Origin of the sequence: Nesterenkonia flava (genome assembly GCF_031432335.1) — a bacterium.
GTDB classification, from domain to species: Bacteria; Actinomycetota; Actinomycetes; order Actinomycetales; family Micrococcaceae; genus Nesterenkonia; species Nesterenkonia flava.
The window spans coordinates 1-44,013 of record NZ_JAVKGT010000025.1 but is presented as its reverse complement, the minus strand read 5'-3'; the positions used below and the strand labels follow the sequence as shown (position 1 = coordinate 44,013).

The 44,013-nt window shown below is 64.4% G+C and carries 49 protein-coding genes; 46 read left to right on the top strand and 3 right to left on the bottom strand.

All coding sequences use genetic code 11. From position 1 onward, the window contains the following. Nucleotides 1-244, top strand: a 244-nt coding sequence (locus tag RH857_RS09995; RefSeq protein ID WP_310537829.1) for an IS3 family transposase, incomplete at its 5' end; no start/stop codon positions are given. Between the two features lie 263 nt (nt 245-507). Here RH857_RS09995 and RH857_RS09990 read toward each other — a convergent pair. After that, on the bottom strand, nt 508-978 hold the full coding sequence (locus RH857_RS09990) for a hypothetical protein (protein ID WP_310537828.1): 471 nt from the start codon (nt 976-978) through the stop codon (nt 508-510). Further along, a complete protein-coding gene (locus RH857_RS09985) occupies nt 975-2,366 on the bottom strand; it encodes a PspC domain-containing protein (protein WP_310537827.1) in 1,392 nt (463 codons plus the stop codon). The genes RH857_RS09990 and RH857_RS09985 overlap by 4 nt, the downstream gene beginning before the upstream one ends. Nucleotides 2,367-2,504: 138 nt before the next feature. On the opposite strand from RH857_RS09985, the gene RH857_RS09980 reads away from it, so the two are divergent. Together RH857_RS09980 and RH857_RS09975 are read left to right on the top strand one after the other, a co-directional pair. Beyond that, on the top strand, nt 2,505-3,917 hold the full coding sequence (locus tag RH857_RS09980) for an ATP-binding protein (protein ID WP_310537826.1): 1,413 nt from the start codon (nt 2,505-2,507) through the stop codon (nt 3,915-3,917). After that, nucleotides 3,914-4,585 (top strand): response regulator, encoded by a 672-nt coding sequence (locus tag RH857_RS09975; protein ID WP_310537825.1) that lies wholly within the window; start codon nt 3,914-3,916, stop codon nt 4,583-4,585. The genes RH857_RS09980 and RH857_RS09975 overlap by 4 nt, the downstream gene beginning before the upstream one ends. Nucleotides 4,586-4,725: 140 nt before the next feature. Here the strand turns inward: RH857_RS09975 and RH857_RS09970 are convergent, their stop codons facing one another. Then, a complete protein-coding gene (locus tag RH857_RS09970; RefSeq protein ID WP_310537824.1) occupies nt 4,726-5,793 on the bottom strand; it encodes a LacI family DNA-binding transcriptional regulator in 1,068 nt (355 codons plus the stop codon). Between the two features lie 520 nt (nt 5,794-6,313). Between RH857_RS09970 and rpoB the strand changes: the two genes are divergently transcribed. The 43 genes from rpoB (at nt 6,314) to RH857_RS09755 (ending at nt 43,821) form a co-directional block, all read left to right on the top strand. After that, nucleotides 6,314-9,832 carry a DNA-directed RNA polymerase subunit beta gene (rpoB, locus tag RH857_RS09965; protein WP_374761151.1) on the top strand — a complete coding sequence of 1,173 codons (3,519 nt, stop codon included), beginning with the start codon at nt 6,314-6,316 and terminating at the stop codon, nt 9,830-9,832. 67 nt (nt 9,833-9,899) lie between these two features. Further along, the gene (gene rpoC, locus RH857_RS09960; protein WP_310537823.1) at nt 9,900-13,877 is read left to right on the top strand and encodes a DNA-directed RNA polymerase subunit beta'; all 3,978 of its coding nucleotides are present in this window, start codon (nt 9,900-9,902) and stop codon (nt 13,875-13,877) included. A gap of 254 nt (nt 13,878-14,131) precedes the next feature. After that, on the top strand, nt 14,132-14,506 hold the full coding sequence (gene rpsL, locus RH857_RS09955; RefSeq protein WP_310537822.1) for a 30S ribosomal protein S12: 375 nt from the start codon (nt 14,132-14,134) through the stop codon (nt 14,504-14,506). Next, a complete protein-coding gene (gene rpsG, locus RH857_RS09950; protein ID WP_310537821.1) occupies nt 14,506-14,976 on the top strand; it encodes a 30S ribosomal protein S7 in 471 nt (156 codons plus the stop codon). The genes rpsL and rpsG overlap by 1 nt, the downstream gene beginning before the upstream one ends. 47 nt (nt 14,977-15,023) lie before the next feature. Beyond that, complete coding sequence (gene fusA, locus RH857_RS09945) at nt 15,024-17,138, top strand: elongation factor G (RefSeq protein WP_310537820.1); 2,115 nt, start codon at nt 15,024-15,026, stop codon at nt 17,136-17,138. A gap of 133 nt (nt 17,139-17,271) precedes the next feature. Beyond that, a complete protein-coding gene (tuf, locus tag RH857_RS09940; protein WP_310537819.1) occupies nt 17,272-18,462 on the top strand; it encodes an elongation factor Tu in 1,191 nt (396 codons plus the stop codon). A gap of 206 nt (nt 18,463-18,668) precedes the next feature. Continuing rightward, entirely contained in the window at nt 18,669-19,679 is a 1,011-nt protein-coding gene (locus RH857_RS09935) for a hypothetical protein (protein WP_310537818.1), read from the top strand. A gap of 3 nt (nt 19,680-19,682) precedes the next feature. Next, nucleotides 19,683-19,871 (top strand): hypothetical protein, encoded by a 189-nt coding sequence (locus tag RH857_RS09930; protein ID WP_310537817.1) that lies wholly within the window; start codon nt 19,683-19,685, stop codon nt 19,869-19,871. Further along, entirely contained in the window at nt 19,868-21,862 is a 1,995-nt protein-coding gene (locus tag RH857_RS09925; protein WP_310537816.1) for a hypothetical protein, read from the top strand. Before RH857_RS09930 ends, RH857_RS09925 begins: the two co-directional genes overlap by 4 nt. Continuing rightward, entirely contained in the window at nt 21,813-21,998 is a 186-nt protein-coding gene (locus RH857_RS09920; protein WP_310537815.1) for a hypothetical protein, read from the top strand. Before RH857_RS09925 ends, RH857_RS09920 begins: the two co-directional genes overlap by 50 nt. Nucleotides 21,999-22,081: 83 nt before the next feature. After that, nucleotides 22,082-23,248: a hypothetical protein gene (locus tag RH857_RS09915; protein ID WP_310537814.1), complete on the top strand. Its 1,167-nt coding sequence runs from the start codon at nt 22,082-22,084 to the stop codon at nt 23,246-23,248. A gap of 385 nt (nt 23,249-23,633) precedes the next feature. Continuing rightward, nucleotides 23,634-23,942: a 30S ribosomal protein S10 gene (rpsJ, locus tag RH857_RS09910; RefSeq protein WP_022871716.1), complete on the top strand. Its 309-nt coding sequence runs from the start codon at nt 23,634-23,636 to the stop codon at nt 23,940-23,942. A 21-nt stretch (nt 23,943-23,963) separates the two neighbouring features. Next, complete coding sequence (rplC, locus tag RH857_RS09905) at nt 23,964-24,626, top strand: 50S ribosomal protein L3 (RefSeq protein WP_310537813.1); 663 nt, start codon at nt 23,964-23,966, stop codon at nt 24,624-24,626. Between the two features lie 5 nt (nt 24,627-24,631). Continuing rightward, nucleotides 24,632-25,252 carry a 50S ribosomal protein L4 gene (gene rplD, locus RH857_RS09900; RefSeq protein WP_310537812.1) on the top strand — a complete coding sequence of 207 codons (621 nt, stop codon included), beginning with the start codon at nt 24,632-24,634 and terminating at the stop codon, nt 25,250-25,252. Further along, nucleotides 25,249-25,557, top strand: a complete 309-nt coding sequence (gene rplW, locus RH857_RS09895; protein ID WP_310537811.1) for a 50S ribosomal protein L23 — start codon at nt 25,249-25,251, stop codon at nt 25,555-25,557. The genes rplD and rplW overlap by 4 nt, the downstream gene beginning before the upstream one ends. Nucleotides 25,558-25,592: 35 nt before the next feature. Next, nucleotides 25,593-26,429: a 50S ribosomal protein L2 gene (gene rplB / locus RH857_RS09890; protein WP_310537810.1), complete on the top strand. Its 837-nt coding sequence runs from the start codon at nt 25,593-25,595 to the stop codon at nt 26,427-26,429. A gap of 12 nt (nt 26,430-26,441) precedes the next feature. After that, nucleotides 26,442-26,723 carry a 30S ribosomal protein S19 gene (gene rpsS, locus RH857_RS09885; protein ID WP_310537809.1) on the top strand — a complete coding sequence of 94 codons (282 nt, stop codon included), beginning with the start codon at nt 26,442-26,444 and terminating at the stop codon, nt 26,721-26,723. A 59-nt stretch (nt 26,724-26,782) separates the two neighbouring features. After that, entirely contained in the window at nt 26,783-27,148 is a 366-nt protein-coding gene (rplV, locus tag RH857_RS09880; RefSeq protein WP_310537808.1) for a 50S ribosomal protein L22, read from the top strand. Beyond that, nucleotides 27,148-27,948, top strand: a complete 801-nt coding sequence (gene rpsC / locus RH857_RS09875) for a 30S ribosomal protein S3 (RefSeq protein WP_310537807.1) — start codon at nt 27,148-27,150, stop codon at nt 27,946-27,948. Before rplV ends, rpsC begins: the two co-directional genes overlap by 1 nt. Then, the gene (gene rplP / locus RH857_RS09870) at nt 27,948-28,364 is read left to right on the top strand and encodes a 50S ribosomal protein L16 (protein ID WP_310537806.1); all 417 of its coding nucleotides are present in this window, start codon (nt 27,948-27,950) and stop codon (nt 28,362-28,364) included. Before rpsC ends, rplP begins: the two co-directional genes overlap by 1 nt. A 2-nt stretch (nt 28,365-28,366) precedes the next feature. Further along, nucleotides 28,367-28,624 carry a 50S ribosomal protein L29 gene (rpmC, locus tag RH857_RS09865; RefSeq protein WP_310537830.1) on the top strand — a complete coding sequence of 86 codons (258 nt, stop codon included), beginning with the start codon at nt 28,367-28,369 and terminating at the stop codon, nt 28,622-28,624. Nucleotides 28,625-28,626: 2 nt separating this feature from the next. Continuing rightward, entirely contained in the window at nt 28,627-28,914 is a 288-nt protein-coding gene (rpsQ, locus tag RH857_RS09860; RefSeq protein ID WP_310537805.1) for a 30S ribosomal protein S17, read from the top strand. A 278-nt stretch (nt 28,915-29,192) separates the two neighbouring features. After that, nucleotides 29,193-29,564 (top strand): 50S ribosomal protein L14, encoded by a 372-nt coding sequence (rplN, locus tag RH857_RS09855; protein ID WP_310537804.1) that lies wholly within the window; start codon nt 29,193-29,195, stop codon nt 29,562-29,564. A 3-nt stretch (nt 29,565-29,567) separates the two neighbouring features. Continuing rightward, nucleotides 29,568-29,906, top strand: a complete 339-nt coding sequence (gene rplX / locus RH857_RS09850; protein WP_310537803.1) for a 50S ribosomal protein L24 — start codon at nt 29,568-29,570, stop codon at nt 29,904-29,906. Beyond that, complete coding sequence (gene rplE, locus RH857_RS09845; protein WP_310537802.1) at nt 29,903-30,475, top strand: 50S ribosomal protein L5; 573 nt, start codon at nt 29,903-29,905, stop codon at nt 30,473-30,475. The genes rplX and rplE overlap by 4 nt, the downstream gene beginning before the upstream one ends. Before the next feature lie 97 nt (nt 30,476-30,572). After that, nucleotides 30,573-30,971, top strand: coding sequence for a 30S ribosomal protein S8 (gene rpsH, locus RH857_RS09840; RefSeq protein WP_070159067.1), 399 nt, complete (start codon nt 30,573-30,575; stop codon nt 30,969-30,971). 20 nt (nt 30,972-30,991) lie between these two features. Then, nucleotides 30,992-31,528: a 50S ribosomal protein L6 gene (gene rplF / locus RH857_RS09835; RefSeq protein WP_310537801.1), complete on the top strand. Its 537-nt coding sequence runs from the start codon at nt 30,992-30,994 to the stop codon at nt 31,526-31,528. Between the two features lie 3 nt (nt 31,529-31,531). Continuing rightward, the gene (gene rplR / locus RH857_RS09830; RefSeq protein WP_310537800.1) at nt 31,532-31,903 is read left to right on the top strand and encodes a 50S ribosomal protein L18; all 372 of its coding nucleotides are present in this window, start codon (nt 31,532-31,534) and stop codon (nt 31,901-31,903) included. Further along, a complete protein-coding gene (gene rpsE, locus RH857_RS09825) occupies nt 31,900-32,643 on the top strand; it encodes a 30S ribosomal protein S5 (protein WP_310537799.1) in 744 nt (247 codons plus the stop codon). The genes rplR and rpsE overlap by 4 nt, the downstream gene beginning before the upstream one ends. Before the next feature lie 2 nt (nt 32,644-32,645). Continuing rightward, complete coding sequence (rpmD, locus tag RH857_RS09820) at nt 32,646-32,876, top strand: 50S ribosomal protein L30 (RefSeq protein ID WP_374761150.1); 231 nt, start codon at nt 32,646-32,648, stop codon at nt 32,874-32,876. Continuing rightward, nucleotides 32,876-33,370: a 50S ribosomal protein L15 gene (gene rplO, locus RH857_RS09815; protein WP_310537797.1), complete on the top strand. Its 495-nt coding sequence runs from the start codon at nt 32,876-32,878 to the stop codon at nt 33,368-33,370. Before rpmD ends, rplO begins: the two co-directional genes overlap by 1 nt. 163 nt (nt 33,371-33,533) lie before the next feature. After that, the gene (gene secY, locus RH857_RS09810; protein WP_310537796.1) at nt 33,534-34,841 is read left to right on the top strand and encodes a preprotein translocase subunit SecY; all 1,308 of its coding nucleotides are present in this window, start codon (nt 33,534-33,536) and stop codon (nt 34,839-34,841) included. Next, nucleotides 34,838-35,404 (top strand): adenylate kinase, encoded by a 567-nt coding sequence (locus RH857_RS09805; protein WP_310537795.1) that lies wholly within the window; start codon nt 34,838-34,840, stop codon nt 35,402-35,404. The genes secY and RH857_RS09805 overlap by 4 nt, the downstream gene beginning before the upstream one ends. Beyond that, entirely contained in the window at nt 35,404-36,243 is an 840-nt protein-coding gene (gene map, locus RH857_RS09800) for a type I methionyl aminopeptidase (protein WP_374761149.1), read from the top strand. The genes RH857_RS09805 and map overlap by 1 nt, the downstream gene beginning before the upstream one ends. Nucleotides 36,244-36,411: 168 nt before the next feature. Next, nucleotides 36,412-37,839, top strand: a complete 1,428-nt coding sequence (locus RH857_RS09795; RefSeq protein ID WP_310537793.1) for an SNIPE associated domain-containing protein — start codon at nt 36,412-36,414, stop codon at nt 37,837-37,839. Nucleotides 37,840-38,071: 232 nt separating this feature from the next. Next, nucleotides 38,072-38,293 carry a translation initiation factor IF-1 gene (gene infA, locus RH857_RS09790; protein WP_044493914.1) on the top strand — a complete coding sequence of 74 codons (222 nt, stop codon included), beginning with the start codon at nt 38,072-38,074 and terminating at the stop codon, nt 38,291-38,293. A 13-nt stretch (nt 38,294-38,306) separates the two neighbouring features. After that, nucleotides 38,307-38,420, top strand: a complete 114-nt coding sequence (gene rpmJ, locus RH857_RS09785; protein ID WP_044493916.1) for a 50S ribosomal protein L36 — start codon at nt 38,307-38,309, stop codon at nt 38,418-38,420. A 196-nt stretch (nt 38,421-38,616) separates the two neighbouring features. Next, nucleotides 38,617-38,985, top strand: coding sequence for a 30S ribosomal protein S13 (gene rpsM, locus RH857_RS09780; protein WP_310537792.1), 369 nt, complete (start codon nt 38,617-38,619; stop codon nt 38,983-38,985). 15 nt (nt 38,986-39,000) lie between these two features. Further along, entirely contained in the window at nt 39,001-39,402 is a 402-nt protein-coding gene (rpsK, locus tag RH857_RS09775; RefSeq protein ID WP_310537791.1) for a 30S ribosomal protein S11, read from the top strand. Nucleotides 39,403-39,532: 130 nt separating this feature from the next. Then, nucleotides 39,533-40,540, top strand: coding sequence for a DNA-directed RNA polymerase subunit alpha (locus RH857_RS09770; RefSeq protein ID WP_310537790.1), 1,008 nt, complete (start codon nt 39,533-39,535; stop codon nt 40,538-40,540). Between the two features lie 65 nt (nt 40,541-40,605). Continuing rightward, nucleotides 40,606-41,163, top strand: a complete 558-nt coding sequence (gene rplQ, locus RH857_RS09765; RefSeq protein WP_310537789.1) for a 50S ribosomal protein L17 — start codon at nt 40,606-40,608, stop codon at nt 41,161-41,163. Between the two features lie 193 nt (nt 41,164-41,356). Further along, the gene (gene truA / locus RH857_RS09760) at nt 41,357-42,217 is read left to right on the top strand and encodes a tRNA pseudouridine(38-40) synthase TruA (protein WP_310537788.1); all 861 of its coding nucleotides are present in this window, start codon (nt 41,357-41,359) and stop codon (nt 42,215-42,217) included. A gap of 149 nt (nt 42,218-42,366) precedes the next feature. Further along, a complete protein-coding gene (locus RH857_RS09755) occupies nt 42,367-43,821 on the top strand; it encodes a sugar porter family MFS transporter (protein ID WP_310537787.1) in 1,455 nt (484 codons plus the stop codon). The last annotated feature ends 192 nt before the right edge of the window (nt 43,822-44,013 follow it).

Genomic DNA, 44,013 nt, shown 5'->3' with positions numbered 1-44,013 from the left:
GCTGGCCAGCAAAGCCGCAGTCCAATCAATGTCCAGAAAGGGCAACTGCCTGGACAACGCAGTGATGGAGAACTTCTTCGGACATCTGAAGACCGAGATGTACTACGGCACCGAGTTCACCTCAACTGATCAGCTCATCACCGAGATCGATGACTACATCCACTGGTACAACACCGAACGGATCTCAATACGGCGCGAGGGTCTGAGCCCAGTCCAATACCGGGCCCAGACCCTCGCGGCCTAGACTCTTATTTACTTAGTCCAACTTCTGGGGCCCACTTCAACTCCTCCGGGGCTCTTCTCTGTCTCAGGGGACCTCAGCCTGCCCGGAGCAGCTCGCGCAGCTCTTTGCGGGAAGACAGTCCCAGCTTCGAAAGAATGTTTGCCACGGCGCGGGTGCGCGTAGTTTCGACGCTGAGCCGGGGACGTGACAGAAGGGCCGGGACCCAGAAGATCAGATCCTCCTGGGCCCCGGCCCTTCTCGCCGCCGTGCGAATAGGCGGGTAGTTACAGCCTCCGGCGGGTGCGCCTCATGCCGGAGCTCAGTCCGGCCAGAACGAGGGCCAAGCCGGCCAGCGTGCAGATGCCCAGCGCCAGGACCATCGGATCCAGCGTGAAGCCGGTGAGGAGGCTCATCAGCGTCCACAGCGCCAGAAGCAGGCAGATTGCGCCGAAGATCGCCGAGGCCAACCGGGGACCGCTGGCGCGCGCTGAGGCAGAGTATGCCGAGGTGACAACGGAACCGGAGGGGGTGACATTCGCCGGTGCTGCCGCCGGGCCCGCCTGCTGCATCTGGGCCCGCTCCCACCAGCGAGGGCGGCGCTCCGGTTCCTTCCAGGTGAAGTCCGCTTCTGACTGAGCCTTCAAGGACTCGGCCAAGAGCGCATCCACGTCCTCCGGATCCGGAGGCAGTGGCGTGGTCGGGTGGGACGGCTGGTGAATGGGGCGAGTCGGGTCGCCGTCGTACTTGCGGTTCACTGTCCCTCCTCCTCTGCGTAGGTGGTCGCGTCATAGATGGTGACGTTGCCGAAGGCGTTGTTCAGACTGATGACCAGGACGTCCTCGGAGTCCTCGGAGCTGATGTGCAGACGCTCCGCGTTGATGCCGCTGAAGTTCTGCTCGCCCTCCTGCGTGTGCACGCTCAGGTTCCCCAGGAAGCTCGCCGGATCCACCTGCAGGGCCACATCGTCAGGCACGATCAGCGTGGTGTTGCCGAAGCCGTTGTTGACCTCCACCGGATCTCCCGCGCTGACGTCGATGTCCCGCAGATCCACTGTGGTGTTGGAGAACGCGGTGTTGACCTCGGTGCTGCTGGTGGTGAAGTTACCGAAGGCATGGTTGGTCGGGCTTCCCCAACCACCGCCGCCTCCTTGGAAGGCCACCAGCACGAGCATGATGACCGTGAGGAAGCCCAGCATGATGCCGCGTCCCTTTCTGCCGCGCAGCGCGGCCGTAATGTGCGTCAACGACATGAGTACGACCAGTACGGCCAACCCCAGGACCACGGCCGTCACCGAGGAGATACCTAGGGCCCCTGAGAACCAGGCCAAGCCGGCGATCACCGGAAGCATCAGCAGTGTCAGCCCCCAGGTGATGAGACGACGACGCCGTCTCTCCTCCCGCTCGTACGGATCCTCAGCAGGAGCGGCTGTAGCGGTCACCGGGGCATAGCCCCCGGCGGCGGGCCCTGCCGATGTGTGGGATGAGGAGGTGTAGCCCGAGGGGTAGCCGCTGTTCGGCGCGGCGGAGGCTCCCGCAGGGGGAGGGCTCTGCGGTTCCGAATCCTTGGGGTACCACGCAGGCTTTCCTGCGCGTGCCGGGTCCTCGGGAGCGCCGGTGCCGCCACCTCCGGGATGGCCCGTGGTGCTCCCCGCGGGGCTACGCGTGCTCCCGGCGGGGTTCTGGTCTTTTCCCGGCGTAGCCTGACCCTTCTTGCGGCGGTGATCGCGCATCAGGGCGACGACGGCCCAGGCCACCGCTGCCAGGATCAGGAGGTTGATCAGCACCGCGAATGGCCCAGCGATGCTCACAGGAGTGAAGATGTTGACTCCGCCCACCACGGCCAGCAGTGCGCCCGCGAAGAGACCTGAGGTGTAGTTGCCCCGCACCGCCTCTTCGGCGTGAATCTCTCCGCGCTGATTGGGGAGGAGCAGCCATGCCAGTCCGTAGAGCAGCACGGTGGGGGAGAAGAAGATGATCAGAGAGACCACGGCCAGGCCGCGGAGGAGCATGACATCCCAGCCCAGCTTCTCTGAGGCACCGGCGAGCACGCCGCCGAGCCAGCCGCCCTCGGGGCGGCGCACTCCGGTGGAGCGAAGCCAGTGGAAGAACTGGGCTCCTGCTTCGGGTTTCTGCGCGTTTTCCATGGCTCAAGCCTCCTCCTCGGAAGGGTGGGCGCGCTACTGGGGACCACCCTGATCCAACCCTGAGTTTCCCCCGCCGGGGCCCCTGAATCTGCGGCGGAACAGGGATCAGGTGCTCTCAGGCGTGGCAGGATGGTGCTCGTGCAGACCCCACCCTCCGGTCCCTCATCCCAGGGATCATCCTCGTCCGGCTCCGGCGGCACGGCAGCCGCTCGGCCGCCGCTGAAGCGAGGCGTGGATACACCGCTGGCCGGAGTGTGCCTGGGGCTGTCCCGCCACTTGGGCCTTTCGCTGCCTCTCGTGCGCGCGCTGATGATCGGCCTGGCCATTGCCGGCGGCGTCGGCGTGCTCCTCTACTGCTGGCTCTGGGTCTTTGTCCCCCGGGATGATGAGCCGGACGCCCAGGCCGGCGTCCGCGGACTTAGCGGTCCCGCCGTGCAAGAAGGCGGCGAGGACGAGCCCGGTCCGGATGACCTCTCCGGCAGGGTGCGCCGGGCAGTGGACCACCTCACGAGCTCTCCGGAGGTGCTGCTGGGCGGACTGCTGCTCGGAGCCGCCGGACTGCTGACGCTTAATCTTCTGGGTGCAGGCATCGATTGGTGGCTTGTGGGCCCTCCCGCGGCTCTGGTCATCGGAGTGCTCCTGGCATGGTCCCAGGTCGACGCCGCCACAGACCCCTCTGCCCGCGGCACCAGACGCCACGCAGCCACTTTGGTTCAGTTCGGTGTGGGCACCGTCCTGGTGCTGGCCGCGCTGCTGGTGCTTGCCGGCGGTATGGTCCCCGCCGGAGAGCTCATTCTGGGACTCGTGGTGGCAGGGATGCTGCTGGCAGGCATTGCTCTGGTGCTGGCCCCGTGGCTCATCAGGCTCTACCGCACCTCTAACACCGAACGCGCACGCGCTGCCGCTGAGGCGGAGCGGGCTGACATTGCCGCCCACCTGCATGACTCCGTGCTCCAGACTCTGGCGATGATTCAGAAGCAGCGTCACGACCCCGCCGCAGTAGAGCGACTGGCGCGCAGTCAGGAGCGTCAGCTGCGCAGCTGGCTCTACCGCCAGCACAATGGCGAGCCCGGCACCTTGAAGGACCAGCTCCTGGCTGCGGCCGCGGAACTGGAGGAACTCCATTCGGTGCCCGTGGAGGTGGTGGCGGTGGGGGAATCCCGCTGCACCGACCACCGGGCCATGGTGGCCGCGGCGCGTGAGGCGATCGTCAACGCCCTCAAGCATGCAGGGCCTGCCTCGGTCTACGTCGAGTCCAACGAGCGTGAGGACGCCGTCTTTGTGCGTGACCGCGGGCCGGGGTTTGATCCCGATGATGTCCGGCAGGACCGGCTGGGAGTCCGAGAATCCATCATCGGGCGCATGCGCAGAGCCGGAGGGGAGGCCCGCATCCGCTCCAGCGAACGGGGGACCGAGGTCCAGCTGTTCATGCCGGTGGGCACGGAATCCGATCACGCCCACAGCGCCGGCTCCCCGCAGAGTGCGGCCTCACCCCCAAGTCCCGGCACACCGGGCTCCACACCCCCATCGAACCAGGAGGACCACTCATGACTGAATCCTCGGTCCCACCGCTACGCCGAGTCGTGATCGTGGACGACCACGGAATTTTCCGCGCCGGGCTCAAAGCAGAGATGCAGGGGCGTATTGACGTCGTCGGGGAGGCCTATGACGTGGAGTCCGCCGTAGCCGCAGTGCGCGAGCACCGTCCCGAGGTGGTGCTGCTGGATGTGCATCTGCCCGGTGGTACCGGAGGCGGAGGCGCCGAGGTCGTTAAGCTCTGCCGGGACCTCCTGGAGCAGGTGAGGTTCCTTGCCATCAGCGTCTCCGATCAGGCCACCGACGTCGTCTCCGTCATCCGCGCCGGAGCGCGAGGATATGTCACCAAAACCATCAGCACGCAGGAGCTTGCAGAAGCCGTGGAGGCGGTGGCTACGGGCGACGCCGTCTTCTCCCCTCGCCTGGCAGGCTTTGTCCTGGATGCGTTCGGCACCGGGGGAGTGGCGGAAGATGTTCGCGACGAGGAGCTTGACCGCCTCTCTGCCCGCGAGGTCGAGGTGATGCGCCTGATCGCGCGCGGTTACACGTACCGGGAGATCGCCAGCGATCTCTTCATCTCCATCAAAACGGTCGAGACCCACGTCTCCAAGGTGCTGCGGAAGCTGCAGCTGAGCTCTCGCCACGACATCACCCGCTGGGCGGAGCAGCGACGCATCGTCTGAGGCCCCTGAGACGTTGCTTCCGCATTTGAGGTCACCTCAGCTCACTTTTAGGCCGCGTAGCGCTGCGGCGGTGACTCATACTGCGGAAGCAAGGGTCCGTCGTCGCGCTGTGACCTCGCAGACTCTGCTGCGGGCCGGTATCAGTCCCGGGGCGGGGCCGTGGAGTCCCGGACCTCCAGGCGCGGTGCGATGGTGACGTGTTTGTCCTCGATCCGTCCGCCAATGCGTTCAAAGAGCATGTCCAGCGCCATCTGGCCCATGCGGACCCGCGGCTGGTCCACACTGGTCAGCTGGGGGCGCAGCATCCGACAGACGCTGGAGTTGTCATACCCGACAATGCTCAGCTGGTGCGGCAGTTCCAGTTTCGCATCCAGGCAGGCCCCGACGAGCTCCGCGGCGATTCGGTCGTTCTGGGTGAACACCGCGGTGGGTGCGCCCTTCTCCTGCTGGATCTGGAAGATGAGGTACTTGATGGCGGCGTCTAAGCGCTCGGGTCCCTCGATCTGGGGCTCCACATCCGGAAGCAGGTTGCGCATGCTCTCCGCGAAGGACCGGCGTCGGTGCAGTGCGGCCGGCCGAGAGGACCCCGTCAGGTGGGCAATACGGGAGTGCCCCAGCTCCATGAGGTGCTGCACCGCCAGACGTGCGCCCATCTCATCCTGATTGGCCACAGTGTCCAAGCCGGGGACTTCATGCGGCAGCCGACCAATCACCACCAGCGGCACGCGCTTGGCGATCCTCTCCAGATACGTCGGTGGCACCGATGAGGAGACGATGACGACTCCCTCCACCCCCAGTGCCAGCAGCGAATCCAGCTCGGCCTGCAACCGGCGGTGGTCACGCCTTCCGTGGGCGATCACCAGCCGCAGATCATGCTCGGCTGCCGCATCCTCCACCCCCGCGGTGACATCCCGGTGGTAGCTGTTGCCCAAATCCTGCAGCAACACACCCACCAGGCCCGTTCGGCCCTGCACTAGTGAGCGGGCCCAGACATTCGATCGATACCCCAGCTCCTGAGCCACCGAGAGGATGTGCTCCCGGGTGGCCTCCGAGACGCCCGTCTGATTGCGGATCGCAAGCGACACCGCAGATTTGGAGACCCCAGCCGCCTTGGCGACGTCGTGGATCGTCGGCTGTTTGTCCCCCCGCCGAGAACGTTCCACACGGCGCGCTCGAGTTGGCGCAGCGGCGGCTGAGGCAGTGGTCATCAAGGTGCTTTCGTCAGGAGCGAGGAAAGAAGAACGAATCTCGACCCTCAGATTAAGCGGGCGAGGTGGCTGTCGGAAGCGGTTATGGACCGTTCCAGTGAAACGTCATGGAACGTTCCAGAGCCGTTTACCTTCCGTGTTCCCGCTGGTCACCGGCTGTTCGTAATTTCTGGTGAAGACTTCGTGAAGAAAGAATGTCGGCCGGGTCCATCTCTACGTTGTGGCGGAAAGTTCGTCCGTGGACAGGTGCCTGATCCGCTCCTTGCCAAGGGAGTGCGTAGCTTTGCTGGATTGGGACACGCTGCGCCTCAGGCGTGCGGGGTGGGTCACGTAGTGCTAATGTGGACGCCGCACCCGTTCTTTCGGGCTTCCTTACCGTGCACTTGCGCTGTCTGCGCTTCCGCGTGTACTCTGTAAATTCGCGTTTCCCCTAAATCTCCATGCCTTCATATAGCGGTGGGCATCAGTCTGTGGAAGCGATCCTGTACGGAAGCTACGAAGGTCTGTGGAAGGATCCCTCTTGGTCGCCTCGAGCACCTCAATTCAAACCGCTGCATCGGCCCGCACCGCTGAATACGCCGGCCGTCTCTCATTCGCAAAGATCCACGAACCCCTCGATGTTCCGGAGCTGCTGGCTCTGCAGATCGACTCCTTCGACCGTCTGATCGGTAACGAGCGCTGGGCCGCTCGTGTGGAGGAGGCTCGCCAGAAGGGCATCAAGGGCGTTTCCGACACCTCCGGACTGGCCGACATCTTCGAGGAGATGTCCCCCATTGAGGACTTCCAGGGCACGATGTCCCTGAGCTTCTCCGATCCGGAGTTCGCCGACCCGAAGATGCCGGTCTCTGAGTGCAAGGAGCGCGACACCACCTACGCGGCTCCGCTGTACGTCAAGGCCGAGTTCATGAACCACAACACCGGTGAGATCAAGCAGCAGACCGTGTTCATGGGCGACTTCCCGCTCATGACCGACCGCGGCACCTTCATCATCAACGGCACCGAGCGCGTGGTCGTCTCCCAGCTGGTCCGCTCCCCGGGCGCCTACTTTGAGCGCACCCAGGACAAGACCAGCGACAAGGACATTTACACCGCTAAGGTCATCCCCTCCCGCGGCGCATGGTTTGAGCTGGAGATCGACAAGCGCGACCAGGTCGGCGTTCGCCTCGATCGCAAGCGCAAGCAGCCCGTGACCGCGCTGCTGAAGGCTCTGGGCTGGACCGAGTCCCGCATTCTTGAGGAGTTCGGCAACTACGACTCCATCCGCGCCACCCTGGAGAAGGACACCTTCGAGTCCCAGGACGACGCTCTGCTGGACATCTACCGCAAGCTGCGTCCGGGCGAGCCGCCGACGGTCGAGGCCGGCGAGTCCCTGCTGAAGTCGCTGTACTTCACCCCCAAGCGCTATGACCTGGCGAAGGTGGGCCGCTACAAGCTCAACCGCAAGCTGGGCGTGGACAAGGACTTCTCCGACGCCGACGCATCGGTCCTCACCGAGGCTGACATTGTGGCCATGATCCACTACCTCTGCGCCCTGCACGCCGGTGTGCCCAGCATCAAGGGTGTGCGCGACGGCGAGGAGATCGACGTCCACGTGACCGTCGATGACATCGACCACTTTGGCAACCGCCGCATCCGCGCCGTGGGTGAGCTCATCGAGAACCAGGTCCGCACCGGTCTGTCCCGCATGGAGCGCGTGGTCCGTGAGCGCATGACCACCCAGGACGTTGAGGCGATCACCCCGCAGACGCTGATCAACATCCGCCCCGTGGTGGCCAGCATCAAGGAGTTCTTCGGAACCTCCCAGCTGTCCCAGTTCATGGACCAGAACAACCCGCTGGCCGGCCTGACCCACAAGCGCCGTCTCTCCGCGCTGGGTCCGGGCGGTCTCTCCCGTGACCGTGCCGGCATGGAGGTCCGTGACGTTCACCCGTCGCACTACGGACGTATGTGCCCCATCGAGACCCCTGAAGGCCCGAACATCGGTCTGATCGGCTCGCTGGCAACCTACGGCCGGATCAACAACTTCGGCTTCATCGAGACCCCCTACCGCAAGGTGGTCGACGGTAAGGTCACCGACGAGATCGAGTACCTGACCGCCGACGACGAGCTCGTGGCCCAGATCGCCCAGGCGAACGCCCCCCTGAATGAGGACGGCTCCTTCGCTGAGGACCTGGTGCTCTGCCGTGGACGTGCAGACGCCTCCGGCGGTGAGCAGGGTGAGCCCATCCTGGTGGCTCCCGAGGGCATCGACTACATGGACGTCTCCCCGCGCCAGATGGTGTCTGTGGCAACCGCCCTGATCCCGTTCCTGGAGCACGACGACGCCAACCGCGCGCTCATGGGCGCGAATATGCAGCGCCAGGCAGTGCCGCTGCTGGAGTCCGAGTCCCCGCTGGTCGGTACCGGCATGGAGAAGTACGCCGCGGTCGACGCCGGTGACTCGGTCACCGCAGAGAAGGCTGGCGTGGTCACCAAGGTGGCTGCGGATCTGGTCACCGTCCTCAATGACGACGGCACCCAGACCCACTACCCGATCATGAAGTTCCAGCGCTCCAACCAGGGCAACGCCTACAACCAGCGCGTGCGGGTCTCCGAGGGAGACCGTGTGGAGCGTCAGTCGATCATCGCTGACGGTCCCTCCACCGAGTACGGCGAGCTGGCACTGGGTAAGAACCTGCTGGTCGCGTTCATGTCCTGGGAGGGCCACAACTTCGAGGACGCCATCATCCTGTCCCAGCGCCTGGTGCAGGACGATGTGCTGACCTCCATCCACATCGAGGAGCACGAGGTCGACGCCCGCGACACCAAGCTGGGCGCCGAGGAGATCACTCGGGACATCCCGAACGTCTCCGAGGAGATGCTCTCCCAGCTCGACGAGCGCGGCATCATCCACATCGGTGCCGAGGTCGAGGCTGGCGACATCCTCGTGGGTCGTGTGACCCCCAAGGGTGAAACCGAGCTGACTCCCGAGGAGCGCCTGCTGCGCGCCATCTTCGGCGAGAAGTCCCGCGAAGTGCGTGACACCTCCCTGAAGGTGCCCCACGGAGAGTCCGGCACCGTCATCGGCGTGCGGATCTTCGACGCCGAAGAGGGCGATGAGCTGCCCCCGGGCGTGAACCAGATGGTGCGCGTCTACGTGGCCCAGAAGCGCAAGATCACCGATGGTGACAAGCTCGCCGGCCGCCACGGCAACAAGGGCGTTATCTCCAAGATTCTGCCCGTCGAGGACATGCCCTTCCTGCCTGACGGCACCCCCGTCGACGTCGTCCTGAACCCCATGGGTGTGCCCGGCCGTATGAACATCGGTCAGGTCATGGAGATCCACCTGGGCTGGGCCGCCAAGCAGGGCTGGAAGATCGAGGGTGAGCCCGAGTGGATCAAGAAGCTGCCGAACCTGCCGCGGGAGACAGGCCCCACCAAGGTCGCCACCCCGGTGTTCGACGGTGCCGAGCCCGCTGAGCTGACCGGCATCCTGGAGTCCACCAACCCGTCCCGCGACGGCGAGCAGCTCGTCGCCGCTGACGGCAAGGCCCGGCTGTTCGACGGCCGCTCCGGTGAGCCGTTCCCGGATCCGGTGTCCGTGGGCTACATGTACATCCTGAAGCTCCACCACCTGGTGGACGACAAGATCCACGCCCGCTCCACCGGACCGTACTCGATGATCACCCAGCAGCCGCTGGGCGGTAAGGCTCAGTTCGGCGGTCAGCGCTTCGGTGAGATGGAGGTGTGGGCACTGGAGGCCTACGGCTCCGCCTACACCCTGCAGGAGCTTCTGACCATCAAGTCCGATGACATCCACGGCCGCGTCAAGGTCTACGAGGCCATCGTCAAGGGCGAGAACATCCCGGAGCCCGGCGTTCCGGAGTCGTTCAAGGTGCTTATCAAGGAGATGCAGTCGCTATGCCTGAACGTGGAGGTCCTCTCCGCCGACGGCAGCGCTGTGGAGATGCGCGACGCTGAGGAGTCCGGCTTCACTGCGGCGGAGGAGCTCGGCATCGATCTCTCCCGCGCTGAGCCCAGCTCCGTCGAAGAGGTCTGACCAGACCCGCTGCGAAGCACACGAACTCCTGACGAATCTTTGCTAGAGAAAAGAGAGATACCGGACTATGTCCACTGAATCCTCATTCGGCACAATGCGCATCGGGCTGGCCACGACCGACGACATCCTGGGCTGGTCCCACGGTGAGGTCAAGAAGCCCGAGACCATCAACTACCGCACCCTGAAGCCGGAGAAGGACGGCCTCTTCTGCGAGAAGATCTTCGGTCCTTCCCGCGACTGGGAGTGCTACTGCGGTAAGTACAAGCGCGTGCGCTTCAAGGGCATCACCTGTGAGCGCTGCGGCGTGGAAGTCACCCGCGCCAAGGTCCGCCGTGAGCGCATGGGCCACATCGAGCTGGCCGCACCGGTCACTCACATCTGGTACTTCAAGGGTGTCCCCTCCCGCCTGGGCTACCTGCTGGACCTGGCCCCGAAGGACCTCGAGAAGGTCATCTACTTCGCTGCCTACATGATCACGCAGGTGGACGAGGACCGTCGCCACGAGGACCTGCCCAACCTGCAGGCCGAGGTCGACCAGGAGGTCAAGCACCTCTCCGACCAGCGCGACGCCGACATCGCCGCCGTGGCCAAGGAGCTTGAGGACGAGCTTGCTGCTCTGGAGTCCGAGGGTGCCAAGGCTGCGGAGAAGAAGAAGCTCCGCGACACCAAAGAGAAGCAGATGTCCCAGCTGCGCAAACGCGCAGACGCGGAGATCGAGCAGATCCAGCGTGTCTGGGAGCGTTTCAAGAACCTCAAAGTCGCCGACCTTGAGGGCGATGAGACTCTCTTCCGTGACATGCGCACCAAGTACGGCCAGTACTTCGAGGGCTACATGGGTGCCGAAGCCATCCAGAAGCGCCTGGAGACCTTCGACATGGAGACCGAGGCTGAGAAGCTTCGCGAGACCATCTCCACCGGCAAGGGCCAGCGCAAGACCCGTGCCCTGAAGCGCCTGAAGGTGCTCAACGCCTTCCTGGTCAACGGCAACTCGCCGACCGGCATGGTGCTCCAGGCCGTTCCGGTGATCCCGCCGGAGATCCGCCCCATGGTGCAGCTGGACGGCGGCCGCTTCGCGACCTCCGACCTGAACGATCTCTACCGCCGCGTGATCAACCGCAACAACCGCCTCAAGCGGCTGCTGGATCTGGGCGCCCCCGAGATCATCATCAACAACGAGAAGCGCATGCTGCAGGAGTCCGTGGACTCCCTGTTCGACAACGGCCGCCGCGGCCGCCCGGTCACCGGACCGGGCAACCGCCCGCTGAAGTCGCTGTCCGACATGCTCAAGGGCAAGCAGGGCCGCTTCCGTCAGAACCTGCTCGGCAAGCGCGTCGACTACTCGGGCCGTTCGGTCATCGTGGTCGGCCCGCAGCTGAAGCTGCACCAGTGCGGTCTGCCCAAGCAGATGGCCCTGGAGCTCTTCAAGCCGTTCGTGATGAAGCGCCTGGTGGACCTCAACCACGCCCAGAACATCAAGTCCGCCAAGCGGATGGTGGAGCGCCAGCGCTCCCAGGTGTGGGACGTGCTCGAGGAGATCATCACCGAGCACCCCGTGCTGCTGAACCGTGCACCCACTCTGCACCGTCTGGGCATTCAGGCCTTCGAGCCGCAGCTGGTCGAGGGCAAGGCTCTGCAGCTGCACCCGCTGGTCTGCTCCGCGTTCAACGCTGACTTCGACGGTGACCAGATGGCAGTTCACCTGCCGCTGAGCCCCGAGGCCCAGGCTGAGGCGCGGATCCTGATGCTGTCCTCGAACAACATCCTGAAGCCCTCCGACGGCCGTCCCGTGGCACTGCCCACCCAGGACATGATCATTGGGCTGCACCACCTGACCACCGTGCGTGAGGATGAGACCGGCGCAGGCCGCGCCTTCTCCTCCCTCGGCGAGGCTCAGATGGCGTTCGACCTGCGCGAGCTCCACATCAACGCTCCGGCCAAGATCACCGTGGAAGGCTTCGTGCCCTCCAGGGAGGTCCCGGCACCCGAGGGTTGGGAGCCGGGCACTCCGGTCACCCTGGAAACCACCCTGGGTAAGGTGCTGTTCAACGAGCTTCTCCCCGCCGACTACCCCTGGCAGGACAAGGTCGCTGACAAGAAGCAGCTCGGCGCGCTGATCAACGACCTCTCCGAGCGGTACCCGACCGTGGAGGTCGCCCAGACCCTGGACAACCTCAAGGACGCCGGCTTCTACTGGTCCACCCGTTCGGGTGTGACCGTGGCGATCTCGGACATCACCTCCGATATGGACAAGCAGTCCATCATGGAGAAGTACGAGGCGCAGGCAGCCAAGGTGGAGGAGGACTTCGCTCTGGGTCTGGTCGGCAAGGCTGACCGCCACACCGATCTGCAGGACATCTGGACCAAGGCCACCAACGAGGTCGCCGAGGCCATGCAGAAGGGTATGAGCGAGCTCAACACCATTAACCGCATGGTGTCCTCCGGTGCACGTGGTAACTGGCTGCAGGTCCGGCAGATCGCCGGTATCCGTGGTCTGGTGACCAACCCGAAGGGTGAGATCATCCCGCGTCCGATCAAGTCCTCCTACCGTGAGGGCCTGACCGTTCTCGAGTACTTCATCGCCACCCACGGCGCCCGTAAGGGTCTGGCCGACACCGCGCTGAAGACCGCGAACTCCGGTTACCTGACCCGTCGTCTGGTGGACGTCTCCCAGGACGTCATCGTGCGTGAAGAGGACTGCGGCACCAGCCGCGGCCTCACCGTGCCGATCGCCGTCCCGGTCGACTACCGCAGTGATGACCGCGACGACGTCCTGGTGAAGTCCGGCCGGATCAACCAGACCACGGCCACCGCCGAGGGTGTGGAGTACCGTCTGCACGACACCGTGGAGAACACCGCCTACGCCCGCGCGCTGGCCGTGGATGTCACCGACGCCGAGGGCAACGTCCTGGCAGAGGCCGGCACCGATGTCTCCGACGTGCTGATCGGCAAGCTCTTCGAGGCTGGTGTGACCGAGATCAAGGTGCGCTCCGTGCTGACCTGTGAATCCGCTGTGGGCACCTGCTCCCAGTGCTACGGACGCTCCATGGCATCGGGCCAGAAGGTCGACGTCGGCGAGGCCGTGGGTATCATCGCTGCACAGTCCATCGGTGAGCCCGGTACTCAGCTGACCATGCGTACCTTCCACACCGGTGGTGTGGCCTCCGCCGAGGACATCACTCAGGGTCTGCCCCGTATCCAGGAGCTCTTCGAGGCTCGTACCCCGAAGGGTCTGGCTCCGATCGCAGAGTCCGACGGTCGTATCCGTTACGAAGAGGATGAGAAACAGGCTCGCCTGGTCCTCACGCCGGACGACGGCTCCGAGGAGCAGGTCTACCCGATCCTGCGCCGCGCCCGTCTGCTGATCGACCTGGGCGACAACCTGGAGAAGACCGACCACGTGAAGGTGGGCACCAAGCTCGCCGCCGGTTCGGTCGACCCCAAGCAGGTGCTTCGCGTGCTCGGCCCCCGCGCCGCGCAGAAGTTCCTGGTCGCCGAGGTGCAGGAGGTCTACCAGTCCCAGGGTGTGGGCATCCACGACAAGCACGTGGAGGTCATCGTCCGGCAGATGCTGCGCCGCATCACCGTCATCGAGTCCGGCGGCACCGACCTGCTGCCCGGCGAGCTGGCCGACCGCTTCCGCTTCCTGTCCGAGAACAAGAAGGCAGTGGCGGAGAACAAGCAGCCGGCAGCTGGTCGTGACGAGCTCATGGGCATCACCAAGGCGTCGCTGGCCACCGACTCCTGGCTCTCGGCGGCCTCCTTCCAGGAGACCACCCGAGTCCTCACCCAGGCAGCAATGGAGGGCAAGTCCGATCCGCTGCTGGGCCTGAAGGAGAACGTGATCATCGGTAAGCTCATCCCGGCCGGCACCGGCCTGGACCGCTACACCAAGTCCGTCGTCGAGCCCACCGAGGAGGCTAAGGCCAACATCTTCACCGGCCCCAGCCTCTACGGCTCAAGCTTCGACTACGCGGGCGCCGAAGGTGAGGGCGAGTTCCACGCCATCCCGCTGGAGGACTACAACACCGACGTCGACTTCCGCTGAGTCGGCATGAAAACGCCGGGTTCCCTACCAGGGAGCCCGGCGTTTTCGCATGTTCCGACACGACCTGGTATCGTTGACTTGATTGTTTCTGTGTGGCAAAGGGACTCTGTCCGGGTTGCGGGGAAGTTGCGCAACGAATGCCACATTTTTGCACGCCTAGGGACTTTTTCCCGCGGTGAGTGTGAGAACTGATCATCCGCGGGAGCCACTGAGTCCATCAGATCTCCCCCAAAGAAACGTATGGAGAACGCATAGTGCCTACTATTTCGCAGCTCGTGCGCAAGGGCCGCTCGCCCAAGCGCGCAAAGAACGCCACCCCTGCACTGCAGGGATCCCCGATGCGTCGTGGCGTGTGCACCCGCGTGTACACCACGACCCCCAAGAAGCCGAACTCCGCACTCCGCAAGGTCGCCCGTGTGCGCCTGGGCGGCGGCGTCGAGGTCACCGCCTACATCCCGGGTGAGGGTCACAACCTCCAGGAGCACTCCATCGTGCTCGTGCGCGGCGGTCGTGTGAAGGACCTCCCCGGTGTGCGCTACAAGATCGTCCGCGGCGCCCTCGACACCCAGGGTGTCAAGGGTCGCGGCCAGGCCCGCAGCCGCTACGGTGCGAAGAAGGAGAAGAAGTAATGCCTCGTAAGGGACCCGCTCCGAAGCGCCCTCTCGTCCAGGACCCCGTTCACGGCTCCCCGCTGGTCACTCAGCTGATCAACAAGGTGCTCGTCGACGGCAAGAAGTCCACCGCTGAGCGCATCGTCTACGGCGCACTCGACGGTGTGGCCAAGAAGACCGGCGAGGACTCCGTGGCCGTGCTGAAGAAGGCTATGGACAACATCCGCCCCGCGCTGGAGGTCCGCTCCCGCCGCGTCGGCGGCGCCACCTACCAGGTGCCCGTGGAGGTCAAGCCCGGCCGTGCCACCGCCCTGGCACTGCGCTGGCTGGTCGGCTACGCCAAGGATCGCCGCGAGAAGACCATGATCGACCGTCTGATGAACGAGATCCTCGACGCTTCCAACGGCCTGGGCGCCGCTGTCAAGCGCCGCGAGGACACGCATAAGATGGCAGAGGCCAACAAGGCTTTCGCTCACTACCGCTGGTAATCCGAATCTGGTAACCCAGAGCAGAACCGAGTTAAAGGGGATCAATCGTGGCACAAGACGTGCTCACTGACCTGAAGAAGGTCCGCAATATCGGCATCATGGCTCACATCGATGCCGGTAAGACCACCACGACCGAACGCATCCTGTTCTACACCGGTATCAACCACAAGATCGGTGAGACCCACGATGGTGCGTCGACCACGGACTGGATGGAGCAGGAGAAGGAGCGCGGAATCACCATCACCTCCGCCGCGGTGACCTGCTTCTGGGACAACAACCAGATCAACATCATCGACACCCCTGGCCACGTCGACTTCACCGTTGAGGTTGAGCGCGCGCTCCGCGTGCTCGACGGCGCTGTGGCAGTCTTCGACGGCAAGGAAGGCGTGGAGCCCCAGTCGGAGACTGTGTGGCGCCAGGCCGACAAGTACAACGTTCCGCGCATCTGCTTCGTCAACAAGATGGACAAGCTCGGCGCTGACTTCTACTTCACCGTCGACACCATCAAGTCTCGCCTCGGCGCCAAGCCGCTGGTGATGCAGCTGCCCATCGGTGCTGAGAATGACTTCATCGGCGTGGTTGACCTGCTGAAGATGAAGGCTCTGGTGTGGCCCGGCGACGCCAAGGGTGACGTGACCATGGGTGCTGAGTACGAGACCCGTGAGATCCCCGATGAGCTGAAGGAGCGTGCTGAGGAGTACCGCAACGAGCTCATCGAGAACGTGGCTGAGGCTGACGAGGCTCTCATGGAGAAGTACCTCGAGGGCGAAGAGCTGACCATGGATGAGCTCAAGCAGGGCATCCGCAAGCTCACCGTGGCCGGCGAGGCCTACCCGGTGTTCTGCGGCTCCGCCTTCAAGAACCGCGGTGTCCAGCCCATGCTCGACGCCGTCATCGACTACCTGCCCTCCCCGGCAGACGTCGAGTCCATGGTGGGTCACAAGCCCAACGATGAAGAGGTCAAGCTGACCCGTAAGCCCTCTAAGGACGAGCCCTTCTCCGCTCTGGCGTTCAAGATTGCCGCTCACCCCTTCTTCGGGCAGCTGACGTTCATCCGCGTCTACTCCGGCAAACTGACCTCCGGCGCCCAGGTGATCAACTCCACCAAGGGCAAGAAGGAGCGCATCGGCAAGCTGTTCCAGATGCACGCCAACAAGGAGAACCCCGTTGAGGAGATCCAGGCTGGCCACATCTACGCCGTCATCGGTCTGAAGGACACCACCACCGGCGATACGCTGTGCGATCCGGAGAACCAGATCGTGCTCGAGTCGATGACCTTCCCCGAGCCCGTGATCTCTGTGGCCATCGAACCCAAGACCAAGGGTGACCAGGAGAAGCTCTCCACCGCTATCCAGAAGCTGGCCGCGGAGGACCCGACCTTCACCGTGAACCTCAACGAGGAGACCGGACAGACCGAGATCGGCGGCATGGGCGAGCTCCACCTGGACATCCTGGTGGACCGCATGAAGCGCGAGTTCAAGGTTGAGGCCAACGTCGGCAAGCCGCAGGTGGCCTACCGCGAGACCATCAAGAAGCGCGTCGAAAAGGTCGAGTACACCCACAAGAAGCAGACCGGTGGTTCCGGCCAGTTCGCTAAGGTCCTGGTCAACTTCGAACCCCTGGACACCTCCGAGGGCGAGCTCTACCAGTTCGAGAACAAGGTCACCGGCGGTCGCATCCCGCGCGAGTACATCCCGTCGGTGGACGCCGGTATCCAGGACGCCATGCAGTTCGGCGTGCTGGCTGGCTACCCGATGGTCGGCGTCAAGGCTGAGCTGACTGATGGTGCCTACCACGACGTCGACTCCTCCGAGATGGCCTTCAAGCTCGCAGGCTCCCAGGTCTTCAAGGAAGGTGCCAAGCGCGCCAACCCCGTCCTGCTCGAGCCCATGATGGCCGTTGAGGTCCGTACTCCCGAGGAGTACATGGGCGACGTCATCGGTGACCTGAACTCCCGCCGTGGCCAGATCCAGTCCATGGACGACGCCGCCGGCGTCAAGGTGGTCAAGGCTCTGGTGCCGCTGTCCGAGATGTTTGGCTACATCGGTGAGCTGCGCTCCCGCACCCAGGGTCGTGCAGTGTTCACCATGACCTTCGACTCCTACGCTGAGGTGCCGAAGGCTGTGGCTGACGAGATCATCGAGAAGAGCCGCGGCGAGTAAGCCTCGGGTCTTCAACCCCAGTAATTTCACGAAATAACCCGTACTTAGTAGACTTGCGAGAGTTTCAAGCCAGGACACCCCTGTGCCTGAAGTGAGTCTTCTTCACCACAATCACGTTCTATAGGAGGAACCTGTGGCCAAGGCAAAGTTCGAGCGGACTAAGCCGCACCTTAACATCGGCACCATCGGTCACGTCGACCACGGCAAGACCACCCTGACTGCCGCTATCTCCAAGGTGCTCGCTGATAAGTACCCGGACCTCAACGAGGGCCGTGACTTCGCGTCCATCGACAACGCGCCCGAGGAGCGCGAGCGTGGCATTACCATCAACGTTTCCCACGTTGAGTACCAGACCGAGGCTCGTCACTACGCACACGTTGACGCTCCCGGCCACGCCGACTACGTGAAGAACATGATCACCGGTGCTGCTCAGATGGACGGCGCCATCCTCGTGGTGGCTGCTACTGACGGCCCGATGGCTCAGACCCGCGAGCACGTGCTGCTGGCCCGCCAGGTTGGCGTGCCGAAGCTGCTGGTGGCCCTGAACAAGTCCGACATGGTTGACGACGAGGAGCTTCTGGACCTCGTCGAGATGGAGGTTCGCGAGCTTCTGTCCGACCAGGGCTTCGACGGCGATGACGCTCCCGTCATCCGCACCTCCGGCCTGAAGGCTCTCGAGGGCGACCCACAGTGGGTCAAGTCCGTTGAGGACCTGATGGACGCTGTCGACACCTTCATCCCCGAGCCCGAGCGTGACCGTGACAAGCCGTTCCTGATGCCCATCGAGGACGTCTTCACCATCACCGGTCGCGGTACCGTGGTCACCGGTCGCGCCGAGCGCGGCACCCTGGCCATCAACTCCGAGGTCGAGATCGTCGGTATCCGCGAGAAGCAGAAGACCACCGTCACCGGTATCGAGATGTTCCACAAGCAGCTCGACGAGGCATGGGCTGGCGAGAACTGCGGTCTGCTGCTTCGCGGTCTGAAGCGTGACGACGTCGAGCGCGGCCAGGTTGTGGCTGCACCCGGCTCCATCACCCCGCACACCAAGTTCGAGGCCAACGTCTACATCCTGTCCAAGGATGAGGGCGGCCGCCACAACCCCTTCTACACCAACTACCGTCCGCAGTTCTACTTCCGGACTACTGACGTGACCGGTGTGATCGATCTGCCCGAGGGCACCGAGATGGTGATGCCCGGTGACAACACCGAGATGACCGTCGAGCTCATCCAGCCGATCGCTATGGAAGAGGGCCTCGGCTTCGCTATCCGCGAGGGTGGCCGCACCGTCGGCTCCGGCCGTGTCACCAAGATCATCGAGTAATTTCGATCATCTGACTTTGGTCGGCCCCGGTCATTGACCGGATAACTTCCGAAGCATGAAAAGCCCCCGGCTCCCTGATGGGAGACCGGGGGCTTTTCGCTGTCCAGAGCATGTCGCCGTCCGCAACCGGAAGAGGAATGGTCTGTCCCAGAGCTCCGCTCGCTAGACTCACGATGAAAGCACCGGGAGAGGAATGAGGGGAAGACATGGAGCTGGTTGTGGTCGTCGTCCTGCTGCTGCTCTCTGTGCCCTTCCTCCTGGGGATGGGCCTCGGCTTTGCCCTGGGGCGACGGTCAGCACGACGAGAGATGCAACGCGAAAGGACTGCACAGCCGCAAGCACCACTGGTCTCAGACCTGAGCCGAACCCGCCCCGCCTGGCAGCGGACGGGCCCCGAATCCCCGCCGGCTCCCCACTCCGACTCAGCGGTCCCGCCCCGAGTGCGCTCCGGTGAGCAGGTGCCCGACCCCTCGCAGAAGACCACGTCCTGGCAAGACAGCACTGACAGACCTTCCCCTCAGGCCCAGACGGAAGCCGACCCAGCAGGGAGGGCGCGGCAGGAGCCGGAGGCTGCGCCGTGGCAGAGCATCAAGGAGCGTTGGCAAGCTCAGTCTGCTCAGGACCAGGCCACCCCAGGTAGCGAATCACCCAACCAGGGCCCACCGGAGGGCTTGCGTCCACCTAGTCCCCAGCCGACCGGGCCAGGGCCACAGACTGGCTGGGGGAGTCCGGCGCGGGGGCTCGGAGCCCCCCAGCCGCCCGATGCCGCGCAGCCAGATAAGCGCGGGACACCTCGGAGCCCCGCGGATGAGCGGCGCACCATCAATGTGGCGCTGTACATCGGAGGGCTGGTCCTCACCGCGGCAGCACTGGCCTTTGTAGCAGCGACCCAGAACCCCGTCGTGACCGCGGCGGCTCTCATTGCCGCCTACGTGGTCTTTGCCGTGACCGGCCTGGCTCTTGCCGTGCGGATCCCACTGCTGAAGCCAGCTGGGCTGGCCCTCTTCGGCACCTCCCTTGCCCTGCTCGCGGTCGCGGCGATTCCCGTCAACGAGGCGTTCATTCGCAACGGGTACATTACGTGGCTGCTGGTGAGCCTCATCGGAGTCCTGGGCTACGGCTTTGCCTGCGTGCACCTGGATTCACGGGTGCCGGGCTACCTCGTGATCCCCTTCTTCTACTCGACTGTATTCTCCTCGACCGCGGTCCTGCAGTAGCCCATGGTGTGGGCCCTCACCAGCATCATGGTGATCTCGGCTCTTTCACAGCTGACCGTGGTGATGCTCGGGGCGCGAATGCCCGCGGCGCTGTACCGTCCCTTTGCTCATCTGCACTGGCTGATCGTTCCGGGGTTCTGGCGGCAGCTGTCCTGCTGGTCCTCCAGCTGGACAGCTGGGACTACGCGGTGATCCTCTCGGCGGCCGCTGCCTACTACGTGATGACGGCTCTGCGGCCTCCGGTGCCGGCGGCCCGCCCGGTCTACGCGCTGGCAGCCCGCGTTCTGGCCACAGGGGCGGTGATCGCCGTCCTGTCAGGACTGGGCGCCGGTTGGATCACCGCCTCCGGAGTGCTAACCCTCTGGGTCGCTCTGCTTTACGCGCTGGTCGCACAGTTCCCATGGATGAGCGGAGTCCGGGCAGGTCACTCCACCGAGCTGCGCCGGGGCGACACCGGGCTGAGTCTGGCCCTGGCTCTGGTCGCAGCGCTGGGAATGCAGGGGTACCTCTTCGTCTGGCTGCATCTGACGCCCCAGTCCTTCGACGCCGTCAACGCCGCATGGCTCGTTGTCGCCGTGCTGGCGCAGCTGGGAGTCCTGGCGTGGACGCTCTGGAGACTTCGGCCGCGCCTGGCCCCGGGGGACCGGCTCTGGGCAGACGCGCTCATGCGCCTGGGGGTGGCCGCCGCGGGGGCACTCACGCTCTACGGAGACCCCTGGTACACGCTGGGATGGCTGGGGCTCTGGGCCGGCCTGGAAGTGCTCATCGACTCCGACCGGAAGGACGTGTGGCACCGCGCCCAGGCCGTGGCCGCCCTCGGAGTCACGGGCTGGATGCTGGGCCATGTCTTTGATGGCGCCGTCTTCGGGCTGCGGGCAGCGATGCTTCTCGTCGCAGCCGGGGCGGTCGGCGTCGTGCTTCTCCTGGCTCATATCACCGAGACCGCTGCGCAGCGGTCGTCACGGTCCCGCACGCAGCAGTCCGGTGCAGCAGAGCCAGCCGTCTACGGCCTCATCGCGGGGGTGCTGCTGGTAGCGGTCACCGATCTGCTCGGCTTCACCGGGGTCCTTCGCCTGACTTACGGAGTCGGCGTCCTGGTGGTCCTCTACGGGGTGGCCCTGCTGCTTGCCGGGCAGCTTCGGCTGCTGTCCCCGGGGGACCGGCAGCACGCCGGAGTCGCAAGGAGCGGCTCTGAGGACAGCGCCGCCTGGCGCAGACAATCCTGGCTCCAGCTCACGGTGTTCTTCCTGGGTCTCATGGTGGTGCTCAGCACCGGAGATTGGGGTGGACTGCCCTGGTTCAGCTCCATCGTCAGCAGCGGTGCGCACCTCGCCGCTCTGGGAGCCCTCCTGCTCTCAGCGGTGTGGATGCTGCTCGAAGGCTTCGCCGGGAAGCACCTCGAGGCACTGGGCCACCGGCTCCGCGAGAGGCTGCCTCTGCATGCGGCGGCTCACCTGGGATGGGCGGCGCTGATCAACCTGCTGGTGAGCCTGACCGGACAACCGGACCTGTGGTGGCTCACCGCTCTGGCCTGGGCTGCGGCGGTGGCCGCGGTGCTCCCCTCCCCAGCGCAGCAAGGTCCTGTGCCCAGCTCCGCTTCCGGGCGAGCAGACATGCCGCAGGGGGCTCGCCGGACCAGGGGAAGCCTCGCTCCCGCGCGCGTTTACGGCGCAGCCGCCTCCGGCGTCGTCGTCGTGGCAATTATCAATGCCCACGCTGCGTGGTGGACGGATCTCCTGGTCGCGGCAGCGGCGCTGGCCCTGGCCGCCGTCAGCGGACGACGTCTCTGGACTCTGCCCGAAGCACCGGTGGTGCTGCCCCTGGGGCTGGCCGCTGCCACGCTGCTCACGGCGCAAGGCCGCGCGCGGCCCGGCGTTGACGCTCACCGCGGCACTGACCATGGTTCTCACCACCGTTGTCGCGCTGAGGCTCTTCAGCAGCGGAACCGCACAGTCGGGCCGTGCCAGTATCCGGCAGGAGACGCCGTGGTGGGAGGTCGCGACCCCAGTCGCCCTCGTGGCGGTCACCATCCTGAGCATGCACCTGATCCTGCACGCTTCACTGCGGCACCAGACGACCACCGCTTCGCGAGTGCAGGCCCTGCGTGTGGGCAGCTTCTCGGGGGCTGCGCTGATGGCGCTTCTGGCCGTGCCGCTGCCGTTGCTGGACTCCACCACGCGTGACGCCGTCACGGTACTGGCGCAGGCCGGAGCACTGACGCTTGCGCTCCTGCTGGCCGCCACGGAACTCTACGGCGCCACACGTGCACCCGTCAGAGCTGCTGGGGCCATCCCCGACACTGGGTTCCCCTGCACCTGAGCGCCCACGCGGTATGGGCAGCACTGGTCCTGCTGGCGGCGACTCTCACCCAGGCCAACAGCAGCCTCTGGTGGTTCACTGGGGTGACCTGGGCCGGGGCTGCCGTGATTCTCCTGCGGGGCGCAGCATCAGCCCCGGTGCAGGGAAGCGGTCCCGGCGAAGCAGGGGGACACCCCGCAGGAAGGCGCGACAGGGCGGCCGCTCGCGGATACGGGGCACTGGCGGTGCTCGGCGCCGTCTCGGCTGCTCTGGCGCAGGCGCCCTGGTGGCTCGTTACTGCAGGGGCGCTGGGCCTGGCGGCAGTGACCCTGGCCGGACTGCTGTGGCGCCGAGCAGCTGAGGAGGCTCCAGTCGCAGTCCCGATCCTCGCCGCAACGGCGACGACCCTGCTCGTCTGGACGCTGCTGACTGATCCGCTCTCGCACCTGCAACTCGGCCGCACGCCGGTCAGCGAGCCGTCGGTCCTAGGCTATGTCTGGAGCGTAGCCCTGTTCCTCGTGCTCACCGCACTGGTCCTTTGGGGCGCGCGATTCTGGTCCGGCGACGGGGGACTGGACGCGAAGGAGCAGGCAGTGGCTCGCCGGATGCTCCTGCGCACCGGCCTCGGGGGAGCGGCTTTGGCTTCTCTCCGGCCGCTGATCACGGCGCAGCAGCACGTGGTGCCGGCTGCGGCCTGGTCCGTGCCGCTGATGCATCTCTGCCTCATCGCAGCAGCCGGCACGCGAACCAGGCTGCGCAGGGCGGCTGCGCTGGTGCTGCCGCTAGTAGTGCCGCTGTCGGGACTCTGGGCGTACTCGATGAGCGCCACACCGGGCTCGACGGCGGTAGCGGTGACCCTGACGGTCATGTTCGCAGGCATTCTCCTCGCGGAGGTGCTGCTGACAGTCGTACACCCCAGCGCAGCGCTGACCACAGTGCACTACGCGATCGCCGGGGCGCTCACCCTCCTGCTGTCCCTGGTAGCCCTGATAGGCTCGGGACTCTTCCTGCAGCTGGCCGGCCTCGGGGCGGCCGCGGTGCTGCTGACCGCGGGCCTGCTGAGGGGACAGCGCCTGGGGGTCTACTGGGGCGCATCGGTGATCGTCATCTCTATTCTCTGGTCCCTGCGCTCGGTGATGTTCCTGTTCCTCGTCGCACTGGGCGCCCTGATCATCGGCGCGGCCATCTGGCGACTGGTAGGGGGTGCAGAAGAGGCAATCCGCCGACACACCCCAGGACTTGCACCGCTGATCCGTTCCGTGGCACTATAGACAAGTTGCTCACGGACAGGTGTGTCCTTTGCGCCTTCTGGCGTGTCCGCCCCTGAATGATGAGCAGAAAAGCCACGAACAATTTCCGAACACCGCGCAGTGCCGCTGTGCCCAGGTCGGGAGATGGATCACCTTGGGTGATGTATGTCCTCGACCCCTGAGCATCAAAGCGACACGCCCGACCGCGGGGGTCGGATCCCTGACCGGGGGAGCACCCCGCCGCTACGGCGGATTCACCCGGATCAGGCAGCCCACAATCCCAGAAGGTCTCCTCGAGCCTCATGCGCTCGATACAGAAGCTTCGCCGCCGGCGTTGACTCACCCAGGGGTACGGGCTGCCGTTCATGAACGAATTGCAGGACTGACCAGAAAGAGGCTCAACGCCATGGCGGGACAGAAAATCCGCATCCGGCTGAAGTCGTATGACCACGAGGTCATCGACACCTCGGCCCGGAAGATCGTCGACACGGTCACGCGCGCAGGTGCAACGGTCGTCGGCCCCGTGCCGCTGCCGACTGAGAAGAACGTCTACGCAGTGATTCGTTCTCCCCATAAGTACAAGGACTCTCGCGAGCACTTCGAGATGCGCACCCACAAGCGCCTGATTGACATCGTGGACCCGACGCCCAAGGCAGTCGACTCCCTGATGCGTCTCGACCTGCCTGCAGACGTCAACATCGAGATCAAGCTCTAGTAGGGAGGTGCTGAGAGAACTATGACCAACATTTCCCGCGTAGATTCGAACGTCAAGGGACTGCTGGGCACGAAGCTCGGCATGACCCAGGTCTGGGATGAGAACAACAACCTCATCCCCGTCACTGTTGTCCAGGCCGACTCCAACGTCGTCACCCAGATCCGCTCCGAGGAGACCGACGGCTACAGCGCCGTCCAGATCGGCTACGGCCAGATCGATCCTCGCAAGGTCACCAAGCCGCTGGCCGGCCACTTCGAGAAGGCCGGCGTGACCCCCCGCCGTCACGTCGTCGAGGTCCGCACCGCAGATGCCAGCTCCTACGAGCTGGGCCAGGACCTGAGCGTCGAGACCTTTGTGGCCGGCCAGAAGGTCGACGTCATCGGCAAAACCAAGGGCAAGGGCTTCGCCGGCGTCATGAAGCGTCACGGCTTCGCCGGTGTGGGCGCTTCCCACGGCCAGCACAAGAACCACCGCAAGCCCGGCTCCATCGGCGGCGCAGCCACCCCCGGCCGCGTCTTCAAGGGGCTGCGCATGGCAGGCCGCATGGGCGGCGTCCGCCACACCACGCACAACCTCACCGTCCACGCTGTGGATGCAGAGAAGAACCTGCTGCTCATCAAGGGCGCCGTGCCGGGCAACCGCGGCGGCGTCGTCCTGATCCGCACGGCAGTGAAGGGAGCATGACCACAATGGCAACCAAGGTTTCCGTCAACCTCCCCGCCGAGATTTTCGACGTCGACACCAACACCGCTCTGATCCACCAGGTCGTCGTGGCGCAGCAGGCAGCTGCTCGCCAGGGCACCCACAAGGTAAAGACCCGTGCTGAGGTCGCCGGCACCGGCGCCAAGCCTTTCCGCCAGAAGGGCACCGGCCGGGCTCGTCAGGGCTCCATGCGCGGTCCGCACATGATCGGCGGTGGCGTTGTCCACGGTCCGACTCCGCGTGACTACGCCCAGCGCACCCCCAAGAAGATGAAGGCAGCTGCTCTGCGCGGCGCCCTCTCTGACCGGGCACGCAATGGCCGCGTCCACGTCGTCGATGCACTGGTGACCGACAAGGCCTCCACCAAGGCAGCCAAGGAGGCCCTGGCCTCCATCGGCGGCGCCAACCGCAACTGGCTGGTCGTGCTCGATCGCAGCGACGACGTCGCCGCGCTGTCGATGCGCAACCTGCCCGATGTCCACACTCTCTACGCCGACCAGCTGAACACCTACGACGTCCTCGTCTCCGACGACGTCGTGTTCACCCAGGCCGGCTACGACGCCTTCCTGGCTCACGCCCAGGGTGCGAAGAAGGAGGAGGCCAAGTGAGCGTCCTGACTGAAAAAGACCCCCGCGACGTCGTCTACGCGCCTGTGGTGTCGGAGAAGTCCTACGCCAACATCGACGAGGGCAAGTACACCTTCCTGGTGGCCACCAGCGCCACTAAGAGCGAGATCAAGTACGCCGTGGAGAAGATCTTCGGCGTCAAGGTCGAGAAGGTGAACACCGTCAACCGACCCGGCAAGCGCAAGCGCACCCGCTTCGGCTGGGGATCCCGCAACGCCACCAAGCGTGCGATCATCACCCTCAAAGAGGGCTACGCAATTGACATCTTCGGAGGCTCCGCAGCATAAGGCTGCCGGAACCACTTGATCGAAGGAAGAGAAACATGGCTATCCGTAACCTGAAGCCGACCACACCGGGCCAGCGCGGCTCCTCTGTGGCCGACTTCGCAGAGATCACCCGGGACACCCCGGAGAAGTCCCTGCTGAAGCCGCTGTCCAAGACCGGCGGTCGCAACAGCTCGGGCAAGATCACCACCCGTCACAAGGGTGGCGGTCACAAGCGCCAGTACCGTCTGATCGACTTCCGTCGCGCAGACAAGGACGGCGTGCCCGCCAAGGTCGCTCACATCGAGTACGACCCCAACCGCACTGCCCGTATCGCACTGCTGCACTACGCCGACGGCACCAAGCGCTACATCCTGGCTCCGGCCAAGCTGGTCCAGGGCGCTGCCGTGGAGTCCGGCCCGAACGCCGACATCAAGCCCGGCAACAACCTGCCCCTGCGCAACATCCCCCTCGGTACCGTGATCCACGCTGTGGAGCTGCGTCCCGGCGGCGGTGCCAAGCTGGGCCGATCCGCTGGTGCCTCCATCCAGCTGGTCGCCCGTGAGGGCAAGTACGCCCAGCTGCGTCTGCCCTCTGGTGAGGTCCGCAACGTCGACGTGCGCTGCCGCGCCACCGTTGGCCAGGTCGGCAACGCCGAGCAGTCCAACATCAACTGGGGCAAGGCCGGCCGTATGCGCTGGAAGGGCGTTCGCCCGACCGTCCGCGGTGTCGTGATGAACCCCGTTGACCACCCGCACGGCGGTGGTGAGGGTAAGACCTCCGGTGGTCGCCACCCGGTCAACCCCAACGGCAAGCCCGAGGGCCGCACCCGTCGTCCCAACAAGGAAAGCGACAAGCTCATCGTGCGTCGCCGTCGTACCAAGAACAAGCGATAGGAGCCTGGAAACATGCCACGCAGCTTGAAGAAGGGCCCCTTCGTTGATCAGCACCTGTACCTGAAGGTGGTCGCTGAGAACGAAAAGGGCACCAAGAACGTCATCAAGACATGGTCCCGCCGTTCCATGATCATCCCGGACATGCTCGGCCACACCATTGCCGTGCACGACGGACGCAAGCACATTCCCGTGTTCATCACTGAGTCGATGGTCGGGCACAAGCTCGGCGAGTTCGCTCCGACGCGCACTTTCCGCGGCCATGTGAAGGACGACAAGAAGGGCAAGCGTCGCTGATTCCCTTCACCGGGAACAGACACGTTTGATCTTCTAGAGAAGACGAGAGAAGGAAAGCAATGGAAGCCAAGGCAATTGCGCGCTACCTGCGTGTGACGCCTATGAAGGCCCGGCGCGTCGTCGACCTTGTCCGCGGCAAGCAGGCCAACGAAGCACTGGCCATTCTGCAGTTCGCCCCCCAGGGCGCCTCAGAGCCGGTCTACAAGGTGGTCGCCTCCGCACTGGCCAACGCCCGGCAGCACGCCGACAAGGCCGGAGTCGCCTTTAACGAGGACGACTTCGTGATCACCGAGGCACGCGTCGATGAAGGACCCACCATGAAGCGGTTCCGCCCCCGTGCACAGGGACGCGCCTACCGCATCAACAAGCGCACCAGCCACGTGACCATCGTGGTCGGCACAGAAGAGAAAGGTGGAGATCAGTAGTGGGACAGAAGATCAACCCCAATGGTTTCCGTCTGGGCATCACCACTGACCACGTCTCCCACTGGTACGCCGACTCCACGAAGCCGGGTCAGCGCTACAAGGACTTCGTGAAGGAAGATGTTCAGATCCGCGAGCTGCTGGAGAAGAGCGTTGAGCGCGCCGGCATCTCCAAGGTCGAGATCGAGCGCACCCGTGACCGTGTGCGTGTGGACATCCACACTGCACGTCCGGGTATCGTCATCGGTCGTCGCGGCGCCGAGGCAGACCGCATCCGCGGTGAGCTGGAGAAGCTCACCGGCAAGCAGATCCAGCTGAACATCCTCGAGGTCAAGAACCCCGAGACCGACGCTCAGCTGGTGGCTCAGGGTGTGGCCGAGCAGCTCGCCGCCCGCGTGGCATTCCGCCGCGCGATGAAGAAGGCCATCTCCTCCGCCATGCGTGCGGGCGCCAAGGGTATTCGTATCCAGTGCGCCGGCCGTCTCGGCGGCGCTGAGATGTCCCGTTCCGAGTTCTACCGCGAAGGCCGTGTGCCGCTGCACACCCTGCGTGCGAACATCGACTTCGGCAAGCACGAGGCCAAGACCACCTTCGGCCGCATCGGCGTCAAGGTCTGGGTCTACAAGGGCGACCTGACCGCCAAAGAGCTGGCAGCTCAGCAGGCTGCTGCTCCGTCCGGTCGCGGTGGCCGCGGCGGTCGTGGCGGCGCTGGTGAGCGTCGTCGTGGCGGTGCCGGTCGTCGTCGCGAGGGTGCCCCGGCAGCAGCCGAGGCCGCACCTGCCGCTGAAGGAGGGCAGAACTGATGTTGATGCCTAAGCGCGTCAAGTACCGCAAGCCGCACAAGCCCAAGCGCCGCGGCATGGCTAAGGGCGGCACCGAGCTCGCATTCGGCGAGTACGGCATCCAGGCCCTCGGCCCGGCGTATGTGACCAACCGACAGATTGAGTCGGCACGTATCGCCATGACCCGTCACATCAAGCGTGGCGGCAAGGTCTGGATCAACATTTATCCCGACCAGCCGATCACCAAGAAGCCCGCCGAAGTCCGTATGGGCTCCGGTAAGGGTTCCCCCGAGTGGTGGGTCGCCAACGTTAAGCCCGGACGCGTGATGTTCGAGCTGTCCGGTGTCAGCGAAGAGGTCGCCAAGGAGGCCCTCCGTCTGGCAATCCACAAGCTGCCTATGAAGGCACGCGTGATCAGCCGAGAGAGTGGTGAGTGACGATGGCAGTCGGTTCCAAGGATCTGACCGTTGACAAGCTCGCAGGCATGGACGACGACGCCCTGGCGAACGCTCTGCGTTCCGCCAAGGAGGAGCTGTTCAACCTGCGCTTCCAGTCCGCCACCGGCCAGCTGGAGAACTCCGCTCGGCTGAAGACCGTCAAGCGCGACATCGCCCGCATCTACACCGTGCTGCGCGAGCGTGAGCTCGGCATCCGTGAGTCCGTGGGTGCAGCTGATGAAGAGAAGGCTGAGGACTGAGCATGAGCGAGACCACTACTGAGAACACTCAGGGCACTGAGCGTAACTACCGCAAGAACCTGCGCGGCGTCGTCGTCTCCGACAAGATGGAGAAGACCATCGTCGTCGAGGTCGAGGACCGCAAGAAGCACTCCCTGTACGGGAAGGTCATGAAGCGGCACAGCAAGTTCAAGGCCCACGACGAGAACGGCGAGGCCGGCATCGGGGACATCGTCCAGATCTCCGAGACCCGTCCGCTCTCCGCTACCAAGCGGTGGCGCCTGGTGCGGATCATCGAGAAGGCCAAGTAAACCTTCTCCACCGCACGTCACCAGTCAGTCAGGACCCCGACTCGCCCGTCGAGTTGGGGTCCTGCTGTTTATTCGGTATGATATTGAGGCTGTGCGCCCATGCGTGTTTTTCGGCATGCATGGACAGCGCATGTCCCCCAGGATCGCCTCGGCCATCTACCCAACACAGCCTGCGGGCAGGGTACATGGGAAAGCGATGGGGGAGGTCCATTTTTGAAGTTCCACAAGGCTCAGCCCACCTGAGGGATGAGAACCGGTGAGACGACAGGAGAAACCAAGTGATTCAGCAGGAATCGCGGCTGAAGATTGCCGATAACACCGGTGCCAAGGAAATCCTTGTCATTCGTGTGCTCGGTGGATCAGGACGCCGCTATGCAGGCATCGGCGACACGTTCGTCGCCACCGTCAAGGACGCAATCCCGGGCGGCAACGTCAAGAAGGGCGACGTGGTGAAGGCCGTCGTCGTCCGCACTAAGAAGAAGACCCGCCGCGCCGACGGCTCCTACATCAGCTTCGACGAGAACGCTGCCGTCATCCTCAAGGGTGACACCCCGGAGCCCCGCGGTACCCGTATCTTCGGCCCCGTCGGCCGCGAGCTTCGCGACAAGAAGTTCATGAAGATCGTCTCGCTTGCCCCGGAGGTGCTGTAACCCATGGCAAAGATCAAGAAGGACGACCTCGTTCAGATCCTGACCGGTAAGGACAAGGGCAAGCAGGGCAAGGTCCTCGAGGTGCTCCCCAAGAAGGAGCGCGTCGTCGTCGAGGGTGTCAACCGCGTCAAGCGCCACCTGCGCGCTGGCCAGTTCGGCAGCACCGAGGGCGGCATCGTCGAGTCCGAGGCCCCCATCCACCTCTCCAACGTCGCCCTCGTCGACCCGGAGACCGGCAAGCCGACCCGTGTGGGCTACCGCTTTGAGACTGTTGAGCGCGACGGCGAGACCGAGACCGTCAAGGTCCGCTACGCCAAGGCCTCCGGGAAGGAGCTGTCATGACTGAGACCGTGACCCAGAAGATCACCCCCCGCCTGAAGAACAAGTACCGCGAGGAGATCCGCTCCTCCCTGCAGGAGGAGTTCAACTACTCCAACGTCATGCAGGTGCCGGGCCTGGTCAAGGTCGTGGTGAACATGGGTGTGGGCGAGGCAGCTCGCGACTCCAAGCTCATCCAGGGAGCAATCGAGGATCTGACCGCGATCACCGGTCAGAAGCCCAAGGTGACCCGGGCCCGCAAGTCCATCGCGCAGTTCAAGCTGCGTGAGGGCCAGCCCATCGGCGCGCACACCACCCTGCGCGGCGACCGCATGTGGGAGTTCCTGGACCGCCTGGTGACCCTCGCACTGCCCCGTATCCGCGACTTCCGCGGCCTGAGCCCCAAGCAGTTTGACGGCAACGGCAACTACACCTTCGGGCTCACCGAGCAGTCGGTGTTCCACGAAATCGATCAGGACAAGATCGACCGCCCCCGCGGCATGGACATCACTGTGGTGACCACCGCGACCACCGACGAGGAAGGCCGTGCGCTGCTGCGCGCGCTGGGCTTCCCCTTCAAGACCGAACAGTAACCACTACGCCGAAGGTCCTTTCACCAGAGGTTCCAAGCGACAAGCTTGAGTTCCTTCGGAGATCGGAAACCGCGGCGAGGAAGGGCACAAGCCCCACATGACCATGACTGATCCAGTCGCAGACATGCTGACGCGTCTGCGCAACGCCAACTCGGCCTATCACGACCAGGTCTCCATGCCCAGCTCCAAGCTGAAGGTGCGCGTGGCAGACATCCTCAAGGCTGAGGGCTACATCACCGACTGGCGCGAGGAAGAGGCAGAGGTCGGCAAGACCCTCGTCATCGACCTGAAGTTCGGCCCGAACCGTGAGCGTTCGATCGCCGGCCTGCGCCGCATCTCCAAGCCCGGTCTCCGGGTGTACGCGAAGTCCAACAACCTCCCGCACGTGCTGGGCGGCCTGGGCATCGCGATCCTGTCCACCTCCTCCGGTCTTCTCACCGACCGGCAGGCAGCCAAGAAGGGTGTGGGTGGGGAAGTCCTCGCCTACGTCTGGTAACCGGAAGGAGTCGAAGCACTATGTCACGCATCGGTCGTCTTCCGATCACCGTTCCTGCCGGCGTCGATGTCTCCATCGACGGCCGTGAGATCCGCGTCAAGGGTTCCAAGGGTGAACTGTCCCGCACTATTGCTGAGGGAATCACCGTGGAGCTCGAGGACGGAACCCTCACCGTCTCCCGCCCGAACGACGAGCGCGAGTACCGCTCCCTGCACGGCCTGACCCGAAGCCTGATCAACAACATGATCATCGGCGTCACTGAGGGCTACACCAAGAAGCTCGAGATTGTCGGCACCGGTTACCGTGTGCAGGCCAAGGGCTCTGACCTGGAGTTCGCACTCGGCTACTCCCACCCCATCTCTGTGAAGGCGCCCGCCGGCATCACCTTCCAGGTGGAGGGCAACAACAAGCTGGCTGTGTCCGGCATCGACAAGCAGCAGGTCGGCGAGGTCGCTGCGAACATCCGCAAGCTGCGTAAGCCCGACCCGTACAAGGGCAAGGGCGTGCGTTACGAGGGCGAGCAGATTCGCCGCAAGGCCGGAAAGGCAGGTAAGTAAACCATGGCTATCGGTATCAAGGGCAAGTCCAAGTCCGCTGCCCGCGGCCGGCGCCACCTGCGCCTGCGCAAGAAGGTCAGCGGTACCGCCGAGCGTCCGCGCCTGGTGGTCAACCGTTCCGCCCGTCACATGGTCGCTCAGGTCGTCAACGACCTCGAGGGCAAGACCGTGGTCTCCGCCACCACCATGGAGGCAGACCTTCGGAGCTTCGACGGTGACAAGACCGCCAAGGCGAAGAAGATCGGCGAGCTGATCGCCGAGCGCGCCAAGGCAGCCGGAATCGAGGCCGTGGTCTTCGACCGCGGCGGCAACAAGTACCACGGTCGCGTGGCCGCCGTCGCCGACGGCGCCCGGGAAGGTGGGCTGCAGCTGTGAGTGAGAACGCTACCAACGAGAAGGACGTTCAGGTGACTGAGTCCAACGAGAACACCGCCGCCGAGTCTGCTCAGCAGACCCAGGCCGCCGGTGGTCAGAACAACGACAACCGCGGTGATCGTGGCGGTCGCGGCGAAGGCCGCGGACGCGGCGGCCGTGGTCGCGGCGAGGGCCGTGGCCGTGGAGGTCGCGACGAGGAGAAGGACAAGTTCCTCGAGCGCGTCGTGACCATCAACCGTGTCTCCAAGGTCGTCAAGGGCGGTCGTCGCTTCAGCTTCACCGCACTTGTCGTCGTCGGCGACGGCGACGGCACCGTGGGTGTCGGCTACGGCAAGGCCAAGGAGGTGCCCGCGGCAATCGCCAAGGGCGTGGAGGAGGCCAAGAAGTCCTTCTTCCGCGTTCCCCGCGTGGGCTCCACCATCCCGCACCTGGTCAAGGGTGAGGATGCAGCCGGCGTCGTGCTGCTGCGTCCCGCGTCCCCCGGTACCGGTGTGATCGCCGGCGGTCCGGTCCGCGCCGTCCTGGAGTGCGCAGGCATCCACGACGTGCTGACCAAGTCCATGGGTTCGGTGAACGCCATCAACATCGTTCACGGCACCATCGACGCTCTGAAGAAGCTCGAGGAGCCCGAGTCTGTGGCAGCCCGCCGCGGCAAGGCCCTCGATGAGATCGCCCCCGCGCCGATGCTCCGCACCATTGCTGCGGACCGTGAGGCACGGGCCCAGAAGGCAGGTGCATGAGAATGGCCACCACCGTCCAGTACAGCACTGCGAAGGATTTCAAGCCGTCTGAGGCCAAGCTTGAGATCACCCAGATCCGCTCCGTCATCGGAGTCAAGCCCAACCACCGCGAGACGGTCCGCTCCCTGGGCCTGAAGCGCATCGGCCACACCGTGGTCCGCGAGGCTGACGCCGTGACTGTGGGCATGCTGAACACCGTCAAGCATCTCGTGAAAGTTGAGGAGGCCAAGTAATGGCAGAGAACACTCCTGCCGAGTCCGAGGTCCTCAAGCTTCACGACCTGCGTCCGGCTCCCGGCTCCCGCAAGGCCCGCACTCGTGTGGGTCGTGGTGAGGGCTCCAAGGGTAAGACTGCAGGCCGTGGTACCAAGGGCACCAAGGCTCGCTACCAGGTCCGTCCCGGCTTCGAGGGTGGTCAGCTTCCGCTGCACATGCGCCTTCCGAAGCTGCGCGGATTCAAGAACCCCTTCCGCGTGGAGTACTCCCCGGTCAACCTGACCAAGCTGGGAGAGCTCTTCCCGGAGGGCGGCGAGGTCACCGCTGATGATCTGATCGCCAAGCGTGTGGCTCGCAAGGGCCGCCCGGTGAAGATCCTCGGCACCGGTGAGATCTCCGTTGCTGTGACCGTGAAGGCTCACGCCTTCTCGTCCAGCGCCGAGGAGAAGATCACGGCTGCCGGCGGTTCCGTCGAAAAGCTCGCACTGAAGGCTGCTCCCACCGCGGAGTAAGCAGCAGTTATTCACGTGGACAGCCCCCGTATGGCAGAGCAATCTGCCTGCGGGGGCTGTTTGCATGAAGGACAGAATTCTTCACCTGCATAGAGCCCACGTTAGGATGGCTGACTGTGTGGTCGGCTGACCATGAGGCAGGCATGCCCTAAGAGGAGGACGCTTGTTCAGCGCAATTGCCAGGGTGTTCCAGACACCCGACCTGCGCCGGAAGATCTGGTTTACGATCGGCATCATCGCCATCTACCGGATCGGTGCATTTATTCCGGCGCCCGGGGTGTCATATCAGGGTGTTCAGCAGTGTCTGGTGCAGAACGACCAGACCGGCGGACTGTACAACTTCGTGAACATGTTCTCCGGCGGCGCCATGCTGCAGGTTTCGCTGTTTGCGTTGGGCATCATGCCCTACATCACCGCCGCTATCATCGTGCAGCTGCTGCGCGTGGTCATTCCTCGATTCGAGGCTCTCCAGCGGGAGGGCGCGCAGGGACAGGCCAAGCTCACGCAGTACACCCGGTACCTCACGCTGGCCCTCGGCACCCTGAATGCCACGGTGCTGGTGACCATGGCTCGCTCGGGGGCCCTGCTGAACTGTGAGCCTGGGCAGATCATCCCGGATGACAGCCTGGCCGTGATCCTTCTGCTCATCCTGGTGCTGACCACCGGTGTGGCCATGATCATGTGGCTGGGCGAACAGATCACCGAACGCGGCGTCGGTAACGGCATGTCCATCCTGATCTTCGTGGCCATCGCCGCCGGCTTCCCCGGCTCCATGCAGCAGATCTTCCTCGAGCAGGGCTGGCGCACCTTCACCATCGTCTGCATTATCGGTCTGTGCCTCATTGCCGCCATCGTCTTCGTGGAGCAGTCCCAGCGCCGTGTGCCGGTGCAGTACGCCAAGAAGCAGGTAGGCCGCCGCACCGTGGGTGGAACGTCCACCTACATTCCGATCAAGGTGAACATGGCCGGCGTCATCCCCGTCATCTTCGCGTCCTCGATCCTGATGCTGCCCTCGGTAGCGATGCAGTTCAGCGAGGGTCAGACCGGTGAGCCCGGATTCTTCACAGACCTGCTCCAGCGCTACTTCCTCTCAGGAACGCACCCGGTCTACATGGCCACCTTCTTCCTGATGACCATCGGCTTCACCTACTTCTACGTGACCATCACGTTCAACCCGAACGAGGTCGCCGAGAACATGCGCAAGTACGGCGGATTCATCCCCGGCATCCGCGCCGGCAAGCCCACAGAGAGCTACCTGGCGTACGTGATCTCTCGCATCACGTTCCCGGGCGCGCTCTACCTCGGCTTCATCGCGATGATCCCTCTGGTAGCCTTCGTCCTCATCGGAGCCAATCAGGACTTCCCGTTCGGTGGCACCTCCATCCTCATCATGGTTGGCGTCGGTCTGACCACGGTGAAGCAGATTAACGCTCAAATGGAACAACGGAACTACGAAGGGCTGCTGCGATGACGCGCATGCTGATTGTCGGACCTCCCGGCGCAGGCAAAGGAACTCAGTCGAAGAAGATCTCCCAGGAGCTGGGCATCGTCGCGATCTCTACGGGCGACATCTTTCGCGAGAATATCAAGGGCGAAACCGAGCTCGGGAAAGAAGCCAAGAGCTACGTCGACGCCGGCAACCTGGTTCCCGACTCCCTGACCAACCGCCTCATCGAGGACCGCCTCTCCTGGGACGACGCCGCCGACGGTTTCCTTCTGGACGGCTACCCTCGCAACTCCACTCAGGTCCAGGCTTTTGACGAGATCCTCGCTCGCCTGGGCGTGGAGCTGGACATCGTTCTGGAGCTCACCGCCGATCGTGAGGAGCTCGTGTCCCGCCTGACCAAGCGTGCCGAGGCCGAGGGGCGCAGCGATGACAACGAAGACGTTATCCGGCATCGCCTGGAGGTCTTCGAGCAGGAGACGGAACCCATGATCAGTGAGTACCGCAGCCGCGGCCTGCTCAAGCAGGTCGATGGTCTGGGGCCCATCGATGAGGTCAACGCCCGCATCATGGAGGCCCTGAAGGCGTGATGTTTTCACGCAGGATCGAGCTGAAGTCGAACGAGCAGCTGCGTCATATGGACGCGGCCGGCTCGATCCTCTCTGCTGCCCTGGACCGTGCCGCGGCTGCCGCAAAACCTGGTGTAACCACCGGTGAGCTCAATGACGTGTTCGCGGAGTACATCACCGCCCAGGGTGCCAAGCCGAACTTCCTGAACTACCACGGCTTCCCCGGATACATCTGTGCCTCCGTCAATGACGAGGTGGTCCACGGCATCCCAGGTGACCGTGTGCTCGAGCCCGGGGACGTGCTGAAGATCGACGGCGGCTGCATCATCGAGGGCTGGCACGCCGACTCTGCTCGGACCGTGATCCTGGGTTCCTCGGAGGAGGGCACGGCTGACCCGGAGGACGAGCGTCTGTCCGAGATCACTCGTGCGGCCATGTGGCGGGGGATTGCCGCCTTCGCGACCGCCAAGCACATTGGTGAGATCGGCGAGGCCATCGAGGACTATGTGCAGTCCCAGCCAGGTAAGCCCCTGGGGATCCTGGAGGACTACGTGGGGCACGGCATCGGCTCAGCGATGCATATGGCACCCGACGTCTTCAACTACTCCACCGGCATGAAGGGTGCGAAGATCAAGCCCGGCCTTGCCCTGGCGATCGAACCCATGCTCACCCGTGGCGGTATCGAGACCAACCTGCTTGAGGACAACTGGACTGTGGTGACCGCGGACAAGACCCGGGCCAGCCAGTGGGAGCACTCCGTGTGCCGCCACAGCGATGGCTTGTGGGTGCTCACCGCAGCCGACGGCGGGGCCTCCGAGCTGGAGCCCCTCGGCGTCACCCCGGTTCCCATCCCCGCCTAGCTTCGTCAGGGCCCGGTGTCAGGCTCTAACGGTGGCGCCGTGCTCGACAGGCTTGAATCGGTGCTTCGAACACCGGAGGGCGAGCCGCCGAGGAACACGGGGCACATCTGAGTCCGTTCCCCTATGTAGGCTCTAGACCACTCGCGTCTATGACATTGGGGGACGACCGTGAACAATCTTGACATTCCAGGTCACAAGCTGCCGAAGACAGGCGGTGCAGGTGTGCTCTCGAGCTCTTTGCGCGGTATAGCAATCTTGGGCTTGCTACTTTCGCTCATTCCAGGCGTGGCATTCATCGTTTCGCCGCTAGTGATCTTCTACGTCTGGCGGCTCCATGGGCGAGCACTAGACCTATGGAAAAACCACCTAGGTGTGCTCGAGGAGCGGGACCACGCGATCATGCAGGCCCAGCAGCTTCAAACGCACAATGGGCAACTATTGGAAGAGGCGAAGCGACTTGGAACATTGGATGTCTTGCAGTGGGAGAGCGAGAAACAGCGACTAGAAACCGAGGTCGCCGCGCTCACCGCCGAGCAACGCACTCTCACAGCAAGAGTGGTCGATCTCAAGGACATGGCTGACCTGAATGACTATGGTCTATACAACTTCGAGAACCCGGCGGACGACGCCGTTCGCGTCAAGGCACAGTTGGACGAGGTTAAAGCCCAGGCTAAGCGCATGGTGAGGGAGAAGATCGCAGCTACAGGCGCCACCAACTGGACGGTCAACAACTCCGCGGCGCAGGGCAGGAAGATGGTCAACGACATGACCAAGTTGTTGCTGCGTGCGTTCAACGCCGAGGTTGAGAACTCGATCAAGACAGTGAAGGCGGGTCATATCGCGGCTGCCAGGAAGCGTGTCGAGAAATCAGCCGAACAGGTAGAGCGACTCGGTTCGATGCTTCAGATTCGGATCTCGCCACAGTACCTGCGCCTCCGCCTGCGAGAACTCGAGCTGACTCACGAACACCTTGAAGCAGTCAAGGCCGCGAAGGAGGCGGAGCGCGAAGCTCGAGCATTGGCTCGGGAGGAAGCGAAAGCGCAGAAAGAACTGCTAGCGGCAAAGGCCAAGCAAGAAAAGGAAGTTGAGCATCGCCGCAACGTCCTGGCCCAACTGCAGGCACAGGGGGCCCTCGATGAGATTGCCAAAGCGGCGGCGGCCCTGTCCGAAGCTGAGGAAGCTCTCGAAGATGTGGAGTCCACTATGGCTAACACCAGGGCAGGTTACGTCTACGTAGCCTCCAATCGCGGGGCCTTCGGTCCCGATGTGGTCAAGATCGGAATGACACGTCGCCTCAACCCTGAGGATCGGCTGCGGGAACTCTCGGACGCATCGGTGCCGTTCAACTTCGACAAGCACACCATCATCTTCAGTGAGGACGCCTGGGGTCTGGAGAACGCCCTCCACAAGCACTTTGCGGACCGCCGAGTAAACCTGATCAATATGCGGCGTGAGTACTTCTATGCGACACCCGCCGAGGTCAAGGAAGCTCTCTTGGCCCACGATGTGCAGGTTCTTGAGTATCACGAGGAAGCGGAAGCTCCGGAGTACCTGGCGAGCCAGAAGATGCGGGGCGAACAACCCGCATTAAGGTGAGCACATTTTGACGTTCCGGGCGAGGTCCCTGGTGGGGTCAACATAACAACTGGCGCGGCGTGCTTGACTCCTGTACGATTATCTGTTGGTTGTCTCTGCGCACATTCGTGTCAAATCGCTGATGCGCACAGAGGCTCTAAAGCAGAAATCCAGATTCCCCGTTGCGTCGTCGTCGGCCCTTGTGTGCCGCGCGCTGGTGCCTCGTGGGAATCGCGAACGGTGTGTGGAGCATATGGGTAAAAAAGAAGGCGTCATCGAGGTTGAGGGCTCAGTTGTTGAGGCTCTGCCGAATGCAATGTTCCGGGTGAAGCTGGAGAACGACCACGTTGTCCTGGCGACCATTTCGGGCAAGATGCGCCAGCACTACATCCGCATCCTCCCCGAGGACCGGGTCGTGGTGGAGATGAGCCCCTATGACCTCAACCGCGGCCGTATCGTCTACCGCTACAAGTAATCGAGGAGAACCCATGAAGGTTCAGCCGAGCGTGAAGCCGATCTGCTCCGACTGCAAGACCATCCGCCGCGGTGGTGTTGTGCGAGTGATCTGCAAGAACCCGCGCCACAAGCAGCGCCAGGGCTGACCCTCACCACAAACCTTGTAGGTGAGGGCGCACCCAAGCGCTGGACAGCTCAATACATAGAGGCAGTGCAGCTCGGATGAGCTGACGAGCATACCTCCGGTTGCCGAAGGCCGGAGACCCGTACACAAGCGTCACCTCCGACGCAGGGGATCGCACTGCTGAAGACCTTCGGACAAAGAAAAAGGAGGACTGCCACGTGGCACGTCTGGCAGGTGTGGACATCCCGCGCGAAAAGCGCACGGTGATCGCACTCACTTACATCTACGGCGTCGGCAAGACCCGCGCCGAACAGGCCATTGAGGCCACCGGTCTTGACGGCAACACCCGAGTCAAGGACCTCACCGACGAGCAGCTGGTTGCTCTGCGTGACTACATCGAGGGCAACTACACGGTCGAGGGTGACCTTCGCCGTGAAGTTTCCGCTGACATCCGCCGCAAGGTCGAGATCGGCTCCTACGAGGGCCTGCGCCATCGTCGCGGCCTGCCCGTCCGCGGTCAGCGCACCAAGACCAATGCGCGCACCCGTAAGGGCCCGAAGAAGACCGTCGCAGGCAAGAAGAAGTAGTTCACAGGAGACACTATGCCCCCCAAGACTCGTGCAGCGGCCCGTAAGCCGCGCCGCAAGGCAAGCAAGAACATCACCCAGGGTCAGGCTCACATCAAGTCGACCTTTAACAACACGATCGTTTCGATCACCGATCCCACCGGCGCTGTGGTCTCCTGGGCCTCCTCCGGCGAGGTTGGCTTCAAGGGCTCCCGCAAGTCCACTCCCTACGCTGCGCAGATGGCTGCTGAGCAGGCTGCAAAGCGTGCCCAGGAGCACGGCATGAAGAAGGTCGACGTCTTCGTCAAGGGCCCCGGCTCCGGCCGCGAGACCGCGATCCGCTCCCTCCAGGCCGCAGGCCTCGAGGTCGGCTCCATCTCTGATGTGACTCCCAGCGCCCACAACGGCTGCCGGCCGCCCAAGCGCCGTCGCGTCTGAGCGACCCTTCTTTCTCCCATTCTGCGAGCCCGGCGGGGTGCAGGCGTTAAGCCGCACACCGTCGGGCTGAGCATCTACCACTGAACTGAGAATGCGTCATATAGCGGATGCACTCTGAAAGGAACAACCAGTGCTCATTGCACAGCGCCCCACGCTGACCGAAGAAGCCGTCGCCGAAAACCGTTCCCGCTTTGTGATCGAGCCCCTGGAGCCGGGCTTCGGTTACACCCTGGGCAACTCCCTGCGCCGCACCCTGCTGTCCTCGATCCCCGGCGCGGCCGTGACCAGCGTCCGGATCGACGGCGTTCTCCACGAGTTCAGCACCATTGCCGGTGCCAAGGAGGACGTCACCGAGCTGGTGCTCAACATCAAGAAGCTCTCCGTCTCCTCCGAGCACGATGAGCCCGTGGTGGCCTACCTCCGCAAGGAGGGTCCCGGCCCCGTCACCGCTGCCGACATCACCCCGCCGGCCGGTGTTGAGTTCCACAACCCCGATCTGCAGCTGCTGACCCTCAACGAGGACGGCAAACTGGATCTGGAGCTGACCGTCGAGCGTGGCCGCGGCTACGTCTCCGCCTCGCAGAACAAGCTCGAGGACTCCGAGATCGGCCGCATCCCGGTCGACTCGATCTACTCCCCGGTGCTGAAGGTCAGCTTCAAGGTGGAGGCCACTCGTGTCGAGCAGCGCACCGACTTCGACAAGCTGATCGTTGACGTGGAGACCAAGCCCTCCATGGAGCCCCGTGACGCCCTGGCCTCGGCCGGCACCACCCTGGTGGAGCTGTTCTCCCTGGCTCGCGAGCTGAACGTGGCTGCCGAGGGCATCGAGATCGGCCCGTCCCCGACGGACGCCGCCCTCGCCGCCGATATGGCTCTGCCGATCGAGGACCTGGAGCTCACCGTTCGCTCCTACAACTGCCTCAAGCGTGAGGGCATCCACACCGTGGGTGAGCTCGTGGCGCGTTCCGAGGCAGACCTGATGGACATCCGTAACTTCGGTGCCAAGTCCATCGACGAGGTGAAGGAGAAGCTGACCGAACTGGGTCTGTCCCTGAAGGACTCCCCGGCCGGCTTCGACCCTGCCGCCGCCCGCCTTGCAGCGGAAGAGGAAGACTACGACGACGAGCAGCAGTTCTAACCGACTGCTCTCACTTGAGACATTCGCTCACCTAAGGTGAGCGGCACACCTGAGGAGTAACGACTATGCCTACCCCCACCAAGGGACCGCGTCTGGGCGGCAGCCCGTCGCACGAGCGGATCATGCTGGCGAACCTGTCCGCGCAGCTGTTCGAGCACCGTTCGATCACCACCACCCTGACCAAGGCCAAGCGCCTGCGTCCCTACGCTGAGCGGCTCATCACTCTGGCGAAGAAGGGCGACCTGTCTGCACGCCGTGCAGTGGTCGGCAAGATCAGCGCCAAGAACGCCACCAACCAGGCGATCGTCCACGAGCTGTTCACCGTGATCGCCCCGGCCATGGCCGAGCGCGAGGGCGGCTACACCCGCATCACCAAGATCGGCAACCGCAAGGGTGACAACGCCCCCATGGCTGTCATCGAGCTCGTGATGGAGCCCGTCTCCCCGAAGCAGAAGGTGGTGGCTGATGCCGAGCGCGCCACTGCCGCTGCTGCTCCGGCCGAGGAGCCCGAGGTCGACGAGACCGAGGTCGAGACCGCCGAGGTGTCCGACGAGGCTGCCGCAGAGGCACCCGCCGACACCGAGGTCGATGAGGCTGCTGCTGAGGAGTCTGAGGACAAGTAAGTCCCACAGGCCTGAGGCATCACTGACTGAGCCCCCGCCCCCTTCTTCCGAAGGCGGCGGGGGCTCAGTCGTTCCCTGGGGGTTATCGGCAGAAATGGGCCAAGAAGTGTGCTGAAACCTCACGAAGAGACCACAACGACGCCGGAAGGTGCCAGTTTCAGCACATTTTCCGGCTGCGGCTAGGCTTGAGCTCATGCCCCGGATCCGACTCGACCTTGCCTATGACGGCAACGCCTACCGCGGATGGGCAGCCCAGCCCGGCCTCCTCACTGTCGAGGGCGTGGTGCGCGAGGCCCTGGCCACCATCATCCGCCGAGAGGTGCCCGTGACCGTGGCTGGTCGCACCGACGCAGGAGTGCATGCCCGGGGCCAGGTCGTGCACTTCGACCTGGAGGCAGGGGAGTGGCAGGCGCTGAGCCGCGGTCGCGACATCACGGCTGAGGAAGCACTGCTGAGGCGGCTCTCCGGAGTGCTGGGACGGCAGGAGGGCGCCGTCGTCGTCCATCACGCCGTCCAGGTGCCCCAAGCCTTCGACGCGCGCTTCTCCGCGCTGAGCCGCACGTACACCTACCGCATCGCTGACCGGCGTGAACTATGGGATCCGCTGCGTAGGCAGGACACCGCCTGGGTGCGCCGACACGTGGACGAGCAGCTGATGGATGCTGAGGCCACGGCGGTACTGGGGCTGCACGACTTCGGCAGTTTCTGCCGCCCCCGCGAGCACAGCACCACCATCCGTGAGCTTCAGGCCTTCACGATCACCCGCGGAGAAGACGGCGTCATCACCGCCCGCCTGCAAGCCGATGCGTTCTGCCACCACATGGTGCGCACCCTGATCGGGGCGTGCCTCGACGTGGGGGAGGGGCGCCGGGAACCCGGATGGCTCATGCAGCGGCTGGGTGAGCCCAGCTGGGATCAGAATGTGCGGCTGGCTCCTCCTCAGGGGCTCGTGCTGGAGTCCGTGCAGTATCCACCTGATGATCAGCTGGCGTCCCGGGCAGAGCAGACCCGGGCCATGCGACCCCAGTCCGACGACGTCGCCGGGGCGTCCTGAGCAGCCGCTCAGCTCCCCGAATCGACCGCTCATCAGAGTGCGCAGATGCGCTCACGCGTTGCTAAAGCGGTTTCACCTTGTCATACTCGTTCGGGCGCTCGGCAGTACTACCGAGTAGTCACTTCAAAGACCTCGTGTAAGGACGCACCATGAGTACTGACTCTCGCACCCAGGATCCTGCCGTCGGCGCAGTGGCCTGGGTTGTTCTTGTCGCCGCGTTCGGCGGCTTCCTCTTCGGCTTCGACACCGCTGTCATCAACGGAGCCGTAGGACCTATCCGGGAAGAGTTTGACCTGGGAGCCCTCATGAGCGGCTTCAGCGTCTCCAGCGCGCTGCTGGGCTGTGTGGTCGGCGCCTTCACCGGCGGCAACCTCGCAGACCGCGTGGGCCGCCAGAAGGCCATGCTCATCGCGGCCTCGCTCTTCTTCGTCTCCGCAATCGGCACCGGTCTGGTCTTCGGGGTCTACGACCTCATCCTCTGGCGCGTGGTCGGCGGCATCGGCGTCGGCATGGCCTCGGTGATCGCTCCGGCCTACATCGCCGAGGTCTCCCCGGCCAACTGGCGCGGCCGCCTGGGCTCACTGTTCCAGCTGGCCATCGTGATCGGCATCTTCATGGCCGCGGCCTCGAACGCGCTCTTCGCCAACGTCGCCGGTGCGGCCGAAGGGGTGCTGTGGTTCGGCCTGGAGGCATGGCGCTGGATGTTCATCTCCGAAGCGGTCCCGGCCCTGATCTACGGTCTGCTGGCACTGTCCATCCCTGAGTCACCCCGGTACCTGGTCTCCCGTGGCAGGAACGACGCCGCCCGCCGAGTGCTTACCGACGTCGTCGGCATCAAGGGTGAATCCAACCTCGCCGCCAAGATCGAAGACATCCGGCGCACCATTAACCTGGAGGCCCGTCAGAAGCTCAAGGACCTGTTCGTGGGCGGCAAGCTCATGCCGATCGTCTGGGTCGGCATCGGCCTGGCGGTCTTCCAACAGTTCGTGGGCATCAACGTGATCTTCTACTACTCCACGACCCTGTGGCAGGCTGTGGGCATCGAAGAGGACCAGGCCATGCTGGTCCAGGTCATCACCACCAGCCTGAACATCGTGGCCACCATCGTCGGCATCCTCATCGTGGACAAGGTGGGACGCCGCATCCCGCTGGCCGTCGGCTCAGCCGGAATGGCTCTGGGCCTGGGCATGATGGCAGTGGCGTTCTCCCAGGCGATCTCCGAGGAGGTCATCAACGAGTTCGGCGAGCTGGAGACCGTGGTCTCTCTTCCCGAGCCGTGGGGCATGATCGCCCTGGTTTCGGCGAACATCTTCGTCATCTTCTTCGGCGCCACGTGGGGCCCCTTCATGTGGCTCATGTTGGGTGAGATGTTCCCCAACCGCGTGCGTGCCGTGGCGCTCGGCGTGGCCTCGGCGTTCAACTGGGGCTCCAACTTCCTCATCTCCACGCTGTTCCCGCAGATGGCGGAGTTGTCGCTGGTCTTCGCCTACGGCTTCTACGCCATCAGTGCGCTGCTGAGCTTGGTCTTTGTGCTGCTCTGGGTTCCCGAGACCAAGGGCCGCGAGATCGAGGATATGCAGGAGAAGGCACACAGTCGCCGCTGATCTCCTCAGATCAACGGCCAGTGCGACGACGGCCCCTCACCCTGGTATTCGGGTGAGGGGCCGTCGTCGTGAGCGGCTGGGGCGGGCGGTGCTGCCCCCGCGTGCGCACGTTACCCCCTGCTTCCGCACGTATGGCCGTGTGTGATGTCTCAGGAGATCGGTGACAGAACTGTCTCAAGACATCAGTGACAC

Excerpts from the sequence above, each read along its gene's own strand:
- infA (WP_044493914.1), top strand. The coding sequence starts at position 38,072 with ATGGGTAAAAAAGAAGGCGTCATCGAGGTTGAGGGCTCAGTTGTTGAG.
- map (WP_374761149.1), top strand. The coding sequence starts at position 35,404 with ATGTTTTCACGCAGGATCGAGCTGAAGTCGAACGAGCAGCTGCGTCAT.
- rplP (WP_310537806.1), top strand. The coding sequence starts at position 27,948 with ATGTTGATGCCTAAGCGCGTCAAGTACCGCAAGCCGCACAAGCCCAAG.
- rplQ (WP_310537789.1), top strand. The coding sequence starts at position 40,606 with ATGCCTACCCCCACCAAGGGACCGCGTCTGGGCGGCAGCCCGTCGCAC.
- rpsJ (WP_022871716.1), top strand. The coding sequence starts at position 23,634 with ATGGCGGGACAGAAAATCCGCATCCGGCTGAAGTCGTATGACCACGAG.
- rplR (WP_310537800.1), top strand. The coding sequence starts at position 31,532 with ATGGCTATCGGTATCAAGGGCAAGTCCAAGTCCGCTGCCCGCGGCCGG.
- rplO (WP_310537797.1), top strand. The coding sequence starts at position 32,876 with ATGGCAGAGAACACTCCTGCCGAGTCCGAGGTCCTCAAGCTTCACGAC.
- RH857_RS09920 (WP_310537815.1), top strand. The coding sequence starts at position 21,813 with ATGGCGCTTCTGGCCGTGCCGCTGCCGTTGCTGGACTCCACCACGCGT.
- rplV (WP_310537808.1), top strand. The coding sequence starts at position 26,783 with ATGGAAGCCAAGGCAATTGCGCGCTACCTGCGTGTGACGCCTATGAAG.
- rpmD (WP_374761150.1), top strand. The coding sequence starts at position 32,646 with ATGGCCACCACCGTCCAGTACAGCACTGCGAAGGATTTCAAGCCGTCT.
- RH857_RS09935 (WP_310537818.1), top strand. The coding sequence starts at position 18,669 with ATGGAGCTGGTTGTGGTCGTCGTCCTGCTGCTGCTCTCTGTGCCCTTC.
- RH857_RS09985 (WP_310537827.1), bottom strand. The coding sequence starts at position 2,366 with ATGGAAAACGCGCAGAAACCCGAAGCAGGAGCCCAGTTCTTCCACTGG.
- RH857_RS09755 (WP_310537787.1), top strand. The coding sequence starts at position 42,367 with ATGAGTACTGACTCTCGCACCCAGGATCCTGCCGTCGGCGCAGTGGCC.
- RH857_RS09970 (WP_310537824.1), bottom strand. The coding sequence starts at position 5,793 with ATGACCACTGCCTCAGCCGCCGCTGCGCCAACTCGAGCGCGCCGTGTG.
- rpsK (WP_310537791.1), top strand. The coding sequence starts at position 39,001 with ATGCCCCCCAAGACTCGTGCAGCGGCCCGTAAGCCGCGCCGCAAGGCA.
- rplF (WP_310537801.1), top strand. The coding sequence starts at position 30,992 with ATGTCACGCATCGGTCGTCTTCCGATCACCGTTCCTGCCGGCGTCGAT.
- rpoC (WP_310537823.1), top strand. The coding sequence starts at position 9,900 with ATGTCCACTGAATCCTCATTCGGCACAATGCGCATCGGGCTGGCCACG.
- rplX (WP_310537803.1), top strand. The coding sequence starts at position 29,568 with ATGGCAAAGATCAAGAAGGACGACCTCGTTCAGATCCTGACCGGTAAG.
- truA (WP_310537788.1), top strand. The coding sequence starts at position 41,357 with ATGCCCCGGATCCGACTCGACCTTGCCTATGACGGCAACGCCTACCGC.
- rpmC (WP_310537830.1), top strand. The coding sequence starts at position 28,367 with ATGGCAGTCGGTTCCAAGGATCTGACCGTTGACAAGCTCGCAGGCATG.
- rpsS (WP_310537809.1), top strand. The coding sequence starts at position 26,442 with ATGCCACGCAGCTTGAAGAAGGGCCCCTTCGTTGATCAGCACCTGTAC.
- rplB (WP_310537810.1), top strand. The coding sequence starts at position 25,593 with ATGGCTATCCGTAACCTGAAGCCGACCACACCGGGCCAGCGCGGCTCC.
- rplD (WP_310537812.1), top strand. The coding sequence starts at position 24,632 with ATGGCAACCAAGGTTTCCGTCAACCTCCCCGCCGAGATTTTCGACGTC.
- rpsG (WP_310537821.1), top strand. The coding sequence starts at position 14,506 with ATGCCTCGTAAGGGACCCGCTCCGAAGCGCCCTCTCGTCCAGGACCCC.
- RH857_RS09930 (WP_310537817.1), top strand. The coding sequence starts at position 19,683 with ATGGTGTGGGCCCTCACCAGCATCATGGTGATCTCGGCTCTTTCACAG.
- rpsQ (WP_310537805.1), top strand. The coding sequence starts at position 28,627 with ATGAGCGAGACCACTACTGAGAACACTCAGGGCACTGAGCGTAACTAC.
- RH857_RS09805 (WP_310537795.1), top strand. The coding sequence starts at position 34,838 with ATGACGCGCATGCTGATTGTCGGACCTCCCGGCGCAGGCAAAGGAACT.
- RH857_RS09975 (WP_310537825.1), top strand. The coding sequence starts at position 3,914 with ATGACTGAATCCTCGGTCCCACCGCTACGCCGAGTCGTGATCGTGGAC.
- rplE (WP_310537802.1), top strand. The coding sequence starts at position 29,903 with ATGACTGAGACCGTGACCCAGAAGATCACCCCCCGCCTGAAGAACAAG.
- rpsH (WP_070159067.1), top strand. The coding sequence starts at position 30,573 with ATGACCATGACTGATCCAGTCGCAGACATGCTGACGCGTCTGCGCAAC.
- rplC (WP_310537813.1), top strand. The coding sequence starts at position 23,964 with ATGACCAACATTTCCCGCGTAGATTCGAACGTCAAGGGACTGCTGGGC.
- rpmJ (WP_044493916.1), top strand. The coding sequence starts at position 38,307 with ATGAAGGTTCAGCCGAGCGTGAAGCCGATCTGCTCCGACTGCAAGACC.